This is a genomic window from Burkholderia sp. Ax-1720 (assembly GCF_011753035.1).
Taxonomy (GTDB): domain Bacteria; phylum Pseudomonadota; class Gammaproteobacteria; order Burkholderiales; family Burkholderiaceae; genus Burkholderia; species Burkholderia gladioli.
The window spans coordinates 1-41,417 of the sequence record NZ_VWWK01000047.1 but is presented as its reverse complement, the minus strand read 5'-3'; the positions used below and the strand labels follow the sequence as shown (position 1 = coordinate 41,417).

Genomic DNA, 41,417 nt, shown 5'->3' with positions numbered 1-41,417 from the left:
CCGGCGCCGTGTCCAGCAGCGCGTTGTAGACGCGGCGCGCGCCCGGCACGGCGGCCAGGCGCGGCAGCGTGAACTCCAGCGAGCCGATCAGGTGGTCGCGCAGCGGACGCAGGTAGCGCGTGTGATAGTGGGCCAGGAAGCGCGAGCGGAATTCGGGCACGCCGACCTTGACCGGGCATTGCCCCGCGCAGGACTTGCAGGCCAGGCAGCCGGCCATCGCCTCGTGCACCTGGTGCGAGAAATCGGCCTCGCCGCGCCGCTTGCGCAGGCTGTTCAGCGCGCGCGCCGGCAAGGGCGCCGCCACCGGCTCGGCGGTGAGGTCGGTGCCGGCCTCGCCTTGCAGGCGCAGCCATTCGCGCATCAGCGAGGCACGCCCCTTGGGCGAGTGGATCCGCTCGCGCGTAGCCTTCCAGGACGGGCACATCGCGTCGTCGGGATCGAAGTTGTAGCAGGCGCCGTTGCCGTTGCAGTGGAGCGCGTCGGCATTGGCCTGCCAGACGCGTTCGTCGATGCGCCGGTCGAGCTCGCCGCGCAGCGGCACGGCGTCGATGCGCAGCAGTTGCGCGCCGTCGGCGGCCGGGGTCGCGATCTTGCCGGGGTTCAGCTGGTTGTGCGGATCGAAGGCCGCCTTCAGTTCCTGCAGGGCCGGGTAGAGCGGGCCGAAATAGTCGGGCACGTATTCGGAGCGCAGGCCCTTGCCGTGCTCGCCCCACAGCAGCCCGCCGTAGCGGCGCGTCAGCGCGGCCACCGCGTCCGAGATCGGCCGGATCAGCGCGGCCTGCGCCGGGTCGCGCAGGTCCAGCGCCGGCCGCACGTGCAGCACGCCCGCATCGACATGGCCGAACATGCCGTAGCGCAGGCCGCGGGCATCGAGCAGGGCGCGGAACTCGGCGATGTAGTCGGCCAGGTGCTCGGGCGGCACGGCCGTGTCCTCGACGAAGGGCTGCGGCCGCGACTCGCCCTGCACGTTGCCGAGCAGGCCCACCGCGCGCTTGCGCATCGCGTAGACGCGCTTCACGGCGGCATCGCCGTCGGCGATCGTCAGGCCCAGGCGCGCGGGGCTCGCTTCCTGCTCCAGCCGCGCCACGAAGGCGGCGACGCGCGCGCGAACCTGGTCCGCGTCGTCGCCGCTGAACTCGACCAGGTTGATGCCCTGCGCGCCGCCCTCGACCGCGGCATCGTCGGGGAAGAACTCGGCCACGCCCTGCCAGACGATGTCCTCGCGCGCCAGCCGCAGCACGGTCGAATCGACGGTCTCGATCGACAGCGGGCGATGCGCGAGCAGGGCGCGCGCATCGCGCAGCGCATCCATGAAGCCGCGATAGCGGATATTGACCAGCATGCCGTGCCTGGGGATCGGCAGCACGTTCAGCGTGGCCTCCACCACGAAACCGAGCGTGCCTTCCGAGCCGCACAGCACGCTGTTGAGATCGAAGCGTCCCTGTTCGTCGCGCAGGTGCGCGAGGTCGTAGCCGGTCAGGCAGCGGTTCAGCACCGGAAACTGCTCGCGGATCCGTTGCGCCTCGCGCCGGTGGATCCCGCTGGCCACGCGATGCACGCGGCCGATGCCGTCGCCGCGCGCGCACAGGCTCGCGAGCGCGGCCTCGTCGACGGGGGCGCTGGCGAGCCGCTCGCCGCCGATCAACACGGTCTCCAGCGCGAGCACGTGGTCGCGCGTCTTGCCGTAGGTGCAGCTGCCCTGGCCGCTGGCGTCGGTGCTGACCATGCCGCCGATGGTGGCGCGGTTCGAGGTCGACAGCTCGGGCGCGAAGAACAGGCCGTGGCGCTGCAGCTCGGCATTGAGCTGGTCCTTGACCACGCCGGCCTCGACGCGCGCGGTGCGCGCCACCGGATCGATCGCGAGGATCCGGTTCATGTGCCGCGACAGGTCGACCACGATGCCGTCGGTCAGCGACTGCCCGTTGGTGCCCGTGCCGCCGCCGCGCGGCGCCACATGAACCCCGCGAAAGCGTGCCTCGCCGAGCAGGGCCGCCAGGCGCGCCACGTCGGCGGCGTGGCGCGGGAACAGCGCGGCGGCGGGCTGGCGCTGGTAGATCGAGTTGTCGGTGGCCAGCACCGTGCGCGTGGCATGGCGGCGGTCGATCTCGCCCTCGAAGCCGGCGGCCCGCAATTCATGCAAGAATCGATCGATGGCCGAAGGCAGGGATTCGTCGACGGGGAGCCGGGCAATGGTCATCGTGGCGGGCGGGGAAAAAGGGTTTTGGGCTCGATTCGGCGCGTCCTTCACGATTCCGGGCGGACCGCCACCGGTGGATTGTCGGATCGACCGGCGCCGCCCGCAAACGTATCTTCCTCGGGTTGATCATGAGATTTATGAATGAATTATCGGAAACTGACGCCCTCGATGTCGCTGCTGCTGGCCTTCGAGGCCTCGGCGCGGCATGAAAGCTTCACGCGCGCGGCCGAGGAACTGTCGCTGACGCAAAGCGCGGTGAGCCGGCAGGTGCAGGCGCTGGAGGCGATGCTGGAGGTCGAACTGTTCGTGCGCGAGGGCAAGCGCATCAGGCCCAGCGATGCCGGGCGCGCCTACATGGCCGAGATCGGCGGCGCGCTGGCGCGCATCCGCGACGCCACGCTGCGCGTGCTGGCCTCCCAGGCGCCCGCCACGCAATTGCGGCTGGCCACGCTGCCGACCTTCGGCGCCAAGTGGCTGATGCCGCGCCTGCATCGCTTCTATCTCGCGCATCCCGCCTTGCAGCTCGACCTGCATTCGCGCATCGACGCCGTCGATTTCTCGGCGATGGAGATCGACGCGGCGATCGCCGTTGGCGACGGGCGCTGGCCCGAAGTGGTGGCGCACCGGCTCTATGACGAGGAACTGGTGCTGGTCGGCCATCCCTCGGTGCTGCCGGCCGCCTGGAAGCGACGCGGCGCCCCCGGCCGGCGCCGCCCCGCGCCCGATGCGCGGGCGCTGGCCGGCATGAGCCTGCTGCGCGTGCGCAGCTTCCCCGACGCCTGGCGTGTCTGGTGCGAGGCCAACGGGCTGCCTCACGACGCGCCGCGGCCCGGCCCCAGCTTCGAGCTGACCTCGCACCTGATCCAGGCCGTGGTGGCCGGGATCGGCATCGCCCTGGTGCCGCGCATGCTGGTGGACGAGGAACTGCGTGACGGCCGCCTGGTCAGCCCCTTCGATCCGGTGCCGAGTTCGCGTGCCTACTTCCTGGTCTATCCGCCGCGGGTCGGCCAGCATTCGGTGCTGGTCGCGTTTCGCGACTGGCTGCTCGCCGAGCTGGGCTCGCGCTGAGCCGCCGGGCTGCCACCGCTCGCCGCCCATCGTCGTCGTCGCCTCGGCGCTCGCTCGGGGAAACCCTGCCGGCGCGCGGCCGCGGCCGGCGCCGCGAATCGAACTGAAAGCTTGTCGCGAGCAGCGGCGCGGCCCGCGCCGCGTGCCGCGTTTCGCATATCGCGCCGATATGGACAGGCGCGCCAAATCATATTGGACGCTGTGAACCCACGTCCGTAGGCTGCGCCAGATGACCGACGGCAGCCGCGTTCGGCACGTGCATCGACCGCTTCGTCGGTGCGCGCGCAACGATCGGGCGAGCCGCTCGGCGAGGATCGGCGCGGCATCGCCTGCGATGCGCGCCTTCGTATCGTGGCGGTTCGGCAAGGCGCGGAATCGTCGAGACAACAGGGCGACGCGCAATCGGCCGATCGCCCGATCGGAGGAGCAGTGGTGATCGACAAGCGTATTTTCCCGCGCGCAGCCGCCCTGGCTGGCGCATGCGGTGCCGTGTTCGCGTTGGCGGGATGCGGGGGCGGCGACGGCGGCGGCTCGGCGCCGGCCGTGAACCAGTCTTCCACGGCCTCGTCCTCTTCGTCTTCCTCGAGCGCGTCGTCGTCGGCGGCGAGTGCCGGCGTGCAGCACATCCTGTTCGTCGGCGACAGCCTCACGCACGGCCGCTACACGCCGGTGCGCCCCTATCATTCGGGCGGTGCGGCCGGTTCGACCAGCGCCTCCACCCTGGTGGTCGACGAGAACTACGGCCAGACCGGCGCGCGCGCCGAGCTCGAGCCGGGCCCCTGGGGCGGGATTCCCGCCATCTTCGCGCAACTCGCGGCGGAGGCCGGGCTGCGCTACGACGTGCATATCGAGGCGATCTCGCAGACCAGCCTGTCGAAGAATTTCGCGGCGGCCTCGGGCGTGATCGCGCAGCCGGGCTGGAACGCGGTGGTGCTGCAGGAGCTGAGCACCAAGCCGCTGCCGACCGCGCTGACCGGCAGCAGCGTCAGTAATCCGAAGGATTTCTGCGCGAGCGTGCAGACCATCGAGCGCGCGGTCCACGGCGCGGCGCCGCATGCGAACGTCTATCTCTACGAACCCTGGGCGCGCGCGGACCTCGCGCAGGCGCTGGCCGGCAACACCGGCGCGGCAGGCTTCGCCACGCAGTACCAGTCGGCGCTCGGCGCGCTCAGCGATGCCAACCACGATGCCTATTACAACGCCGCCTCGACGGACGGCGCGATCGCCGGCGTCGCGCCGGTGGGCGAAGCCTGGCGGCTCGCCTGGAACCAGGGCGTGGCCAATCCCAACCCCTTTGCCTCGTCGAGCCTGCCGCTGCTCTGGTACGGCATCAATGCCGTCAACGATCCGCAGATCAGCTCGCCCGATTACCTGCATCCCGACGTCGACGGCGCCTACCTGGCCGGCCTGGTGCTGTTCGCGCAAGTGACCGGCACCGACGTGACGCGTTTCGGCGGCAACGAGACGGCGGCTCAGCAGCTCGGCGTGCCGGCCACGCTGGCCGCGCGCCTGCAGCAGATCGCGGCGCAGGCGGTGAAGCAGGCCAGCGCCGCGCCGCTCAATGCCTCGGCGCCGGCGCCGTGCACGCAGTCGCAATGAGCGCCTGAACGTTCGAGCGGCGTCGTCATCGGCCCCGGTCACGGCCACGCGCGCGCGGCGCTATGATGCGCCTGTTGCCCACCGCCGATCCAGGAGCCGATGAATACGCCGACCGAACCTGAATCCACGCCTGCCACGCCTGCCGAGCCCGGCGTCGTTGCCGCCGCGCCCGCGCCGCGCCGGCCCGCCCATCTGCTGTTCCAGAGCGCCTGGTTGCTGCTGCTCGCCATCGCCTTGCTGATGGCGGGCGGTTTCGGCTTCTTCACGGCCCAGTGTCGCGACCTGGGGCTGGCGCTCGGCTGGACCTTGCTGTTCACGATCATCGGCGGTGGCCAGGCGCTCGGCAACTGGCTCCTCACGCTGGCCGGCCTGGCGCTGTGGGTGGGCGTGGTGGCGCTGGCGCGCCGCCAGGTGCCGATCCGTTTCCGCCCCTATCCGAGCTTCATCGGCCTTGTGCTCGTCTACGTGGCCGTGGCAACGATTTCATGGTTCACCGTGGCGCCTGAATCCTGCCGGATCCACTTCTGAACGCGCGATCCGGAGCCTGTCGCGCTTACCACTTTTGACAATCGCGCCGGGGCAATCCGGGTAACATGGCGCCGGCATGCGCATCGCAAGCCGTGCGCGTGCATTCCTTTGTCACGAACCGAATTTCACCAACCGAATGGAGTGCCGACCATGAGCATCTTTGGCGATATCGTGAACAAGCTGTTCGGCAAGGCCAAGCCGGACCAGGCACCGCCCGCCGAAACGCCGCAACCGGATCCGGCCGCGGCCCAGGCTGCCGCGCCGGCCACGCCGCCGCTGTCGGACGTCGACGTGGCCGCCGTGATGGACCAGCTGGTCAGCGAGAGCGGCCAGACGCTGAACTGGCGCGTGTCGATCGTCGACACCATGAAGGCGCTCGGCGTCGACAGCAGCCTCGAGCATCGCAAGCAGCTCGCGCAGGAGCTGAAGTACGACGGCGACACCAACGATTCGGCCAGCATGAACATCTGGCTGCACAAGCAACTGATGCAGGCGCTGGCGGCCAACGGCGGCAAGCTGCCGCCGGACCTGGCAAGCTGATCGAGCGGCCCGTTTCCGGCCCGTTTCCGGGCCGTCTGCGGGCCGAGAAGCAACAAGGGCCGACGCGCGATGCGTCGGCCCTTTTCGTTTGTGCCGGCCGGCGCGCGTGAAGCGCTTGGCCGGCATGCTGCCGCGATCCGGATCGGCGGCTGACTCAGCCCTTGACGAATTCGCCGTCGCGCAGGCGCCAGAGATCGAGCGGATTGTCGTCCCGCAGCGCCTCGGGCAGCAGCTCGGCCGGCAGGTCCTGGTAGCAGACCGGGCGCAGGAAGCGGTCGATCGCCATGGTGCCCACCGAGGTGGTGCGCGAATCCGAGGTGGCCGGGAACGGGCCGCCATGCACCATCGCATGACAGACCTCGACGCCGGTCGGGTAGCCGTTGGCGAGGATGCGGCCCACCTTGCGCTCCAGCACCGGCAGCAGGCGCCGCGCGGCCGGGTAGTCGGCCGCATCGAGCTGCAGGGTGGCCGTCAACTGGCCCTCGACGCCCTCCAGCACGCGCAGCAGCTCTGCCTCGTCGCGGCACGACACCACGATCGAGGCCGGCCCGAAGATTTCGTCGGCCAGCCCGTGGTTGACCACGAATTCGGCCGCGGTGGTGCGGAACAGCACCGGCAGCGCGCTGCAGGCATTGTCCGAGGCGATGCCGTCGGCCACCTGGGCGACGCCGGTCTGCTCGGCGCGCTCGCCGATCTGGCGCCGATAGGTGGCGGCGATGCCGGCCGACAGCATGGCTTGTGCCTGGCGCGTGGCGAGCGCGGCGGCCGCGTCGGCCACGAAGGTATCGAGGTCGGGGCCCGAGATCGCCAGCACCAGGCCGGGATTGGTGCAGAACTGGCCGGCGCCGAGCGTCAGCGAATCGACGAAGCCCTGCGCGATCTGCGTGGCGCGCGCCTTCAACGCGGCCGGCATCAGGACCACCGGGTTGATGCTGCTCATCTCGGCATGCACGGGGATCGGCTCGGCGCGCGCCGCGGCGATCGCCGACAGCGCGAGGCCGCCGCGCCGCGAGCCGGTGAAGCCCACCGACTTGATGGCCGGATGCCCGACCAGCGCCTCGCCCACCGTGTTGCCCTTGCCGATCACCAGCGAGAAGGTGCCTTCGGGCAGGCCCAGCTCGGCCACCGTCTGCTGGATCGCGCGGCCCACCAGTTCCGAGCCGCCCAGGTGCGCCTCGTGCGCCTTGACCACCACCGGGCAGCCGGCGGCCAGCGCCGAGGCGGTGTCGCCGCCCGCCACCGAGAAGGCCAGCGGGAAGTTGCTGGCGCCGAACACGGCTACCGGGCCGATCGGGATCTTGCGCGCGCGCAGGTCCGAGCGCGGCAGCGGCTTGCGTTCGGGCTGCGCCGAGTCGAGCGTGGCGTCGTTCCAGCGGCCGTCGCGCACCAGCTTCGCGAACAGGCGCAACTGGCCGCAGGTGCGCGCGCGTTCGCCTTCCAGGCGCGCCACGGGCAACGCGGTTTCCTGGTGCAGGCGCTCGATCAGCGTCGCGCCCAGCGCCTCGATACGCGTGGCGATCCCTTCCAGCAGCGCGGCGCGCGTGTCGAGCGCGGCCTGGCGATAAGGGTCGAAGGCCTCGGCGGCGAGCCGGCAGGCGCGATCGACATCCTCCGCGCCGCCCGCGCCGAACTCCGGCTCGAGCTCCTGGCCGCTGGCCGGCGCGAAGGCGCGCAGCGTGCCCTGCGTGCCGCGCACCGAAGCGGCGCCCAGCAACATGTTTCCGGTGATTTCGTGGTCCATTCCGTCTGTCTCCTGCGATGCGGCAAGGTGGGTCGGTGGCGGTGCCGCGCGGAACGGATCAGGCTTCGCGCCGCGCCGGCGCCGTGATGCGGATTGCGTGCGAGTCGTGGCCGGACACGGGGCGCGGGCCCGGGCGGGGAGCCGGGGCCGCGGAGCGGGTCGCTTCGATGGACGAGGGGGCGACGGCGGGGTGACGGCGAACGCTGCGAGGCCGGCCGCCCGGCTGGGGCAAGGCACCGGCTACTGGATCGCGGCAAGGTAGCATTCGCTCGCCGGACATGTCAAACAAAGTGACAACTTGATACGGGTTCGCGTCGAGGGGCAGGGCGCGGGCGGAAGGCTGCGATCCAGCGGCGCTCGCCGCGCGCGCGATGCCGCCGCGTTCAGCGATCCAACTGGCGGTCGAGCAGCCGGTTGCGCGCCTGGTCGACGTGGTAGCGCATCGCGATCGCCGCGCTGTCGGGGTCGCCCACGCGGATCGCCTTGAGCACGCGGTCATGCTCGTCGAGCACGCGCGCGCGGCGCTGTTCCGAAGCCTCGCTGGTCAGCGACAGCGTCATGTGCATGCCGGCCTTGAGCCGCTCGGCCACGCTGTCGAGCAGGTCGAGCAGCAACTGGTTGCCGCTCGCCACCACGATCGCGCGATGGAAGGCGAAGTCGGCCTCCATCTCGGCCTCGCGCGACACCGGGCTGGCGAAGGCCAGGCGCAGGGCCTCGCTGGCGCGCTCCATCTCCAGCAGGTCGCGTTCCTTGCGATGGCGCGCGGCCAGCCGGGCGGCCAGCTCCTCCAGCGAGAGCCGTACCTCGAAGCCCTGCAGCACGTCGCGCAGCTTGCGGCTGGTGGCCAGCGCCGTGACCTGTCGAGCCGGGCTGCGCTGCACATAGGTGCCCGAACCCTGGCGCGAGACGATGATGCCGTCGCTCTGCAGCCGCCGCAGCGCCTCGCGCACCACCGGGCGCGACACCGAGAAATGCTGCGCCAGGCGGTTCTCCGGCGGCAGGCGGTCGCCCACCGCGTAGTTGCCGCCGACGATGCCGTCGAGCAGGGCCGCGTACACGGTGTCGGACAGCCGGGTGCGTTCGAGCGCGCCGGCGCTCGCGAGGTCGTCCATCGAATCCATCGAGTCCTGGGAGGCTAACAAGTCGGGTGACGATTTTACCAATCGCGGAACCACTGGCAATGAGTGGACGGCGTCGGCGATGCCGGTAGTGGCGCCGCACAAGCCTTTGGCTGCCTGGATCGGCGGCCGCCGGGCGCGATTCGGGCGTGGCCGGCGCGGGCTCGGTGATTACCCTCGGTCATGTTGCCAGCCAGCCGTTTGGTCCGCTAAAGTTGTAAATCAATTTTACATGTTGAGGCCGATCGATGAAAACCACCCCCGTGAGCGTCGAGGACCTGCGCGGCTCCGTGATCGCGGTGCCGCCGCTCGCGCGCCGCGCCGACGGCAGCCAGGACGCGGCCGCCAACGGCGCACTGCTGGCGCACCTGAAACGCGGCGGCATCAGCACCTACATGTATGGCGGCAACGCGAATTTCTACAACCTCGGGGTGGCCGAGCTCGGCACCGTGGTCGATGCGCTGGCCGCGCAGTTGAAGGCCGGCGAATGGCTGATTCCCTCGGTCGGCCCCGATTTCGGCAAGGCGCGCGAACAGCTCGCCCTGCTGGCCGAGCGCGGTTTCCCGACCGCGATGGTGCTGCCACTGCGCTTCCCGTCCACGCCGGCCGGCGTCGCCACCGGCCTGCGCAAGCTCGCCGAGCGTTACGGCCGGCCGTTGATCGCCTATGTGAAGGACGAGGGGTATCTCGCCGAGGACGATCTCGCCGCGCTGGTGAAGGACGGCGCCGTATGCGCCGTCAAGTACGCGATCGTGCGCGAGGACCCGCGCCGCGATGCGGTGCTGGCCGCGCTGGTCGAGCGCCTGGGCGCGGAGCGCATCATCAGCGGGATCGGCGAGCGGCCGGTGATCGACCATTTCCGCGGCTTCGGGCTGCGTGCCTTCACCTCGGGTTCCTGCTGCGTGGCGCCGGCGCTGTCGAACGCGATTCGCCTGGCGCTGCTCGACGGCGATGACGCGCGCGCCGCCGCGCTACGCGAGCGCTTCATCGCGCTCGAGGACGCGCGCGACGCCTATTCGCCGATCCGCGTGCTGCACGCGGCCGTCGAGGCGGCCGGCATCGCCTCGCTCGGGCCGATCGGCGAATTCCTGTCGCGCATCGAGGATCCGGCACAACTGCGCGAGATCGAGGCGGCGGCCGTGGCGCTGCATGCCGACAACGCGGCGGCGCTGGCCTGAGCCGCGCCGGGCATCGTTGCTCCCGCCTGCCCGGCTCGTTACGATAGCGGCCTGCTCGCGCCGCCGCGCAGCGATGCGCGCGGCGCGCTTTCCATCACGACGCCAACCGGGATCTCGATCATGACCGTCTCCTTCTCGCAGCCGATCCGCGCCATCGTCACGGGCCACACGCGCGGCCTGGGCGCCGCGCTCGCCGCGCAACTGCTGCAACGCGAGGTGGCCGTGCTCGGCATCTCGCGCCGCGCGCATCCCTCGCTGGCCACGCAGTTCGGCGCCGATCGCCTCGCCGAACTCGCGCTCGACCTGTCGGACCCCGCGGCGATCGCCGCCTGGCTGGCCGGCGGCGCGCTCGAACGCTTCGCCGAGGGCGCGCGCAGCGTGCTGCTGATCAACAACGCGGGCATGGTCGAGCCGATCGGGCCGCTGGCCACGCAGTCGCCCGAGTCGATCGCGCAGGCGGTGGCGCTGAACGTGACGGCGCCGCTGATGTTCGCGGCCGCGGTGGCCAAGCTCGGCAGCGGCTCGCTCGAACGCCGTATCCTGCATGTGTCCAGCGGCGCGGCGCGCAACGCCTACGCGGGCTGGAGCGTCTATTGCGCGACCAAGGCCGCGCTCGACCATCATGCGCGCGCGGTCGCGCTCGACGCGAACGGGCCGCTGCGCATCGCCAGCGTGGCGCCGGGCGTGGTCGATACCGACATGCAGGCGAGCATCCGCGCCACCGAGGCGGAACGTTTCCCGCAGCTCGAACGCTTCACGCAACTGAAGGCCAGCGGCGCGCTGAGCACGCCCGAGGACGCGGCGCGCAAGCTGCTCGACTACGCGCTCGGCGAGCAGTTCGGCAGCACGCCGATCGCGGACGTGCGCGAGCTTTGAGACGCCGATTCCGAATGCCGTGCCGCGGGCCGGCATCGAGGCCATCGAGGCATGATGTCTTGCGCGCCTGCCGTCCCGCCGCCTTCGTTCGTCCGCTCACCGAACAACCTGACAATACCGCGCGAAGTCCAGGAGCCGCTGGCCAGAGGAATGACACGCTGATCAGTGCCACCCGCGCTGAGCCCCAGCGAGGAGGGGCGCTCCGGGCACCGTCCACCACAGCCCTGCGGCAGCTCCGCCAAAGGCTATTGCGCTGGCCAGCAGCGGGCCGCAATGATCGTCGCGGGCGGCGTCAAGCTCAAGGAGCGGTCGTTATCGCGGACGGGGCCTCCGCCAGCCGATCGAGATCTATTTCGACTCACTCGTCGTGAGCGACGACGCTCGGTGAAACGTCGAAGAGACTAATGTCGAAATTTGTAACGCGAGGCGGAATTTTAGCTATCACAAAACATTAGCCTCCGAAACTAATAAATATTACAGTTAAGAAAGTTCTTGAAACTTTCAAGAAGGCTAGTAAGTTTGATGATCTAACAACGGGGGAATCATGAAGCGGACCAGATGGATTTGGGGGACGGTTGCGTGCTTAACCGTTGTTGCCGTTACCGTCGGACTAATTCGTGGCACCGATGCATCCGGCGAGAAAAGTAGCGTGACGACGGCACAAACCAATCGATCGAATGGTGCACAAATGACACCAACTGGCAGCGCCAATAGCTTCACGTTGTCAGAGTCACGTTCCGGAATATCAAATGAAGAGGGCGGAAACGGTCAACCGAGTGAAAGCTTGCGCGGGGAGGTAACCAACAAATACCATGTGCGAGATGACATCTTGGAATACATTGATGGAAAATATAAAGACGAAAAAATAAGATCGGCATTTATCAATTACGCAGCCGCCCAACAAAATCTTATAGAATATGGCTCGACACGAGAAGCGGCCACTCAAGCAGCCGACGACATAAATAAAAGAGTAACTTGCATTATGCAGCTCATTGGCACAAATCGCGTGGATGAAATTAAAATCATTACCGCCATGAGCATTGACACCGAGGCACGATTCAGGGCTTATTGGAAAGCGGTCGACCTCCAGGCAGGTCGCGTAATGTACGAGCCAAAAGGAAATCCATGCGAATAATTGCCTCTCTGGCAGCCCTCTTCCTTTGCCTCTCCTTTGCCGGCGAGACAAAAGCAGATGATGCGAACAAATGCCAGTCCCCATATCTGATATTTTTCAGCAATGGCATACTCAATGCATTAGATGACATGGTTGCAGCCAGAAACGTTCTTAAATCAAAAATCGGCACCAGTTTTAACGAAGTCCCCATCGATTACGCGAACCTGCAGAATAAGACCGGCGGCATCGTTGACGATTTGACTCGTGTATATAAGCAGAAGCTCTCGGAAAACGCCAATTTAAACTGGACCATATTGACGCGAGCGATAATCGGACTATCGACCGGCATGGATCCCTCACTGTTCTCGCAAGCGCAGCAGGCAGTCAATGAGGTAAACGCCGCAAATGCAGGACGGATTGCCGGAGATGTATCAACGACTACCGCGTATGCGGATGCGAATGTGCAAACGCAGGTGGCGCAGGTCAGTGACGCCATCCTGAAAGATGGCAAGAGAGTGTTAATTGTTTCCCATTCGCAGGGTGTGCTCTATTCCAATTCCGTTTACCAGAAGGTCACCGCAATTGCGGGAGTTAAGCCCGACAACATCAAGGTCGTAGGCGTGGGCAATCCGGCCGCAAAAATTCTAGGCGCCGGGAGCTATGTCACCTCAGATTCCGACGCCGTTATAGGGGCGCTTCGTCTGGCAACGGGCAACGTGCTTCCATCGAATGTTTCCATTCCGTTCAACCCAGACGACATTTCTGGCCATCTATTCCTGAAAACCTACATAAACCCGGCGTTGCCCGCGGAAGCGATGATAATGAGCGGCATCTATTCTGCGCTCAAGCAAATTAGCGAGCCGGAAGTAACCTACGATTGGATTGTCAAGCAGCGTGTATCTATCGCTGGGGGACTTATGGGAGGGGAAACAGACGCCACATTTATCCCAAATCAATCGTGCGCTGGGATATTTATCGCCTACGCGTACTGTAATCCCGGCGGAACCGCTGATTTTTTACGGAACGCAGCGGGCAACAGCTTTGACCCAACAAAGCAGTTTTACGCCGCCGAGGCAGACAAAGTCGTGAGTCGACTTAGCCCATATTCCGCGGATGCCTCGAACACCGATAGTGGGCTCTATCGACTTGTCACGGCAAACTGGCCCGTTGTAGCAGAAGCAATTCAAATCGAGGGCGTGGGTAACGACATAACAACCAAATGGGGATCAAACTATTACGACGCAGGAATGAATTTTCCCGCGACACCGCCCGACCCTATGGTACTTCCTTCCAATTTTTCCGAGTCCTTTCCTAGAACCCATGTGGTTTATCACGCAAAGCTTGAGGACTCCCTTCGTTCCGCAGTAAACAAGCTCCCGCCTGGGAAAGCGTACCTTGAGGTGTATGATGAAAATTCATACCTCCAGTCACTACCTGGCTGGCCTGAATATCAGTCCATCGTCGTCAATAGAATGGTAAAACTTAAAGTATGCAAAGCGGCGACATCTACATAACTCGCTCTCAATGGGCTTGTGCCCATATTTAGGATGGTTTCCATGTTGAGATATATCTGCGCGTTTATAGTCCTGCTGGCACCGATGACCATAGCTGGAGCCGCAGAGGAAAAATCCGTGCTCGTTGAATTTCAACCCCACGGGGTGCTGTTTGCAGATCAAGATGGCTCTTCGTTCGGTCCAGGACCTCGTGGTTCCTGCCAGCCGTCGGCGGGCGACAAGGCACAGGTCTTGGCCATCAAAACTTCCGGTCTGCTACATATTGCGCGCATACGATTATTAAGTGGAGCGTGTTCCGGGATTATCGGTTTGGCGAGCCCATCATCAATCGGTCCGTTCTAATGCATAGGAACGAGATACGTGCGCTAGAGCTCCGTGAGCGGTATTGTCAGGTTGTTCGGTGAGCGGACGAACGAAGGCGGCGGAACGCAGCCTCGAATGGCTTACGCCGCCAAGCGAGCGCATGAAACTCTTTCCTAGGCCGTCATCGCCTGGGCCCGGGCCGCTCGTTTCTGTTGCGCATCGCGGTGGTAACGGTAGCCCATGAACAAGTTCGAAACTTGGGCGTGGACCGAGGCAAATCGCTGCAGCTGGCGTGCTGATTTGAACCGCCGCATCACCTTTTCTCGCACCCGAGTCGGCTGGTGCGAATTCTCCGCCCGGTTGTTCAGCCCCTTGTGCTGCCGGTGCTCGACGCGTAGACCCAGCGCGGTGTCGCCGCAGCATAGCTGCACAGTTTGTCCGTCACCATCACGCGCGGGTGGCCGTGGCGCTTGAGCAGCTTGCGCATCAGCCGCTTGGCAGCTGCTGCGTCGCGCCGACGCTGAACCAGGACGTCGAGCACCGTACCGTTCTGATCCACGGCACGCCAGAGCCAGTGCTTCACGCCGCGGATCGTCACCACCATCTCGTCGAGGTGCCATTTGTCGCCACGGGCTGGGGCCGTTGAGCGGATTCGCTTCGCGATCGCCACGCCGAACTTCGTGGCCCAGCACCGCACGGTTTCGTACGTGAGCTCGATACCGCGGGCAGCCCGCATTTCCTCGACCATGCGCAGGCTCAACGGAAATCGGTAGTACAGCCACACCGCGTAGCCGATCACCCCGGCGGAAAGCGGTGGCCCTTGAATGAAATCGGCGATTCGAATTGGGGCTGAACGGTAACGATGCATTTCTTCATGCCCTACTATACAAGCCATCGACTCAACAACCTGACAGTACCAGCGGGCCTGCGCCAGCAACATCGGACCCAGCGCGATCTTGTAGAGATTCAACATCGGACAGCCTCGCGGAAAGGCCGGACTGCCGGCCACGAACGAGCACGGATGCTAAGGCGTGGTGCCCTGGAAAGCAACGGCGCCGCCCCTAAGCCTCGCTGGTCTCCAGCACCCGCCCCTCGCGCAGCGCCGCGGCCAGCGCGCCCGCGTCGCGCTTGGGCGAGATGCCGAACATGCGCGAATACTCGCGGCTAAACTGCGAGGCGCTTTCATACCCCACCTTGAACGCCGCTTCCTCGACCTTGACCACTTCATGCGCGATCAGCCGCCGCGCCTCCAGCAAGCGCAACTGCTTCTGGAATTGCAGCGGCGTCATCGAGGTCAGCGCCTTGAACTGCCGATGGAAGGCCGACGGGCTCATGCGCGCGAGTTGCGCCAGTTCCTCGATGCGGATCGGCACGTTGTAGCGATCGCGCAGCGCGTGGATCGCGCGCACCACGCGCTCGGCATGGCCGTTGCCGAGCAGCATGCCGACGATCTCGCCGCCGTTCGGCCCGGTCAGCAGCCAGTAGCAGAGCTCGCGCATGATGCCGGGATAGAGCACGCCGATCGCGTGCGGCGTGTCGAGCAGGCGCATCGCGCGCAGCATGCAGTCGATCATCTCGGGGCGCAGCCGCTCGACGAACACGCCGGGCCCGGCGCTCTCGCGCGCGGCCGGCGGCGCCTCGAAGCTCTCCAGCACCGCGCTCATCTCCGCCATGTCGAGCTCGACGATCAGCGCGATCGCCGGCTTTTCCTCGGTGCCCTGCACGATCCGGCCGATCGCCGGCATCGTCATGCTGACCACCAGCGCCTCGCCGGCGCGATAGAGGTAGTCGCGCGCGCCGAAGGTGGTCTGCTTGGCGCCCTGCAGCGAGATGCACAGCGCCGGGCGCATCAGCAGGCGGCTCTGCGGGCGATCCTGGGTGGCGCGCGTGATCAGCAGGCCGGCGTTCGCCGTGCGATAGACGTTAGCGGGGGGCTGGTCGTCGATATGGTGCCGGACCGCGTCGAGCAGGGCATTCAGGGTCATGTCGGATCCTCGGGAGCCAGGGGATGGCATCGGCTGCCAGCATAACGGCAAGCCGGCGGCGTCGTGCGCGGCCGGGCAGGATCAGGCAAGAAATTGTCGAGATCCGTCATTCACCGCGCGGGGGGCGCGGCCGTACGATGCGTTCCGTGTTCCCTGAACGAGGTGTTCCATGTCCACGCAAACTTCCCCCGTCGCCAGCCAGATCGGCAAGATCGCCATCGTCACCGGCGGCAGCCGCGGCCTCGGCCGCGATACCGTCGTCAATCTCGCGCGCCGCGGCGTCGATTCGATCTTCACCTGGCATTCCAATTCGGCCGAGGCCGAGCAGGTGGTCGCGCAGGTGGCCGCCGAAGGCCGCCGCGCGATCGCGCTGCAGCTCGATACCGGCAACACCGCCGGCTTCGACGCCTTCGTCGGCAAGCTCGGCGAGGCGCTCGCGCAGCTCGGCGCGAGCCGCTTCGACTATCTGGTCAACAATGCCGGCACCTCGCATCACGCGCCGTTCGCGGAAGTGACCGAGGCCGATCTCGATGCGCTCTACCAGGTGCATTTCAAGGGCGTGTTCTTCCTGACCCAGAAGCTGCTGCCGCTGATCAACGACGGCGGGCGCATCGTCAACGTGTCTTCGGGCCTGACGCGCTTCTCGTTCCCCGGCAGCAGCGCCTATGCCTCGATGAAGGGCGCGGTGGAGGTGCTGACGCGTTATCTCGCGCGTGAACTCGGCGCGCGCGGCATCGCGGTCAATACCGTCGCGCCCGGCGCGATCGCCACCGACTTCAGCGGCGGCATGGTGCGCGACAACCCGGAGCTGAATCGCCGCATCGCCGAATTCACCGCGCTGGGCCGCGTCGGCCAGCCGGGCGACATCGGCCCCTTGATCGCCTCGCTGCTGGCGGACGACAACCGCTGGGTCAACGCGCAGCGCATCGAGGCTTCGGGCGGCATGCTGGCCTGAAGCCGGGCGGCGGGGCGGGCATCGCGCATGACGCGCCGTGCCCGCCTCGCGCGGCGCGTTCGACGGCTGTTTCCCGGCGATCTCTCCACGATCGTTCGGCGAACGCACGGCGGTCGGCGCGCCGTAATCCCCGCCGTGCGAATCCGGAATTTTCGCGGCATCGATCTTGGCAGACTGGTTGCACCTTGCAGATGACGACTGCAACGGATCCACAACCAGGAGAGATTCTGATGGCCAAGGTACTTTGCGTGCTTTATCCCGATCCCGTCACCGGCTACCCGCCGAAATACGCACGCGACGACATCCCGAGGATCGAGCGCTACCCGAACGGTCAGACGGTGCCCTCGCCGAGCGGCGAGCTCGGTTTCCGCCCGGGCGAGCTGCTCGGCTGCGTGTCGGGCGAACTGGGCCTGCGCGCCTGGCTGGAGAGCCAGGGCCACGAGCTGATCGTGACCAGCGACAAGGACGGCGCCGATTCCACCTTCGACCGCCACCTGCCTGATGCCGATATCGTCATCTCGCAGCCGTTCTGGCCGGCCTACCTGACGCCCGAGCGCATCGCGCGGGCCAGCAAGCTCAAGCTCGCGGTGACGGCCGGCATCGGCTCGGACCACGTCGACCTGAAGGCCGCCGCCGGGCACGGCGTGACGGTGGCCGAGGTGACTTTCTCGAACAGCATCAGCGTGGCCGAGCACGTGGTGATGATGACGCTCTCGCTGGTGCGCAACTACCTGCCCTCGCACCAGTACGCGGCCAACGGCGGCTGGAACATCGCCGACTGCGTGAGCCGCAGCTACGATCTCGAGGGCATGCAGTTCGGCACCATCGCGGCGGGCCGCATCGGCCTGGCCGTGCTGCGGCGCCTCAAGCCCTTCGACGTCGGGCTGCACTACTACGATCCGCATCGCCTGCCGGCCGAGACCGAGCGCGAGCTGGGCCTGACCTATCACGAGACGCCGCAGTCGCTGGTGAAGGTCTGCGACGTGATCAACCTGCAGAGCCCGCTCTATCCCTCGACCGAGCACATGTTCGACGATCGCATGTTCGAGCTGGTCAAGCGCGGCGCCTACCTGATCAACACCGCGCGCGGCAAGCTCTGCGATCGCGACGCCGTGGTGCGCGCGCTGCAGTCGGGCAAGCTGGCGGGTTATGCCGGCGATGTCTGGTATCCGCAGCCGGCGCCGGTCGATCATCCGTGGCGTCGCATGCCGAACGAGGGGATGACGCCGCATATCTCGGGCAGCTCCTTGTCGGCGCAGCATCGCTACGCGGCCGGCACGCTGGAGATCCTGCAGGACTTCTTCGCGAGCAAGCCGATCCGCAGCGAATACCTGATCGTCGACGGCGGCGGCCTGGCTGGCACCGGCGCGGGGTCGTACAAGCTCGATTGAGCGTCGCTGGTCGAACGTCGAACATCGATCGCTGAAGAACGCAGCCCGCCGCGCGTGACGCGCGGCGGGCTGTTTGTTTTCCGGGCCGGTGATGCCTGCCGGGCGGCGCGATGCTCGCGGCGCTCGCCAGGCCGATCTCAATCGGCCGATTGCAGCCGCCAGCGCCGCGGCGTGAGCCCTGTCGCCTCGCGAAACACGGTGGTGAAATGCGCCTGCCCCGCAAAGCCGCTGGCCAGCGCCACCTCGACGATCGGCAGCCCCCGGCGCAGCAGCGCCTTGGCCTGCTCGACCCGGCGCCGCATCAGGTAAGCGTGCGGCGTGAGCCCGGTGGCGAGCCGGAACTGCGCGGCGAAATGCATGCGGCTCAGGCCGGCGTGCCGAGCGATGTCGTGCAGCGTGATCGGCTCGGCGAAGTTCGCGTCGACATAGTCGATCACGCGGCGCAGCTTCGGCGCGGCCAGCCCCTGGCGCGAGCGGCGCGGCTCGTGCGCGTAGCGCGTCAGCACGTGATGGAGGATGCCGGCCACCACGCCGTCGCGCTGGCGCGCGTCCTCCTGCGCGCAGGCGGCCAGCCGGCGCGCCAGCGGCATCAGCACCGGGTCGACGCGAAAGCCCGGATCCTCCAGGCGCGGCGTCGCGCCCGAGCCGTCCAGCGCATCGTATTCGGCATCCACCAGCGCGGCCGGCACGAACATGTGCAGCGCCTCGTTCGCGCCGCGGAAGCGGCATTGCACGTGCTCGCCCGGCGCGGTCAGTTGCAGGCCGCCGGGGCCGCCCGTGCCGCGTTCGAGCAGGCGGCCGTCCTTGTAGCAGTCGATGGTGGCCGGCCCGAGCAGCAGGCTGATGGTGTAGTGGCGCGGCGAGACCGGCGCGATCAGCTCGCGCCAGCCGATGCGCCGGTCCAGCCAGTGGCCGATCACGATGCCGGCGCAGGCGCCGGCCGGATCGCCGGGTGTGGCGGGCGAGCCATCGCCGCCGCCGCGGGGCGCCGCCGGCATCTCGCGCCAGCGGTGTTCGTCGGCGGGCAGCGCACTCGACGCGGCAAGCGCGTCGCTCTCGGCGGTCGGCATGGTCGTCTCCTGGGTCGGCTGGCCGTGCACCGCGAGCGGTGCGGCACGGCATCGACAGGCAGGATAGAAGCGCCGGGCTCGCCCTGGCGGCCACAGGTGACGTGCCGGAAAAGCAGCACAGTTGCTGCGCCGCGATGCGATTTTCCCGGAACTGTGATCGATGTAGGGAGATGCCGGCTCGGGTGAACTTCAGGCGTGCTTCAGGCGTGCGGCATGCCGGCGACGGCCGCCTCCTCGAGTTCGCCGCCCTCGTCGGCGCGCGTGCCGGCGGCTTGCCGCGCGCGTTTCGCGGTGCCCGTCTTCGGCGCGCGTCGCTCCTGGCTCGGCGCATGGCCGAACTGGGCGCGATAGGCCTTGCTGAAATGGCAGGCCGAGCGGAAGCCCGACAGCGAGGTGACCTGCGCGATCGACACGTCGCTGTTGCGCAGGATCTCGCGCGCGTGCTTGAGGCGCACCGACAGGTAGTAGTGAGTGGGCGAGGTGCTCAGGTAGTGCTTGAACATGCGCTGCATCTGCCGCTCGGACAGCGCGATCAGCCGCGCCAGGTCGGCCAGCGGCAGCGGCTCCTCGATATTGGCCTCCATCAGCCGCACCGCCTCCACCAGCTCGCCGCGCGAGAAGCCGACCCGCGCGTCGACCGGGATCGGCTGCGGATCGCTGGCGCCGCGGATGCGCTGCAGCACGAACTGCTCGGACACGCGGGTGGCGAGCTCCTGGCCGCGCTCGGCGGCGACGATGCCGATCATCAGGTCGAGCGGCGCGGTGCCGCCGGTGCAGGTCACGCGGTCGCGGTCGATCACGAACAGCTCGTCGACGATCGACACCGCCGGGAATTCGGCATGCAGGGCCGAGAGGTTCTCCCAGTGCACGGTGCCGCGATAGCCGTCCAGCAGGCCGGCGGCCATCAACGCGTAGGCGCCGGTGCAGATCCCGCCGAGCGGCATGCCGCGCCGCGCCAGCTCGCGCAGCGCGTGGATCACCGGCGCGTCCACCGCCTCGCGCACCTGGGTGCCGCCGCAGACGATCATCAGGTCGGGCAGCGGCGCGTCGAGATCGAGCCGGTGGGTGGGCCGCGCGACCATGCCGTTGCTGGCGGCCACCGCCTCGCCGTCGACCGAGTAGACGGTCCAGCGGTAATGCTCGCTGCGATCGACGTAGTTGGCCATGCGCAGGGCCTCGATCGCGCTCGAGAAGGCGATCATCGAGAACGAGGGCAGGGTCAGGAAACCGAAATGGCGCGGCGTGGATGCGGACATGGGAGCAACATCGGCGCGGGCCGATGCCAGAGGTTGGGCCGTACATGACGACGCCTGCCCGGCGGCCGGCTCGCGCCGGCCAGCCGCGATGCCGGAGAGCGGCGCGAGGGCGGTGGCCGCCGTGTTCCGGCAGGCACTTGCCGGGCGTCGCGGGCCGCGCTCGCGGCCGTTTTTCACGGCGGCGTCACCCCCGAATCATTGCGATAAAAGCGGGGCCGCGATCAAGGAAATTCGACGGGCGCTTGCCTATTCCCGACACGGATCGGACCGGTTCGACACGGCGCCCCGGCGGCGTCCGACGACGGGCCCGACAAGGGCATGAACACTGTCGTTTCCGGTCGGCTGGCGGACGCATCAGGGCAGGATGACGCAGGCGATGTCGCGCACACTCGGACCGATCACGACGCCGTATCCGATAACAGGCGATGGCGACCGCGATGGCCGCGCGCGCTGAAGTCCACGGACTTTATCGCGGCGGGGCCGGCGCGCTCGCACGACGAGACAGCATGCCGCGTCGCGGCTGCCCATCGCCACTCATCCAGGAGCGTGCCTTTGAGCCACTCGACCCGCAGAGCTTCAGGCAAGACCCCAGCCCGGCACCCGGCCGCGCCGGGCAGCGCGCCGCGTTCCCGATCCGGCGGCGCCGCGAAACGCGCCGCGCCGCCGCGCGAGGCCGCCTTCGCCGGCGACGAGGTGACCGTGGTCGATCGCGCGCTGCTGCGCCGCGCGGTGGGCGCGATGGCGCTCGGCAACGCGATGGAGTGGTTCGACTTCGGCGTCTACAGCTATATCGCGGTGACGCTGGGCCATGTGTTCTTTCCCTCGACCAGCGGCTCGGCGCAATTGCTGGCCACCTTCGGCACCTTCGCGGCCGCCTTCCTGGTGCGGCCGATCGGCGGCATGGTGTTCGGCCCGCTGGGCGACCGGCTGGGCCGCCAGCGCGTGCTGGCCGCCACCATGATCATGATGGCCTGCGGCACCTTCGCGATCGGCCTGATTCCCTCCTATGCCTCGATCGGCATCCTCGCGCCGGTGCTGCTGCTGGTGGCGCGGCTGGTGCAGGGCTTCTCGACGGGCGGCGAATACGGCGGCGCGGCCACCTTCATCGCCGAGTTCGCGGCCGACCGCCATCGCGGCTTCATGGGCAGCTTCCTCGAGTTCGGCACGCTGGCCGGCTACCTGCTCGGTGCGGGCACCGTCACGGCCCTGACCTCGCTGCTGAGCCCCGCGCAGATGCTCGACTGGGGCTGGCGCGTGCCCTTCTTCGTGGCCGGCCCGCTCGGACTGATCGGCCTCTACATCCGCACCCGGCTGGAGGAGACGCCGGCCTTCCGCAAGGAGGCCGAGCATCGCGAGCGGCTCGAGCGCGCGCGGCCGCGCCAGTCGATCGCCGCGCTGCTGGCCGGGCAATGGCGCGCGCTGCTGGTCTGCGTCGGGCTGGTGCTGATCTTCAACGTGACCGACTACATGGCGCTGGCCTACCTGCCGAACTACCTGTCGGCCACGCTGCATCTCGACGAGACGCGCGGCCTGGTGATCGTGCTGCTGGTGATGGTGCTGATGATGCCGCTCACGCTCGCCGCCGGCTGGCTGTCCGATCGCGTCGGGCGGCGCCCGGTGATGCTGGCCGGCTGCATCGGCCTGATGGTGTTCGCGATCCCCGCGCTGCTGCTGTTGCAGACCGGTCGGGGCGGGTTGATCTTCGCCGGCATGATGCTGCTCGGCGTGCTGCTGTCCTGCTTCTGCGGCGTGATGCCGTCCGCGCTGCCGGCCTTGTTCCCGACCCGGGTCCGCTACAGCGCGCTGGCGATCGGCTTCAACGTCTCGGTCTCGCTGTTCGGCGGCACCACGCCGCTGGTCACCGCCTGGCTGGTCGAGCGCAGCGGCAACCTGATGATGCCGGCCTATTACCTGATCGGCGCGGCGGCGATCGGCGCGGTCTCGGTGCTGGCCGCGCGCGAGAGCGCGGGGCGGCCGCTACCGGGTTCGGCGCCTTGCGTGTCGACGCAGGCCGAGGCGGTGCGGATCCGGCGCGGCGGCGCGTCCGTCGCTTCGTCGAACGGCCGCGCGCTGCGCCGGCTGGCGGGAGAGTAGAGGTCGCCGCGCATCGGCGCTATCGTGCGCGGCAAGCGTTCAGACCGGCTCGAGGATCATCGGGAAGTACTCGGCCGGCAGCGCGATGAAGGCCGGGTCGCTCCCGCTGCTTGGCTTCGCGCCGGCGAGTGCCGGGCAGGGCGATGGCGCCCCCGCCCGGATCTTCATGCCGAGGCGGCCGGGCGTTCCGCGGCGGCCGGCGTGGCGGCAAGACGGCCCGGCGCGGACGGATCCGCGTCGCGCGGAATCTGCCGCGAGATCCGCAGCGCGATCGCCATCAACGGCAGCATCGCGCCGAACAGCGAGGTGGCCAGCGTCGTGCGCAGCGCGCCGACCAGGCAGACCAGCTCGCTCGCCGAGCATTGCGCGGGATTGCGGCCGAAGGCGAGGCTCAGCGTCAGCGGGCCGAGCACCAGCATCACCATCACGATGCGGGTCCAGAAATCGGCGCGCTCCTCGGTGCCGCACATGTCCACCAGCAGGCGGCGCGTGACCGCGCGCAAGTACAGGGCGATCGCATAACCGATCGGCATCGGCAGGAGGAACTGGGCGGCCAGGACGATGACGGTGTTCATGTCGCTTCTCCTTACTGTTGTTTCTGTAGAAACAGAAATTCAAGGACCAAAAAAGCGGGTGTCGCCACCCGCGCGGATTCACTTCGCCGGCTTGCGCCGCACCACCTGGCTGATCTTCGCGCCGATGCCGAGCGTCTTCATCAGCGTTTCCGGCTTCATGCGCAGCATTTCGTCGGACCAGGTGGTCAGCGTCTCGAGGAACTGCAGCGTATCGCGGATCCGCTGCTCGGTTTCCTGGCTCTCGCCGGCCAGCTCGGGGCTGTCGAGCGTCTCGCGCAGCACCGTCAGGGTCGGGTCGAGTTCGCGCTGGCGCCGGCCTTCGACGATCAGCTTGAACAGTTCCCAGATATCGGTGGAGGTCTCGAAATGGTCGCGGCGGTCGCCCATCACGTGCACCACGCGCGCCAGCCGCCACGACTGCAACTCCTTCAGGCTGTTGCTGACGTTGGAGCGCGCCACGTTCAGCGCGGCGGCGATCTCGTCGGCGGCGAGCGGCTTGCCGTGCAGGTAGAGCAGGGCATGTATCTGCGCGACGGTGCGATTGACGCCCCAGCGGGAGCCCATCTCGCCCCAGTGGAGGATGAATCGTTCGGAGAGCGGTGTCAGTTCCATGCGGCGTAATGTACGGTCCGTCAGTTATTTCTGTCAAGACAGAAATAACTGACGGCAAAAGCGCGCGTGAGCGGGCTGCACGAAGGTTCGCGCGAGGCTGTCAAGCCGCGTATCGGAAGCGGCGCGCGGCCAGCCGAAACGACGCGATCACGATGCTTGCGTCTGCAACTGCTTCCATAACGGCGATGCCCGTGTCAACGCGTCAATAAGCCGGAAACTGAAGTGTTGTTTTCATATTCTTAAAAGAATTCCTTGGTTTCGCCTGCTTATTGATTTCGATAACGTTCGGGCTCTTCCAATCAATAACAGATAGAGAACTCGGATGAAGCGTATTTCTCTCCTCGCGCTACCTGCCATCGCATCGCTTGCCACGGGCGTCGCTCACGCCCAGAGCACGGTCACGCTATACGGCATCGTGGACGCCGGTATCGCCTACGTGCACAACGCCCAGGGCGCCAACGGCGCGAACCAGTCGACCCTGGTGAAATTCAACAGCGGCAACATGTCGGGCAGCCGCTGGGGCCTGCGTGGCACCGAGGATCTCGGCGGCGGTCTCGCGGCGATCTTCCAGCTCGAGAACGGCTTCAACGTCGGCACCGGCGCGCTGGGCCAGGGCGGCCGCGAATTCGGCCGCAAGTCGATCGTCGGCCTGTCGAGCAAGACCTGGGGTACCGTCACGCTCGGCCGCCAATACGACCCGATCGTCGACCTGGTGCAGGGCCTGACCGAAGACGGCCCGTTCGGCGGCACCTTCGCCACGCCGGGCGACCTCGACAACTACGACAACAGCCTGCGCGTCAGCAACTCGGTCAAGTACACGAGCCCGCTGATCGCCGGCCTGCAGTTCGAGGCGCTGTACGCGCTGGGCGGCGTGGCCGGCCAGACCGGCAACGGCCAGACCTACAGCTTCGGCGCGTCCTACGCGAACGGCCCGTTGTCGCTGGGCGCCGGCTTCTTCTCCGCGAACGGCGGCAACACCGTGGCCACCGGCGCGACCTCGCGCACCTGGACCAGCACCTCGGACACGCTGTTCAACACCGTGGTGAACTCGGGCTTCGCCAGCGCCAAGTCGATCCAGATCGTGCGCGCCGGTGCGCAGTACGTGCTGGGCGCGGCCACCTTCGGCCTGGCCTACTCGAATACGCAATACGCGGGCGACTCGCTGTCGACGTTCCGCTCGACGGCCAAGTTCAACAGCGGCTCGGGCTTCTTCAACTACCGCTTCACGCCGGCCCTGAACACGGGCGTCGGCTACAGCTACACCTCGCTGACGGGCCCGGCTTCGGCGCACTACAACCAGGTCAACATCGGCGCGGTGTACTCGCTGTCCAAGCGCACCGACCTGTACGCGCTGGCCGGCTACCAGAAGGCCAGCGGCAAGACGCTGGGCTCGGGCGGCGCGCTGGTGGACGCCAAGGCCTCGATCGGCAGCTACGGCGTGAACTCGGGCACCGACACGCAGGAACTGGCGGTGGTCGGGATTCGCCACAAGTTCTGATGGTGGACGGGCCGCCCGCGGGCGGCCAGGATCGACTGGCTGGATGAAACGGCCGGCATCGCGCGAGCGGTGCCGGCCGTTTTGTCGTTCTTGCCCAGACTATCGTGCCGAGGGGGCTGCCTGCCGCGCGGTCTTGATCCCGATCGTAGTCCACGGCACCGTTCTGCTCATTTCCCAGCGAGCGGTGTTTTTCAAGGCGGGCAAGGCGCGCTCGATAATCAGAGACAGTTCGCCTAGGTAGATGTCCATCTCCCGACGTCGTTGCGGGGTCGGCGCTTCGAGGCCCAGGACGTTCATGGCTTTTTTAGCCGTGGCCCGGGTGCTCGATTTCAGGATGGCCTTGGCTTGGGTCTCGGCTCGCGCGTCATCATCCGCGCGACTGAGCAGTACGGTGGCGAGTGCAGAGACTGCCACGATCCGACGTGCCTCCTGGACGTAATGCTGAATTTTTTCGTTTTGCCCGGGATCATGAGAAAGCGCTGCAAGCAACTGGGTATCTGTTGCCACAAGCGCTCTCAGTCCGGTTGGCGGATGCGTTGCATCGGATAGCAAACGTTCGGTCGTGATGTATCTGGCGCCGAGCGCGACATAGGCGATTTGGGCACAGAAGGCGAAGATGAAGTTGAGCCGGGCAAGGTCCGACTGGATCCAGGAAAATACCTCCTGGAAATGGGACTGGTTGGCGGGATCAACCGGGCGCATGGTGGCGAGTTGGTGTGTTGCCCATCGGCAGCCTTGTACGTCCGCATCGATTTCCATTGCCTGGTCCAGTTTGCTCCCGCCTGTCCGGCCCGCTGTATCGGACGACATCAGCCGGATGCCGTGAACGCTTTCCTCCTCGACGGCGGACCGGCTGCTCGACAGTCCCTTGATTAGATGCCCGCGTGCGAGGTGGCCGAATTCGTGCCCCAGGAGATAATTCATGGCGGTCTGGTAGAGAATGCGGTTCAGTGCCGTCAAGACGTCCTGCACGTGGCCTTTGAAAGCAGCCTTGAACGCGTCGCGGAAGTTGTCGGTGGCCAGGTCTTCGTGCGGCATCATGTTGAAGATGGCGTTCTGTGCATTCAATATGTACTCATGCAGTGACTCGATGAGGCCCGTGCTCACGACCACTGCGTCGAACGTCCCGCAGGAGATGGCATAGGCATTGGGCACCGGAGTGTGGGCCAGCGCGCAGACGAGTTCCCGGTCCTGATCGCGGTGGTAACGGAATGCCTGCTCCGTCTGCACTCTGATGTGCTCGTATGCCTTGTCGAATTTTGCGAGCTCGGGCGCCGTGCCCGGGCCGGGCATGAAGATGTCGTATTCCTGTAATGACGAGTTCGCGAGCTTGACGACCTGTTCACGTAGTACCGGCAACTGCGTGTGCAAGGGAATGCAGGGAGGAATCTTGAATGCTGCGCGCTTGTTCATGGTGGGCCCCGATTCGTCTGTGGTTGGCTGCGCTCGTGTGGCGCATGTCGGTCTGGTCGACACGGAGACCGTGAGACAGGATAAGCACGTGAACATCGCTTGTCATCGAGAATCGTGCGGCTCTGGCGCCATGCCAACCAGCCCTCATTCCTGCAGGTGCGTCTCGATATGCGCTTTCCGTGCCTGAGCGGGATCGACAATGTGCTCGCTCGCGCGTGCCGATGCGCTGCCTGAGCGGCCGAAGCTCACGCGCAAGGTCGATGGTGGGATAGGCGAGGTGGGCCCTCGCGCGGCCAGGCGCGAATAGTTCACGCAGCGCGTTGTCCGCGCGCGTTCGCGTTTCATCGTCACGCGGACGTTGCCGCCGCTATCGTTCCGAAGTCCTGACGAAGCTCCCGTCTCGCCTGCCAAGCCGCCACCGAATCCGTCCCGGCAGGCGCCACGCACCTCAGCCCGCCATCCCCATCGCCGGATCGGATATCGAATCCTTGCCGGTCTCGATGCGTCCCGCGAAGCGCCGCGAGAAACTCGGCGCATTGCTGCTGGCGACCGTGAAGTCGTACCAGTTGCCGTGCTCCGCGACGCTCCAACTCAGTTCGCCCGAGGCGTTCGCGGCAAGTTCGAGCGTCCACGGGCCGTCGCCGCGATAGGCGTTCGCCGTCACGGTGAACCGTGACGGCTGGCTGCCGCGATTGAACAGCTTCACGCCGAGCGCCGAGGCATCGCAGGGCTGGTAGCAGACCTGCACCTCGGGATCCGCGCCGGCCGCGATGTCGCCCAGCTTGCCGACGTATTCGCGGTGATAGCCGTTCGGCCCGAGCACCCAGAGGTCGTAGCTGCCCTGGTCGGCGGCATCGGGCGTCCAACTGCCGCTCAGCGTCTTGCCGGCCTCCACCACATAACGGCGCGGGATCCGGTCCAGATGCAGGCGGTCATAGACATGGAACACGGCGCCCGCCGCATTGGCGCTGGCGTTCGCGAATTCCAGCGTGATCGACCCGGCGGCCGGATGCGCGGTGGTGTGCAACTCATAGGGCAGCGCGCGCGAGGCACGCGTGCCGGTGGCCTGCGCGGGCAGCGCCGAGGTGAGCGTCGCGCCCGGCACCGGGATCGCCTTGGCGGCGCCCTGCGAGGCCGCCAGCGAATCGGCGCTCACCTTGGTGGTGCGGCCCGACAGCGTGGGCAGCGTGCCCTCGTTGGGCGAGACGAAGTTGAAACAGGAGGTGAGGTCGCCGCAGATCGCCCGCCGATACGCGCTGATCTGCGGCTCGACCACGCCGAAGCGCTTCTCGAGAAACATCAGGGTGGAGGTGTGATCGAACACCTGCGAATTGACGAAGCCGCCGCGGCTCCACGGCGAGATCACCCACATCGGCACGCGCGGGCCGGGGCCGTAAGGGCGGCCGTCGATGGCGGGCTGGTTCGCGGTGGCCGGCGTGAAGTCGTGATACTCGGGCGCCATCTGGGCGGCCGGCAAGGTGCTGCCGCCGGCCAGCGAGCCATCGGGATTGCGCGAGGGCGCGCTCGGCGGCGGCAGGTGGTCGAAGAACCCATCGTTCTCGTCGTAGTTCACCAGCAGCACGGTCTGGCTCCAGACCTCGGGGTTGGCAGTCAGTGCGTCGAGCACTTCCTGCACGTACCAGCCCCCCTGCGCCGGGCTCGACGGCCCCGGATGCTCGCTGTAGTACGAAGGCGGGATGATCCACGACACCGCCGGCAGCGTGCCGTTCTGGATGTCGTCGCGGAAGGTCTCCAGGAAGCCTTCCGGCATGGTGTTGCCGAAACCCTTCGCGAGCGGGCTCAGCGCGTCGTCGATGTTCGGATCGTAGAACGGGCCCGCGGCCGTTACCGCCTGCCTGATGTCCACCGTCGACACGTACATCGGGCGGCGCGCTTCCGGCATCTGCTCGATCGCGGCGCGCCAGTGGCGGAAGCTCATCATCTCGTTGCAGCCGAAATTGTCGACCAGGCTCTGGTAGACCTTCCAGCTCACGCCGGCCTGCTGCAGCCGGTCGGCATAGGTGGTCCAGGTCCAGCCCGAGGTGGACGGGCCGATGTCGTTGCCGCCGTTGAACTCGTTGTTGAGCGCGGCCACGCGCACCGGGTTGTGGTCGGCCGGGCCCAGGCCGTTCGGGCCGTTGGTGCCGCTCCAGTAGAACAGGCGGTTGGCGATGGTGCCGGTGTGCATGCCGCAGTGATAGGCATCGCAGATCGTGAAGGCATCGGCCAGCGCGCGATGGAAGGGCACCTCGGCGGCTTCGTAGTAGCCGAGCGAGAGCGGCGTCTTCGCGCTCGGCCAGGCCGACATACGGCCGTGATCCCAGGCGGCCTGCGCGTCGTTCCAGGTGTGTGGCGTGCTGCCGGCGCGCAGCGCGTTGCCCTGCGTCTCGTCGAGGTGGTAGGGCGTGAGCGTGCTGGTCGCGCCGGCCTTGGTGTAGCGCTGGTGGAAGATGTTGGCCGCACCTGCCGCCGACGGCACCGCGAAGCGGTCGCCATAGCCGCGCACGCCGCGGAAAGTGCCGAAGTAGCTGTCGAAGGAGCGGTTCTCGAGCATCAGCAGCACCACGTGCTTGACGTCCTTGAGCGTGCCGGTAGCGTTGTTGGCGTCGATCGCGAGCGCGCGCCGGATCGCGGGCGGAAAGCTCGAGAGCGTGGCCGCGGCGGCCGCGCTGCCGAGCGTGGTCTTCAGGAACCGGCGTTTGGAAGAGTCGAAGGTCATGCGAATGGGCTTCCTGGCAGGGTTGGGGCGGCTCAGGGAGCCGGTGCGCAGTGACGGGTGCCGCAGGCGGAGGCGGATTCGCCGGTGGACGGTGCCGGGCGCGGCGCGTCGTCGTTGCCGCCGCAGGCGGCCAGCAACAGCGTGGCGCACAGCAGCGCCGTGCCGAGCAGGAGCGTGCCGCGTATCGAAAGGCGAGACATGCTTATTGTCATCCGTAAGGACAGCGAGGGAACGGGGAACGCGCCGGCCGACGGTTCCGCATGCGGGACGGGCCCGGGATCCGAAGCTGACTGTAAGCTTGGTTTTTGGCAGGAATGTGAAGCCGATTGCAAGCATGGCGAACGGGCCTGCGCATGAGAACGTTGCCGCGCGCACATTCCTTCGTCGATCGACAGGAATTGCCGAATCCGCTGCCCGATCGTTTCGGGCCCGGTAGCGCTTACCGGTCGAAAGGAAGGCGCGCCTGCGCGTTGCGCATCGACTGCTCGCGGCTGCAACTCCGGCGTCGCGAAACTGTCAGTCGCAGGCGGCAGAATCGAATCCTCACTCACGACAGGACCTTCCGATGGCACTGAACTATGGTTTGCTGAAGGGCACCGTTTCCGGGCATCTGCGCAATGCCGACGACGATCATTACCAGATCCTCGTGCATGCCGGCGACGAGGTGTTCCGGATCGCGGTGAACGTGAAATCCTCGGCGCCGCACGCGCCGTCCACCGTGCTGTTCGAATCGCGCGACACGCTGCCGGATTCGTTGAGTTCGCAACTGATGGCGGCCGGGATCGGCTTCACCAAACTGGCGAGCAAGCCGGGCGGCCTGGCGATCGACTTCGTGCGCGGCGGCCTGGTGGACAGCTCGGCGATGGTGCCGGTGCCGCCCGACGCGCCGGGCCAGGACAACGACCTGAAGGACCGCCTGGAGAGCGCGGTGGTGAAGGCGATGGACCAGGCCGGCTCGCAGGTGTTCGCGTTCGGCTCGAAGTGGGGCCCCGAGGACAAGCCCGACCAGTATTTCAAGTTCGTGCCGGGGCAGGGCGTGCACGACATCCACATGAACCAGGGCAACTCGGGTTCGTATCGCAAGGACAACGGCGTCTACCAGGACGGCTGCCTGATCCTGCATTACCCCGACGACACCTGGCTGGCGGTGTTCCTCGCGTTCCAGTCGCAGACCTTCGATACCGACGACCACGGCAACCCGCGCTGAGCATGTGAGCGCCGATGGCGTGCATGAACCGCCGGCGCGCGGTTCATGCACGGCCGGGCCTCATGCGCTCACAGGTTGTTGCAACTCTTGGCGACCGATTCCTGCTGCGAGGTATAGGGCCGCGACGGCTCCAGGTTCCATTCGGCCTTGTTGCGCGCGATCTGGAAGTGGCAGACCAGTTGCCGGCGCATGCTGGCGAGATTGCTGTCGCGATTGTCCTCGTTCTCCTTCCACGGCGCGTCGAGGTAATGCTGGACCACCAGCTCGTTGAAGAAGTTGTTGGTCTGCTCGTCCTTCACCGCGCGCCCGCAATCGGTCGGCACCACCTGCAGCGAGGCGATCTTCTTCTTGAAGCCCGGGTCGTCGCGCCAGATCCAGGCCGCGCTCTGCACGTAGCGATCGCAACTGTTCTTCGCCGTGACCGGCCAGATCGCCTGCTTGCGCTCGTTGTAGATGAACTTCGCATCGTCCTGGCGCGTCTGCGGCAGTTGCAGGTTGATGATCGGCAGGTACTGTTGGGTGCTTTCATACCACTGGATCTGGTTCAGCCGCGCGCCTTCCACGCCGCTGTCGTCGGCGTAGAACAGGGCCATCACCGAGGGCGAGCGCGGCGGATCCTCCTCCCACTTCGCGATGCGCAGCTCGTCCTGGGTCTGCATCGATTCCTCGCCCATCTTCTGCATCGACAGGATGCTCTGGTAGAAGGCCGGCGCCGCGTCCTTGTTGCGATCGTCGCGCACGTCGAACGAGCACTGCATCGAGTGGTCGCCGTTGTGCTTGCGGTAGTCGGCGTACCACTGGTCGGCGGTGGTGATGCCGAGATCCTGGCAGGACTTCTCGACATAGTTGGGCGTGAAGCTCGAATCGGTGCAGCCCGCCTGCGCGCGCGCGTCGGTGGCCGCGTCGATCGGGAACGAGCAGAGCACGTCGTAGTCCTTGTTCTCCTTCGGATTCCCGAAGATCGGATTGAGGATGAAGCCGCTCTTCAGGCCATAGGCGAGGCGGCGGAATTTCGCGTCCTTGCGCAGGTAGGAGACCGAGATGCCGCCGCTTTTCTGGCTCTTCGGGCTCACGCTGTAGAACATGTAGTCGGTGGACGGCCAGGTGGCGCGGAACAGCACGCCCGAGCACAGGAAGGCCGGCTTGGACGGCCCGCCGCAATCCTGGCGCGTGTCGTTGTAGAGCTTGGTCAGCTTCTGCGCGACGTCGCCGCCCTCATCCGCCCGCGCGAGGGCGGGGGCGATCAGCAGCGCGTGGCAAAGCACGAGACTCAATGGTGCGAATCGTGGTGCGAATCGGATCTTTTTCATCAACGGCCTCTTGTTCGAATAATCGGAATGGAAACGATCGATGCGATTGTTTGAACGGATTGCGGTGGTGGCCCCCTGTGGACATCGGCTGAAAGCAATTCGATGAATTGTTGACGCCTTGCCGGATCGGATTTGCCGGCCGGCGATCAGAGAATATCGACGAATAAAGGCGATGAAAATCGGCGCGGAGAAAATCCCGGATCGGGAATTTCTCCGATTGTATTTTTCATATTAAGTATTTTGATTGGCAGGCGGAAAATCCGCGCGACGCATTACCGACCGAGCAAAGGATCCTCAGAATTCGCGAGCCATTCCGGCGATGAAATCGGCGATCGCGGCATCGTCGCGCGCCACGAAGATCCACTGGCCGACCGGCGTGGCGATCACCAGCCCGGCCTCGCGCAGCAGCGCGACGTGCGCCGAGACGGTCGATTGCGACAGCCCGCTGCGGGCCACGATGGCAGACAGCGGCGTGCCGTGGCACGAATGCAGCCGCGCCGATGCCGGGAACGCGTCCGGCGACTTCAGCCAGCGCAGCACTTCCCGGCGAAACGGATGCGCGAGTGCCTTGTGGGCGAGGTCGGGATCGATCATCGCGAGCGCCGCGTCAGCGCGGGCCCAGGCAGCGATGCACGAGCGCGGCGGCCAGCCCCGCCGCGACGCCGAACGCGACCACGCCGTGCCAGCCGAAGCGGGCCATCAACGCGCCGCTCGCGATGGCGCCGAGCGCGCCGCCCACGAAAGTGGCCGTCATGTAGAGGCTGTTGATGCGCCCCTGCGCCTTCGGATCGGCGGCGAAGGCGCGCGTCTGGTTCGCCACCAGGCCGGCCTGCACGCCGATGTCGAGCACCACCACGCCGATCACCAGCAGGGCGAGCGAGCTGCCCGCGCCGGCCAGCACCAGGTAGGCGGCGGTGACGATCGCGATGCTCAGGCCGATCACGCGCCGCGTGCCGATCCGGTCCGAGGCACGGCCGCCGATGGTGGCCGCCATCGCGCCGGCCGCGCCGATGATGCCGAAGCCGCCGGCCCAGGCGCTGCCGAGATGCCAGGGCCCTTCGGCGAGCAGGGCCGCGAGGTTGACCCAGAAGGCATTGAAGGCGGCCCACAGCAGCGCCTGCACCAGCATCGATTCACGGATCGGGCGATGGTCGCGCGCCAGCGGCCAGAGCGAGGCGAGCAGCCGGCCGTAGCCGAGCGTGGTGCTCGGCACGCCGCGCGGCAGCAGCCAGGCCGCGGCGAGGCCTACCGGCACCATCGCGGCGGCCTCCACCGCGTACACGGCGCGCCAGCCGTAGCGCGCGGCGATCACGCCGCTGACCGCGCGGCCGAGCAGGATGCCGACCATGATGCCGGTGACCACCGTGCCGACATTGCGGCCGCGCTGCGAGGGCGCCGACATCACGGCCGCGAACGGCACCAGTTGCTGGGGCACGCAACTGACGACGCCGAGCCCGAAGGCGGCGCCGATCAGCGAGCCGAGGTTCGGCGCGAGCGCCGCGGCGAGCGCGAGGACGAAGGCCAGCGCGATCTGGCCGAGCGCCAGCTTGCGCCGGTCGTAGCGGTCGCCGAGCGGCAGCAGCAGCGCCAGCCCGGTGGCGAAGCCGAGCAGGGCCGCACCGGCCACCAGGTCGGCGGTGGCCACGTCGGCATGCAGGCCCTGCGCGATCAGCGGCAGGATCGGCTGGGTGCAGTAGATGTTGGTCACCACCGCGCCGGCGATGGCGGCCATCGTGATGATCTTGCCGCGCGAGGCGGCGGGGGCAGCCGGGGCGGCAGGCGTGGCGGGATGCGCCGCGGGCGTGGCCGGCGCGGCGCGCGGGGCGCCGACGGCGATGGGCAAGTCGTTCATGGCAGCTTCCTTTCCTGGCGAATTCGTCGTCGTCACCGGCGGCGGGTGTCGCGGGCGCGATGATGGGAAGCCAGCCTACCGACTTGCTCGTGGAAAGATAATCCAACAGAATCTGGAATCATCTTTCCAGAATTCGAGAGGCAGCATGAATCGGCTCGAGTCGATGTCCTTGCTGGTGGCGGTGGTCGATGCCGGCAGCATGTCGGCCGCGGCGCGCCGGCTGGGCATTCCGCTGGCCACCGTGAGCCGCAAGATCGCGGAGCTCGAGGCCTACCTGAACACGCGCTTGCTGCATCGCACGACGCGCCAGCTATCGCTGACCGAGGCCGGCGAATCCTATGTGGCCGGCTGCCGGCGCATCCTCGACGACATCGCGGAAACCGAGCGCGCCGCCACCGGCGAATACGCGGCGCCGCGCGGCGAGCTGATCGTCACCGCGCCGATCGTGTTCGGGCGCCTGCACATCGTGCCGGCGGTGGCGGCCTTCCTCGCCCACTATCCCGAGATCGACGTGCGCCTGGTGCTGACCGATCGCGTCGCCCACCTGATGGAGGAGCAGATCGACGTGGCGCTGCGCATCGGCGAGCTGCCCGACAGCAGCCTGATGGCCGTCCGCGTGGGCAGCGTGCGCCGCGTGACCTGCGCGAGCCCGGCCTATCTGGCCGCGCACGGCGCGCCGGCCGAACCCGCCGACCTGGCGAATCACCCCTGCATCAGCTTCGAGGTGCTGGCCTCGCGGCGCGCCTGGGTGTTCGAGGCAGGCAAGGGCGAGCTGACGGTGCCGGTGCATTCGCGTTTCGCGGTGAACACGGCCGAGGCCGCGATCGATGCGGCCGTGCTCGGCGTCGGGCTGATCCGCGTGCTGTCCTACCAGGTCGAGACGGCGCTGCGCGAGGGCGCGCTGGAAGTGGTGCTCGACGGTTTCGAGGCACGGCCGCTGCCGGTCAGCCTGGTGCACAAGGGGCAGGCGCCGATGCCGCTGAAGCTGCGCGCCTTCCTCGATTTTGTTGCACCGCGGCTGCGCGAACGCCTCGCGGGGCTGACGGCGGCGGCCGGCGCGCCGCGCTGAGCGCTGCCTGATCGATCTTGGTGGGCGGCCGATCGCCGACTAGACTACAAAGCTCCTTGGCTATCCGGGGTGGGGCTGCCATGAAGATGAAGATCGATTTCCACGCGGACCCGGTGGACGTGGATGCGATCTGCCGCGATCTCGAGAACGGCGAGATCACGGTGATCCAGACCACGCGGCCGAACTTCAGGGATCTGCACGAGGCGGTCAGCCCGCTGATGCGCGGCTCGGCGATCCTGCCGCTGGCGGTGCGCGATGCCGACGGCAACTGGCACTGGTATTTCCTGAACGGCGATTCGCAGCCGGCGCCGCTGGCCGAGGTGGATGCGCGCGTGGCACGCGCGATCGCGCTCTGGCAGGCGGCGGGGCGGCCGACGCCCTATCACGTCGCGGCGGCCCGCTAGGGGTCGCTCGGCCCCGCGGCCCGCCTCAGGGCTGCGCCGTGCCGCTCGCTGCAGCGTCCCCGGTCGGCGAGGCCGCCTCGCTCACCTTGATCCAGCCGACGATCGCGCCCGCGCGCGGATTGCTGAAACGCACCTGCAACCAGGTCATCGCGTCGTTCGCGCCCACCAGCGCGAGCTTGTCGCCCGCCACCACGTAGCGGCGCGTCGGCCCCTCGTGCGGGCTCTCGTGCAGCGCCAGCCTCGGCACCGCCACCGTCATGCCCGCCTCGCCGCCGCCATAGGCCTGCGGCTTGCGGTCGATCACCTTGCCGCTCGCGTCATGGCTCACCAGCAGCGAGGCGGGGCCGTCGTCGGGCTTGCCGTCCACCAGGTCCTGCACCTCCTGCGGCAGCTCGCGGCTCGCCTGGTACAGGTAGAGCACGCCGTCGGCGCGGTAGCGATAGGCATCGGTGTACCAGATCGGGCCGCCGCGGCAGGAGCTGTACAGCGTGTGCTCGGCCGGCTTCGCGTCGAGGTTGGTGAGGTCGCCGCAGTTGCCGAGCTTGTCGCTGCCGGGCGCGAGCCTGAGCGGCACGAAACGGCGGCTGGCCGCATCGAACAGGTAGACCTGGTAGCTCTCGTTGACCATCCCCAGCGTGGCCGAGAAGGCCAGGTCCTGGTGGCCGTCGAAGTTGTAGTCGCCCGAGCCGTATTGCGTGTTGCCGTCCTCGTCGCTGACGCCGATCTCCAGCTTCTGCGTGGTGTTGTCGGGCGACAGGCGCACCAGCACGTGATTGCCGTCGGCGCGCGTGATGGTGGCGGTGGTGCTCGCGTCGACCTTGACCGTCAGCAGCGGCTTGGCGGCCGAGGCCGGCACGGCGGCGCCGAGCAGGCAGCCGGCCAGCAGCATCGAGAGGGCGGGAGCCAGGGCGTGTCGCGATTCGGGGATGCGCATCGTGGAGGCGGCGCCGGCGCGCCGATGGTCGGGATGGCGGCGAGCATGCCATGGCCGGGCGGCCTTCGCAATGCGGGGCCGCTGTCGCGATCTCGCTCGGCAAGCGCGGCCGATTCGTTGCATCATGACGGTCCGCCGCGCCGGCCGGCCGCGTGCCGCGCGGCCCTTTCCACATGAGGCACGAGCCCACGCCATGAACCGAGCCCCCGAAGGCCAGACCGACCTGCAACGCCTGTTGAGCGGCATCGATCCGCTGCTCGACGAGGTGATCTACACCTTCTGCACGGTGCCCTGCGATACGCCGGGCACGCCGGCCGGCTGCATCTGCAGCTTCGACGAGCGCGAGGGGCGCACCCTGATCCTGCCGCTGGAGAAGGCACGCGAGTGCGGCCTGCAAGCCGCCGGCGAATGGGCCAGGATCACGCTGCAGATCCATTCCTCGCTGGAGGCGGTCGGCTTCATCGCGACCGTCGCCACGGCGCTCGCGCGCGAAGGCATCAGCGCCAACGTGATGTCGGGCTACTACCACGATCACGTATTCGTGCAGTGGGCGCGCCGCCACGAGGCGATCGACGCGATCCGCTGCCTCGCGCTGGACGCCGGCCCGGCAAGCGCGACCTGAACCTGACCGACCCTGGAGAGATGAAGATGCTGAAGATCATGACCGATGCGACCTCGCCGTTCGGCCGCAAGGTGGTCGTCGCCGCGCTCGAGCGCGGGCTGGAGGTGGCCGAGCAGTTCGTCGACATGAAGGCGCCGCAGCCGCTCGCGCCGTTCAATCCGCTCTGGCAGATCCCGACGCTGGTGTTGTCGGAGCGCGAGGGCGTCTACGACAGCATGGCGATCCTGCTTCACCTCGATACGCTGCACGAGCAGGCGCCGCTGGTGCGTGTCGGCGATGCGGCCGCGCTGTCGATGCTGTCGCTCGCCGATGGCTTGATGGAGGCGGTGCTGGCGCGTCGCGTCGAATCGCTGCGCGAAGCCGCGCGCCAGGACGACGGTTACCTGGCGAAGCTGGAGGCGCGGATCGGGCGCTCGCTCGATGCGATCGATGCGCGCCGCGAGGAGCTCGGCGACGCATTTGGCGATGAAGCCGGCGGCCTGCCCTCGGGCACGCAGATCGCGGTGGCGGTCGCGCTCGAATACACCGACTTCCGTTATGCGCGCGACTGGCGCGAAGCGCGCCCGGCGCTCGCGGCCTGGCTCGCGAGCTGGGCCGAGCGCCCGAGCATGACGGCCACCGCGCCCGGCACGCGCGAGCCCTTCGTCGGCAGCCTGCGCGACGCGCATCCGGCAAGCTGATCGTTGCATCGAGCGGCGCGCACGAACGAGGCCATCGCCCCTTCTGTGCGCCGCATGTCGAACCGACACATTCGCTTCACCGCCACGTCATTTCGCAGTGCTAACTTGTGAGGGCTTCGCCGAGCGGCGAAGTGTCGTATCCCTCCACTCATGAGCACCGAAATGACAAAGATCAGATTGCATCATGCGGCGGCGCTGGCGTTGTTCGCCGCGTCCCAGCTCGCCCACGCGGGCACCCCGAGCGTCGGCAGCCGCGAATACAAGGTCCTGCTGAATCCGCAGGCCTTCCAGAGTGCGCCGGCCGATGCCGCCAACCGCTTCCTCACCGACCTGAAGGCCAGCCTCGCCGCCAACGGCTTCGACAGCAGCGTCAAGAAGAGCTTCGCGGCCGATCACGACCGCAGCGTGCTCTACTACGACACGGCCGGCAACTGCGCGGTGAAGACGGCCGGTTACTCGATGCGCCAGCGCAACGAGAGCGGCAGCCTCGACATCGAGCTGAAGTTCGGCTCGGCGAGCCAGGCCACCTCGGCCAATACCGACGTGAGCGGCAGCTCGTCGAAGGCCAAGACCAAGCTCGAGGACGACATCACGCCGCCGGCCAGGGAGACCTTCTCGCATTCGACCAGCGAGCCGCTGTCGAGCTCGAAGAACATCAACAAGCTCAGCGACATCAAGGATCTGTTCCCCACCACCAAGACCTTCGACAGCATCAGCGGCCAAGCGCTGGTGCCGGTGAGCGGCCTGTCGATCCACGAGCTGACCTTCGACGGCCCGACCAGCGATCTCGGCCAGGAAGACGCCGACTTCACCATGACGGTCTGGTATGCGAACGGTTCGAGCACGCCGGCGCTGGCGGAGATCTCCTTCGAGGTCGACGTCAACGACGATGGCGTGTTCACCGACAAGGTGAGCTCGCGCTCGCAACTGATCTTCAACACCATCCAGGGCATGACGAACTGGGTGCAGTCGCCCAGCTCGACCAAGACCGCCTGGGTCTACCAGTACCAGCCGAACTTCTGCAGCGGCCAGTAAGCGGCGGCCAGGCGCCAGCCTGGTTGTCCGCAGCAGACCGCGCCGGCACGCGTGAGCGTGCGGCGCGGTTTTTCATTCGGCAGGCTCAGTGCAGCGTGTCGAGCCGCCTGGTCCAGCGCGAGGCCAGCGCCAGCAGCACGCCGCTGATCAGCAGCATCAGCGTGCCCATCGCCATGCCGTCGCCGATCGAGCCCTGCTCGAACTGCTGCCAGATGAACACCGAGGCGGTCTGCACGCCGCTGGGCGCGAGCAGCAGCGAGGTGACCAGTTCGCGCGAGGCCACCGCGAACACGATCATCATCGAGGCGGCCAGCGGTGCCGCCGCGAGCGGCAGCACGATGCGCCACAGCACGCGCGCGGGCGTGGCGCCGTGCACGCGCGCCGCCGCCTCGAGACTGCCGCCGATCTGCCGCAGCGCCGCGCTCGCGTAGCGCACCGGGTAGGGCAGCAGCAGGCAGGCATAGGAGAGCAGCAGGATCACCCAGCTGTTGTAGGGCGTGACGGGCCAGAACGGCAGGTTCCAGGCCAGGATCAGGCCCACGCCGATCACGATGCCGGGCATCGCGTGCGGCAGCAGGGTGAGCGCGTCGAGCGCGGCGCGTCCCGGCGTGCGCGTCTTGACCACCACCCAGGCGCACAGGAAACCGAGCACGCCGGTCAGCAGCGCGGTGCCGGCGGCCAGCGAGAGGCTGGTGCCGGACGCGCCGGCGCCGCCGCCGGCCGAGCCTGCCGAACCGGGTATCGGTTCGATATCCGAACCGAATCGCCCCGATTGAGGCGGCTCGGCTGGGCGGCCAAAACCGCGACGGTTCGCCGCATCAGTGTCGCGGATCCGTCACAGGTGCGTGCTATCATCGCCGACGCCGAATTCATCCAAGCGGGTGCTGGCGGCGCGATCCGTCCCTGACGCTCGCGCGCACGGCCCCGACAACGACAGCCGGCCTCGAGCCGGCCCCTCTCAGGTGCGTGCGAGGCTCGGTCTGTTTCGGGCGTCGCGCGTTTTGCCCCCACAAGCGCTTGCGCGGCAGCAATCGCGTCGCGGTGCCAAGTGCATCCGGCGCGCGTTTTAGCGCGTAAAATTACCGATTCGTCAGGTGAGCGCCCCGATTGTGGGGGCTCGACGCAACAGTCACGTTTAGCAGTCGCATTGTGCAGAACAGGGGTGGGACCATGAACACCATGCTTTATCCGGAACTCTACAAATCGCTCGAAGCCGTCCGCTGGGACATGGAGAAGGACATCCCTTGGGACAAGTTCGACGCCTCGCTCCTGACCGACGAGCAGGCGAAGACGATCAAGATGAACGCGATCACCGAGTGGTCGGCGCTGCCCGCGACGGAAATGTTCCTGCGCGACAACCACCACGACAGCGACTTCTCCGCCTTCATGAGCGTCTGGTTCTTCGAGGAGCAGAAGCATTCGCTGGTGCTGATGGAGTACCTGCGCCGCTTCAAGCCCGAGATGATGCCGACCGAGGCCGAGCTGCATGCGGTGCGCTTCGAGTTCGACCCGGCGCCGCCGCTGGAAACCCTGATGCTGCACTTCTGCGGCGAGATCCGCCTGAACCACTGGTACCGCCGCGCGGCCGAGTGGCATACGGAACCCGTCATCAAGCACATCTACGAAACCATCTCGCGCGACGAGGCACGCCATGGCGGCGCCTACCTGCGCTACATGAAGAAGGCGCTGGTGAACTGCGGCGACGTCGCGCGCTCGGCCTTCGCCAAGATTGGCGTGCTGATGGCCTCGGCGCGCCGCACCGAGAAGCCGCTGCATCCCACCAACCTGCACGTGAACCAGTCGCTGTTCCCGCGCGATACCGTGCAGTCGCGCCTGCCCGATCCGGAATGGCTCGAGCGCTGGCTCGACGAGCAGATCCGTTTCGATGGCGAGTGGGAGAAGAAGGTAGTCGACCGGATCCTGCACAACCTGTCGATCCTGTTCGAGCGCACCTTCGCCACCGCGCAGGAGCTGAACCGCTACCGCAAGGAAGTCACGGGTCGCCTGCAGACGCCCGAGAGCGGCGCCGCCACGCAACCCGCCTGAGGCGGCAGCCGCTTCATCCATCGACTCGCCAGTCATTCGCCAGTCGATTTGCAGCACACCAAGCCCGCCGAAGTTCGCGCGGGCTTTTTTATTGGGCGGCGCGTAGCATGGCCGATCGAGCCGATCGAGCAGATGCGCCGGCTCGCCCGATTCCCGTTTCCCTTCTTCCAGCCGGACCGAAACCGATGCCCGCCGCCTTCGAACGTAAATTCACCACCCGCGAGGCGCTCGCCGCCCTGCGTCCGACGCTGAGCTCGCCCGTCGTGTTCACCAACGGCGTGTTCGACATCCTGCATCGCGGCCACGTCACCTACCTGGCCGACGCGAAGGCGCTCGGCGCCTGCCTGATCGTCGGCGTCAACAGCGACGCCTCGGTGCGCATGCTGGGCAAGGGCGACGATCGGCCGATCAATCGCCAGGAAGACCGCATGGCGCTGCTGGCCGCGCTCGAATGCGTCGACTGGGTGGTGGGCTTCGAGGAACAGACGCCGATCGACCTGATCGCCGCCGTGCGGCCCGACGTGCTGGTGAAGGGTGGCGACTACGACATGGATGCGCTGCCGGAATCGGCCCTGGTGCGCGGCTGGGGCGGCAAGGCGCTGGCGATTCCGTTCGAGTTCGAGCGCTCGACCACGGCGCTGCTGAAGAAGGTGCGCGCGCACCAGGCTTGAGGTGAGGGAGGGCCGCGGCGCGCTGGCCCTGGCCCTGGCCCAAGAAACAACGCCGGCTTCGGGAGCGAAGCCGGCGTTTCATCACCGAGGCGGCTTCAGGCGCGCAGCTTGTGATGCGGCTTGACCGGCCGCGAGGCAGCCGCGCGGCGGCGCTTGCCCTCGGCCAGGGCCGCCGGCGCGACCGCCAGCGTGGCGGCGGCGAGCGGGGCGAGATGCTCGAGCCGCGCCAGATGCGCGGGCGAG

At 67.6% G+C, this 41,417-nt stretch carries 36 protein-coding genes and 1 pseudogene; 20 read left to right on the top strand and 17 right to left on the bottom strand.

Features of this window, described 5'->3' with window-relative positions; translation table 11 throughout:
• On the bottom strand, nt 1–2,197 hold a 2,197-nt coding region (locus F3J18_RS16290; RefSeq protein ID WP_166913341.1), incomplete at its 3' end, for an FAD-binding and (Fe-S)-binding domain-containing protein.
• A gap of 141 nt (nt 2,198–2,338) precedes the next feature.
• On the opposite strand from F3J18_RS16290, the gene F3J18_RS16285 reads away from it, so the two are divergent.
• From F3J18_RS16285 to F3J18_RS16270, 4 genes are all read left to right on the top strand, one after another.
• Complete coding sequence (locus F3J18_RS16285) at nt 2,339–3,265, top strand: LysR substrate-binding domain-containing protein (protein ID WP_166913340.1); 927 nt, start codon at nt 2,339–2,341, stop codon at nt 3,263–3,265.
• 543 nt (nt 3,266–3,808) lie between these two features.
• Nucleotides 3,809–4,864, top strand: a complete 1,056-nt coding sequence (locus F3J18_RS16280) for a hypothetical protein (RefSeq protein WP_152554322.1) — start codon at nt 3,809–3,811, stop codon at nt 4,862–4,864.
• A 99-nt stretch (nt 4,865–4,963) separates the two neighbouring features.
• Complete coding sequence (locus F3J18_RS16275) at nt 4,964–5,392, top strand: hypothetical protein (protein WP_025097605.1); 429 nt, start codon at nt 4,964–4,966, stop codon at nt 5,390–5,392.
• Nucleotides 5,393–5,542: 150 nt separating this feature from the next.
• Nucleotides 5,543–5,932 carry a DUF3597 domain-containing protein gene (locus F3J18_RS16270; protein WP_017920232.1) on the top strand — a complete coding sequence of 130 codons (390 nt, stop codon included), beginning with the start codon at nt 5,543–5,545 and terminating at the stop codon, nt 5,930–5,932.
• Between the two features lie 154 nt (nt 5,933–6,086).
• Here F3J18_RS16270 and F3J18_RS16265 read toward each other — a convergent pair whose 3' ends face one another.
• A complete protein-coding gene (locus F3J18_RS16265) occupies nt 6,087–7,673 on the bottom strand; it encodes an aldehyde dehydrogenase (NADP(+)) (RefSeq protein WP_166913339.1) in 1,587 nt (528 codons plus the stop codon).
• 383 nt (nt 7,674–8,056) lie between these two features.
• Nucleotides 8,057–8,785 (bottom strand): FadR/GntR family transcriptional regulator, encoded by a 729-nt coding sequence (locus F3J18_RS16260; protein ID WP_017920234.1) that lies wholly within the window; start codon nt 8,783–8,785, stop codon nt 8,057–8,059.
• A gap of 254 nt (nt 8,786–9,039) precedes the next feature.
• On the opposite strand from F3J18_RS16260, the gene F3J18_RS16255 reads away from it, so the two are divergent.
• From F3J18_RS16255 to F3J18_RS16240, 4 genes are all read left to right on the top strand, one after another.
• Entirely contained in the window at nt 9,040–9,969 is a 930-nt protein-coding gene (locus F3J18_RS16255) for a dihydrodipicolinate synthase family protein (RefSeq protein ID WP_166913338.1), read from the top strand.
• 120 nt (nt 9,970–10,089) lie between these two features.
• Nucleotides 10,090–10,845, top strand: a complete 756-nt coding sequence (locus F3J18_RS16250; protein WP_166913337.1) for an SDR family oxidoreductase — start codon at nt 10,090–10,092, stop codon at nt 10,843–10,845.
• Nucleotides 10,846–11,389: 544 nt separating this feature from the next.
• Nucleotides 11,390–11,980, top strand: a complete 591-nt coding sequence (locus tag F3J18_RS16245; RefSeq protein ID WP_166913336.1) for a hypothetical protein — start codon at nt 11,390–11,392, stop codon at nt 11,978–11,980.
• The gene (locus tag F3J18_RS16240; RefSeq protein WP_166913335.1) at nt 11,971–13,473 is read left to right on the top strand and encodes a hypothetical protein; all 1,503 of its coding nucleotides are present in this window, start codon (nt 11,971–11,973) and stop codon (nt 13,471–13,473) included. Before F3J18_RS16245 ends, F3J18_RS16240 begins: the two co-directional genes overlap by 10 nt.
• 476 nt (nt 13,474–13,949) lie before the next feature.
• Here F3J18_RS16240 and F3J18_RS16235 read toward each other — a convergent pair.
• Nucleotides 13,950–14,652, bottom strand: a pseudogene (locus tag F3J18_RS16235) (IS6 family transposase).
• 185 nt (nt 14,653–14,837) lie between these two features.
• Nucleotides 14,838–15,761, bottom strand: a complete 924-nt coding sequence (locus F3J18_RS16230) for an AraC family transcriptional regulator (RefSeq protein WP_166913334.1) — start codon at nt 15,759–15,761, stop codon at nt 14,838–14,840.
• A gap of 169 nt (nt 15,762–15,930) precedes the next feature.
• On the opposite strand from F3J18_RS16230, the gene F3J18_RS16225 reads away from it, so the two are divergent.
• Together F3J18_RS16225 and F3J18_RS16220 are read left to right on the top strand one after the other, a co-directional pair.
• On the top strand, nt 15,931–16,716 hold the full coding sequence (locus tag F3J18_RS16225) for an SDR family oxidoreductase (RefSeq protein WP_025097600.1): 786 nt from the start codon (nt 15,931–15,933) through the stop codon (nt 16,714–16,716).
• 230 nt (nt 16,717–16,946) lie between these two features.
• Nucleotides 16,947–18,107, top strand: a complete 1,161-nt coding sequence (locus F3J18_RS16220; RefSeq protein WP_025097599.1) for an NAD-dependent formate dehydrogenase — start codon at nt 16,947–16,949, stop codon at nt 18,105–18,107.
• 137 nt (nt 18,108–18,244) lie between these two features.
• Here F3J18_RS16220 and F3J18_RS16215 read toward each other — a convergent pair whose 3' ends face one another.
• Together F3J18_RS16215 and F3J18_RS16210 are read right to left on the bottom strand one after the other, a co-directional pair.
• Nucleotides 18,245–19,177 (bottom strand): AraC family transcriptional regulator, encoded by a 933-nt coding sequence (locus F3J18_RS16215; RefSeq protein ID WP_166913333.1) that lies wholly within the window; start codon nt 19,175–19,177, stop codon nt 18,245–18,247.
• A gap of 200 nt (nt 19,178–19,377) precedes the next feature.
• Nucleotides 19,378–20,433, bottom strand: a complete 1,056-nt coding sequence (locus tag F3J18_RS16210; protein WP_025097594.1) for a GlxA family transcriptional regulator — start codon at nt 20,431–20,433, stop codon at nt 19,378–19,380.
• Between the two features lie 552 nt (nt 20,434–20,985).
• Here F3J18_RS16210 and proP point away from each other — a divergent pair.
• On the top strand, nt 20,986–22,527 hold the full coding sequence (gene proP, locus F3J18_RS16205; RefSeq protein ID WP_166913332.1) for a glycine betaine/L-proline transporter ProP: 1,542 nt from the start codon (nt 20,986–20,988) through the stop codon (nt 22,525–22,527).
• A gap of 164 nt (nt 22,528–22,691) precedes the next feature.
• On the opposite strand, the gene F3J18_RS16200 is transcribed toward proP, so the two are convergent.
• Both F3J18_RS16200 and F3J18_RS16195 read right to left on the bottom strand, forming a co-directional pair.
• Nucleotides 22,692–23,102, bottom strand: coding sequence for a hypothetical protein (locus F3J18_RS16200; RefSeq protein ID WP_166913331.1), 411 nt, complete (start codon nt 23,100–23,102; stop codon nt 22,692–22,694).
• A gap of 78 nt (nt 23,103–23,180) precedes the next feature.
• The gene (locus F3J18_RS16195; protein ID WP_013691133.1) at nt 23,181–23,714 is read right to left on the bottom strand and encodes a MarR family transcriptional regulator; all 534 of its coding nucleotides are present in this window, start codon (nt 23,712–23,714) and stop codon (nt 23,181–23,183) included.
• 322 nt (nt 23,715–24,036) lie between these two features.
• Here F3J18_RS16195 and F3J18_RS16190 point away from each other — a divergent pair, with 322 nt between their 5' ends.
• Entirely contained in the window at nt 24,037–25,212 is a 1,176-nt protein-coding gene (locus tag F3J18_RS16190; protein ID WP_025097592.1) for a porin, read from the top strand.
• A gap of 99 nt (nt 25,213–25,311) precedes the next feature.
• On the opposite strand, the gene F3J18_RS16185 is transcribed toward F3J18_RS16190, so the two are convergent.
• The 3 genes from F3J18_RS16185 to F3J18_RS16175 form a co-directional block, all read right to left on the bottom strand.
• Nucleotides 25,312–26,625, bottom strand: coding sequence for a M48 family metalloprotease (locus tag F3J18_RS16185; protein ID WP_166913330.1), 1,314 nt, complete (start codon nt 26,623–26,625; stop codon nt 25,312–25,314).
• Nucleotides 26,626–27,073: 448 nt separating this feature from the next.
• Nucleotides 27,074–29,344, bottom strand: coding sequence for a phospholipase C, phosphocholine-specific (locus tag F3J18_RS16180; protein ID WP_166913329.1), 2,271 nt, complete (start codon nt 29,342–29,344; stop codon nt 27,074–27,076).
• 32 nt (nt 29,345–29,376) lie between these two features.
• A complete protein-coding gene (locus F3J18_RS16175; protein ID WP_161783264.1) occupies nt 29,377–29,544 on the bottom strand; it encodes a hypothetical protein in 168 nt (55 codons plus the stop codon).
• Between the two features lie 365 nt (nt 29,545–29,909).
• Here F3J18_RS16175 and F3J18_RS16170 point away from each other — a divergent pair, with 365 nt between their 5' ends.
• A complete protein-coding gene (locus tag F3J18_RS16170) occupies nt 29,910–30,551 on the top strand; it encodes a YukJ family protein (RefSeq protein ID WP_166913328.1) in 642 nt (213 codons plus the stop codon).
• Nucleotides 30,552–30,619: 68 nt separating this feature from the next.
• Here F3J18_RS16170 and F3J18_RS16165 read toward each other — a convergent pair whose 3' ends face one another.
• The 3 genes from F3J18_RS16165 to F3J18_RS16155 form a co-directional block, all read right to left on the bottom strand.
• The gene (locus F3J18_RS16165) at nt 30,620–31,816 is read right to left on the bottom strand and encodes a DUF2599 domain-containing protein (protein WP_345891790.1); all 1,197 of its coding nucleotides are present in this window, start codon (nt 31,814–31,816) and stop codon (nt 30,620–30,622) included.
• Between the two features lie 339 nt (nt 31,817–32,155).
• On the bottom strand, nt 32,156–32,455 hold the full coding sequence (locus F3J18_RS16160) for a helix-turn-helix domain-containing protein (RefSeq protein ID WP_166913326.1): 300 nt from the start codon (nt 32,453–32,455) through the stop codon (nt 32,156–32,158).
• Between the two features lie 13 nt (nt 32,456–32,468).
• A complete protein-coding gene (locus F3J18_RS16155) occupies nt 32,469–33,713 on the bottom strand; it encodes an MFS transporter (protein ID WP_166913325.1) in 1,245 nt (414 codons plus the stop codon).
• Nucleotides 33,714–33,858: 145 nt separating this feature from the next.
• Between F3J18_RS16155 and F3J18_RS16150 the strand changes: the two genes are divergently transcribed.
• Both F3J18_RS16150 and F3J18_RS16145 read left to right on the top strand, forming a co-directional pair.
• On the top strand, nt 33,859–34,782 hold the full coding sequence (locus F3J18_RS16150; protein WP_166913324.1) for a LysR family transcriptional regulator: 924 nt from the start codon (nt 33,859–33,861) through the stop codon (nt 34,780–34,782).
• A gap of 80 nt (nt 34,783–34,862) precedes the next feature.
• The gene (locus tag F3J18_RS16145) at nt 34,863–35,186 is read left to right on the top strand and encodes a hypothetical protein (protein ID WP_230677946.1); all 324 of its coding nucleotides are present in this window, start codon (nt 34,863–34,865) and stop codon (nt 35,184–35,186) included.
• 25 nt (nt 35,187–35,211) lie between these two features.
• Here the strand turns inward: F3J18_RS16145 and F3J18_RS16140 are convergent, their stop codons facing one another.
• Complete coding sequence (locus F3J18_RS16140; protein ID WP_166913323.1) at nt 35,212–36,120, bottom strand: hypothetical protein; 909 nt, start codon at nt 36,118–36,120, stop codon at nt 35,212–35,214.
• Between the two features lie 193 nt (nt 36,121–36,313).
• On the opposite strand from F3J18_RS16140, the gene F3J18_RS16135 reads away from it, so the two are divergent.
• The 3 genes from F3J18_RS16135 (at nt 36,314) to F3J18_RS16125 (ending at nt 38,457) form a co-directional block, all read left to right on the top strand.
• Nucleotides 36,314–36,742, top strand: a complete 429-nt coding sequence (locus F3J18_RS16135) for an ACT domain-containing protein (protein ID WP_036036627.1) — start codon at nt 36,314–36,316, stop codon at nt 36,740–36,742.
• Nucleotides 36,743–36,768: 26 nt separating this feature from the next.
• Nucleotides 36,769–37,422: a glutathione S-transferase C-terminal domain-containing protein gene (locus F3J18_RS16130; RefSeq protein ID WP_166913322.1), complete on the top strand. Its 654-nt coding sequence runs from the start codon at nt 36,769–36,771 to the stop codon at nt 37,420–37,422.
• 162 nt (nt 37,423–37,584) lie between these two features.
• Nucleotides 37,585–38,457, top strand: coding sequence for a hypothetical protein (locus tag F3J18_RS16125; protein WP_166913321.1), 873 nt, complete (start codon nt 37,585–37,587; stop codon nt 38,455–38,457).
• An 85-nt stretch (nt 38,458–38,542) separates the two neighbouring features.
• On the opposite strand, the gene F3J18_RS16120 is transcribed toward F3J18_RS16125, so the two are convergent.
• Nucleotides 38,543–39,109, bottom strand: coding sequence for an ABC transporter permease subunit (locus F3J18_RS16120; RefSeq protein ID WP_345892522.1), 567 nt, complete (start codon nt 39,107–39,109; stop codon nt 38,543–38,545).
• A gap of 527 nt (nt 39,110–39,636) precedes the next feature.
• On the opposite strand from F3J18_RS16120, the gene F3J18_RS16115 reads away from it, so the two are divergent.
• Nucleotides 39,637–40,503, top strand: a complete 867-nt coding sequence (locus F3J18_RS16115; RefSeq protein WP_025097084.1) for a hypothetical protein — start codon at nt 39,637–39,639, stop codon at nt 40,501–40,503.
• 185 nt (nt 40,504–40,688) lie between these two features.
• Entirely contained in the window at nt 40,689–41,174 is a 486-nt protein-coding gene (rfaE2, locus tag F3J18_RS16110) for a D-glycero-beta-D-manno-heptose 1-phosphate adenylyltransferase (protein WP_025097083.1), read from the top strand.
• Nucleotides 41,175–41,417 lie beyond the last annotated feature (243 nt).

Excerpts from the sequence above, each read along its gene's own strand:
- F3J18_RS16210 (WP_025097594.1), bottom strand. The coding sequence starts at position 20,433 with ATGTCCGCATCCACGCCGCGCCATTTCGGTTTCCTGACCCTGCCCTCG.
- F3J18_RS16160 (WP_166913326.1), bottom strand. The coding sequence starts at position 32,455 with ATGATCGATCCCGACCTCGCCCACAAGGCACTCGCGCATCCGTTTCGC.
- F3J18_RS16230 (WP_166913334.1), bottom strand. The coding sequence starts at position 15,761 with ATGACCCTGAATGCCCTGCTCGACGCGGTCCGGCACCATATCGACGAC.
- F3J18_RS16175 (WP_161783264.1), bottom strand. The coding sequence starts at position 29,544 with ATGTCTCGCCTTTCGATACGCGGCACGCTCCTGCTCGGCACGGCGCTG.
- F3J18_RS16130 (WP_166913322.1), top strand. The coding sequence starts at position 36,769 with ATGCTGAAGATCATGACCGATGCGACCTCGCCGTTCGGCCGCAAGGTG.
- F3J18_RS16115 (WP_025097084.1), top strand. The coding sequence starts at position 39,637 with ATGCTTTATCCGGAACTCTACAAATCGCTCGAAGCCGTCCGCTGGGAC.
- F3J18_RS16215 (WP_166913333.1), bottom strand. The coding sequence starts at position 19,177 with ATGCCGACCGCCGAGAGCGACGCGCTTGCCGCGTCGAGTGCGCTGCCC.
- F3J18_RS16255 (WP_166913338.1), top strand. The coding sequence starts at position 9,040 with ATGAAAACCACCCCCGTGAGCGTCGAGGACCTGCGCGGCTCCGTGATC.
- F3J18_RS16240 (WP_166913335.1), top strand. The coding sequence starts at position 11,971 with ATGCGAATAATTGCCTCTCTGGCAGCCCTCTTCCTTTGCCTCTCCTTT.
- F3J18_RS16220 (WP_025097599.1), top strand. The coding sequence starts at position 16,947 with ATGGCCAAGGTACTTTGCGTGCTTTATCCCGATCCCGTCACCGGCTAC.
- F3J18_RS16275 (WP_025097605.1), top strand. The coding sequence starts at position 4,964 with ATGAATACGCCGACCGAACCTGAATCCACGCCTGCCACGCCTGCCGAG.
- F3J18_RS16195 (WP_013691133.1), bottom strand. The coding sequence starts at position 23,714 with ATGGAACTGACACCGCTCTCCGAACGATTCATCCTCCACTGGGGCGAG.
- F3J18_RS16225 (WP_025097600.1), top strand. The coding sequence starts at position 15,931 with ATGTCCACGCAAACTTCCCCCGTCGCCAGCCAGATCGGCAAGATCGCC.
- F3J18_RS16250 (WP_166913337.1), top strand. The coding sequence starts at position 10,090 with ATGACCGTCTCCTTCTCGCAGCCGATCCGCGCCATCGTCACGGGCCAC.
- F3J18_RS16270 (WP_017920232.1), top strand. The coding sequence starts at position 5,543 with ATGAGCATCTTTGGCGATATCGTGAACAAGCTGTTCGGCAAGGCCAAG.
- F3J18_RS16180 (WP_166913329.1), bottom strand. The coding sequence starts at position 29,344 with ATGACCTTCGACTCTTCCAAACGCCGGTTCCTGAAGACCACGCTCGGC.
- rfaE2 (WP_025097083.1), top strand. The coding sequence starts at position 40,689 with ATGCCCGCCGCCTTCGAACGTAAATTCACCACCCGCGAGGCGCTCGCC.
- F3J18_RS16155 (WP_166913325.1), bottom strand. The coding sequence starts at position 33,713 with ATGAACGACTTGCCCATCGCCGTCGGCGCCCCGCGCGCCGCGCCGGCC.
- F3J18_RS16200 (WP_166913331.1), bottom strand. The coding sequence starts at position 23,102 with ATGAACACCGTCATCGTCCTGGCCGCCCAGTTCCTCCTGCCGATGCCG.
- F3J18_RS16150 (WP_166913324.1), top strand. The coding sequence starts at position 33,859 with ATGAATCGGCTCGAGTCGATGTCCTTGCTGGTGGCGGTGGTCGATGCC.
- F3J18_RS16285 (WP_166913340.1), top strand. The coding sequence starts at position 2,339 with ATGAATTATCGGAAACTGACGCCCTCGATGTCGCTGCTGCTGGCCTTC.
- F3J18_RS16190 (WP_025097592.1), top strand. The coding sequence starts at position 24,037 with ATGAAGCGTATTTCTCTCCTCGCGCTACCTGCCATCGCATCGCTTGCC.
- F3J18_RS16260 (WP_017920234.1), bottom strand. The coding sequence starts at position 8,785 with ATGGACGACCTCGCGAGCGCCGGCGCGCTCGAACGCACCCGGCTGTCC.
- F3J18_RS16135 (WP_036036627.1), top strand. The coding sequence starts at position 36,314 with ATGAACCGAGCCCCCGAAGGCCAGACCGACCTGCAACGCCTGTTGAGC.
- F3J18_RS16145 (WP_230677946.1), top strand. The coding sequence starts at position 34,863 with ATGAAGATGAAGATCGATTTCCACGCGGACCCGGTGGACGTGGATGCG.
- F3J18_RS16140 (WP_166913323.1), bottom strand. The coding sequence starts at position 36,120 with ATGCGCATCCCCGAATCGCGACACGCCCTGGCTCCCGCCCTCTCGATG.
- F3J18_RS16125 (WP_166913321.1), top strand. The coding sequence starts at position 37,585 with ATGACAAAGATCAGATTGCATCATGCGGCGGCGCTGGCGTTGTTCGCC.
- F3J18_RS16185 (WP_166913330.1), bottom strand. The coding sequence starts at position 26,625 with ATGAACAAGCGCGCAGCATTCAAGATTCCTCCCTGCATTCCCTTGCAC.
- F3J18_RS16265 (WP_166913339.1), bottom strand. The coding sequence starts at position 7,673 with ATGGACCACGAAATCACCGGAAACATGTTGCTGGGCGCCGCTTCGGTG.
- F3J18_RS16245 (WP_166913336.1), top strand. The coding sequence starts at position 11,390 with ATGAAGCGGACCAGATGGATTTGGGGGACGGTTGCGTGCTTAACCGTT.
- F3J18_RS16170 (WP_166913328.1), top strand. The coding sequence starts at position 29,910 with ATGGCACTGAACTATGGTTTGCTGAAGGGCACCGTTTCCGGGCATCTG.